The organism is Hydrogenobaculum sp. 3684 (assembly GCF_000213785.1).
GTDB lineage: Bacteria > Aquificota > Aquificia > Aquificales > Aquificaceae > Hydrogenobaculum.
Genome location: NC_015557.1, coordinates 113,285 through 170,256, shown reverse-complemented (window position 1 = coordinate 170,256; position 56,972 = coordinate 113,285). Strand labels below are relative to the sequence as shown.

General features: G+C 34.8%; 63 protein-coding genes and 3 tRNA genes (2 of these 66 running past the window's edge). 38 read left to right on the top strand and 28 right to left on the bottom strand.

From position 1 onward, the window contains the following. Positions 1-708: the 3' portion of a sulfite exporter TauE/SafE family protein gene (locus HYD3684_RS00980; RefSeq protein WP_015418833.1), read on the top strand. The gene continues 180 nt to the left of window position 1, outside the view; 708 of the gene's 888 nt are visible here — the last part of the coding sequence; its start codon lies off the left edge, out of view; its stop codon occupies positions 706-708. Here the strand turns inward: HYD3684_RS00980 and HYD3684_RS00975 are convergent. The 3 genes from HYD3684_RS00975 to HYD3684_RS00965 are packed head-to-tail and all read right to left on the bottom strand — an operon-like array spanning position 696 to position 2,489. Further along, positions 696-1,112 carry a hypothetical protein gene (locus HYD3684_RS00975; RefSeq protein ID WP_015418832.1) on the bottom strand — a complete coding sequence of 139 codons (417 nt, stop codon included), beginning with the start codon at positions 1,110-1,112 and terminating at the stop codon, positions 696-698. The genes HYD3684_RS00980 and HYD3684_RS00975 overlap by 13 nt on opposite strands. 7 nt (positions 1,113-1,119) lie before the next feature. After that, the gene (locus tag HYD3684_RS00970; RefSeq protein WP_015418831.1) at positions 1,120-2,046 is read right to left on the bottom strand and encodes a GTP-binding protein; all 927 of its coding nucleotides are present in this window, start codon (positions 2,044-2,046) and stop codon (positions 1,120-1,122) included. Further along, positions 2,043-2,489, bottom strand: a complete 447-nt coding sequence (locus tag HYD3684_RS00965; protein ID WP_015418830.1) for a hypothetical protein — start codon at positions 2,487-2,489, stop codon at positions 2,043-2,045. The genes HYD3684_RS00970 and HYD3684_RS00965 overlap by 4 nt, the downstream gene beginning before the upstream one ends. Positions 2,490-2,535: 46 nt before the next feature. Here HYD3684_RS00965 and HYD3684_RS00960 point away from each other — a divergent pair, with 46 nt between their 5' ends. From HYD3684_RS00960 to pfkB, 6 genes are read left to right on the top strand one after another with little or no spacing between them, the layout of a single operon-like run. Further along, positions 2,536-3,519, top strand: a complete 984-nt coding sequence (locus HYD3684_RS00960; RefSeq protein ID WP_015418829.1) for an ABC transporter permease — start codon at positions 2,536-2,538, stop codon at positions 3,517-3,519. Further along, positions 3,516-4,250: an ATP-binding cassette domain-containing protein gene (locus HYD3684_RS00955; protein ID WP_015418828.1), complete on the top strand. Its 735-nt coding sequence runs from the start codon at positions 3,516-3,518 to the stop codon at positions 4,248-4,250. Before HYD3684_RS00960 ends, HYD3684_RS00955 begins: the two co-directional genes overlap by 4 nt. After that, on the top strand, positions 4,243-5,160 hold the full coding sequence (locus tag HYD3684_RS00950) for an MlaD family protein (RefSeq protein ID WP_015418827.1): 918 nt from the start codon (positions 4,243-4,245) through the stop codon (positions 5,158-5,160). The genes HYD3684_RS00955 and HYD3684_RS00950 overlap by 8 nt, the downstream gene beginning before the upstream one ends. Then, positions 5,157-5,714 carry a hypothetical protein gene (locus tag HYD3684_RS00945; protein WP_015418826.1) on the top strand — a complete coding sequence of 186 codons (558 nt, stop codon included), beginning with the start codon at positions 5,157-5,159 and terminating at the stop codon, positions 5,712-5,714. Before HYD3684_RS00950 ends, HYD3684_RS00945 begins: the two co-directional genes overlap by 4 nt. Continuing rightward, a complete protein-coding gene (locus HYD3684_RS00940; protein ID WP_015418825.1) occupies positions 5,707-6,606 on the top strand; it encodes a fructose-bisphosphate aldolase in 900 nt (299 codons plus the stop codon). Before HYD3684_RS00945 ends, HYD3684_RS00940 begins: the two co-directional genes overlap by 8 nt. Further along, positions 6,603-7,523 (top strand): 1-phosphofructokinase, encoded by a 921-nt coding sequence (pfkB, locus tag HYD3684_RS00935; RefSeq protein ID WP_015418824.1) that lies wholly within the window; start codon positions 6,603-6,605, stop codon positions 7,521-7,523. The genes HYD3684_RS00940 and pfkB overlap by 4 nt, the downstream gene beginning before the upstream one ends. On the opposite strand, the gene fliN is transcribed toward pfkB, so the two are convergent. The 13 genes from fliN to HYD3684_RS00870 form a co-directional block, all read right to left on the bottom strand. Continuing rightward, the gene (fliN, locus tag HYD3684_RS00930) at positions 7,524-7,979 is read right to left on the bottom strand and encodes a flagellar motor switch protein FliN (RefSeq protein WP_015418823.1); all 456 of its coding nucleotides are present in this window, start codon (positions 7,977-7,979) and stop codon (positions 7,524-7,526) included. It abuts the gene before it with no gap. Continuing rightward, positions 7,979-8,944, bottom strand: coding sequence for a FliM/FliN family flagellar motor switch protein (locus tag HYD3684_RS00925; RefSeq protein WP_015418822.1), 966 nt, complete (start codon positions 8,942-8,944; stop codon positions 7,979-7,981). Before HYD3684_RS00925 ends, fliN begins: the two co-directional genes overlap by 1 nt. A 12-nt stretch (positions 8,945-8,956) precedes the next feature. Beyond that, positions 8,957-10,456: a flagellar basal-body MS-ring/collar protein FliF gene (gene fliF, locus HYD3684_RS00920; RefSeq protein ID WP_015418821.1), complete on the bottom strand. Its 1,500-nt coding sequence runs from the start codon at positions 10,454-10,456 to the stop codon at positions 8,957-8,959. Between the two features lie 6 nt (positions 10,457-10,462). Next, positions 10,463-10,765, bottom strand: a complete 303-nt coding sequence (gene fliE / locus HYD3684_RS00915) for a flagellar hook-basal body complex protein FliE (RefSeq protein ID WP_015418820.1) — start codon at positions 10,763-10,765, stop codon at positions 10,463-10,465. 2 nt (positions 10,766-10,767) lie between these two features. Beyond that, entirely contained in the window at positions 10,768-11,178 is a 411-nt protein-coding gene (gene flgC, locus HYD3684_RS00910; RefSeq protein ID WP_015418819.1) for a flagellar basal body rod protein FlgC, read from the bottom strand. Positions 11,179-11,288: 110 nt separating this feature from the next. Continuing rightward, complete coding sequence (locus HYD3684_RS00905; RefSeq protein WP_015418818.1) at positions 11,289-12,932, bottom strand: IS200/IS605 family accessory protein TnpB-related protein; 1,644 nt, start codon at positions 12,930-12,932, stop codon at positions 11,289-11,291. A 152-nt stretch (positions 12,933-13,084) separates the two neighbouring features. Next, the gene (locus HYD3684_RS00900) at positions 13,085-13,459 is read right to left on the bottom strand and encodes a flagellar biosynthesis protein FlgB (protein ID WP_015418816.1); all 375 of its coding nucleotides are present in this window, start codon (positions 13,457-13,459) and stop codon (positions 13,085-13,087) included. 2 nt (positions 13,460-13,461) lie between these two features. After that, on the bottom strand, positions 13,462-15,300 hold the full coding sequence (locus tag HYD3684_RS00895; protein ID WP_015418815.1) for a hypothetical protein: 1,839 nt from the start codon (positions 15,298-15,300) through the stop codon (positions 13,462-13,464). Positions 15,301-15,304: 4 nt separating this feature from the next. Beyond that, a complete protein-coding gene (locus HYD3684_RS00890) occupies positions 15,305-15,868 on the bottom strand; it encodes a CDP-alcohol phosphatidyltransferase family protein (RefSeq protein ID WP_015418814.1) in 564 nt (187 codons plus the stop codon). Next, entirely contained in the window at positions 15,865-16,824 is a 960-nt protein-coding gene (locus HYD3684_RS00885) for a KpsF/GutQ family sugar-phosphate isomerase (protein WP_015418813.1), read from the bottom strand. Before HYD3684_RS00885 ends, HYD3684_RS00890 begins: the two co-directional genes overlap by 4 nt. Continuing rightward, on the bottom strand, positions 16,821-17,345 hold the full coding sequence (gene ppa, locus HYD3684_RS00880; protein WP_015418812.1) for an inorganic diphosphatase: 525 nt from the start codon (positions 17,343-17,345) through the stop codon (positions 16,821-16,823). The genes HYD3684_RS00885 and ppa overlap by 4 nt, the downstream gene beginning before the upstream one ends. A gap of 38 nt (positions 17,346-17,383) precedes the next feature. After that, a complete protein-coding gene (locus HYD3684_RS00875) occupies positions 17,384-18,445 on the bottom strand; it encodes a M23 family metallopeptidase (RefSeq protein ID WP_015418811.1) in 1,062 nt (353 codons plus the stop codon). Next, on the bottom strand, positions 18,408-18,689 hold the full coding sequence (locus tag HYD3684_RS00870) for an acylphosphatase (protein ID WP_015418810.1): 282 nt from the start codon (positions 18,687-18,689) through the stop codon (positions 18,408-18,410). The genes HYD3684_RS00875 and HYD3684_RS00870 overlap by 38 nt, the downstream gene beginning before the upstream one ends. An 84-nt stretch (positions 18,690-18,773) precedes the next feature. Here HYD3684_RS00870 and HYD3684_RS00865 point away from each other — a divergent pair, with 84 nt between their 5' ends. The 11 genes from HYD3684_RS00865 to HYD3684_RS00815 are packed head-to-tail and all read left to right on the top strand — an operon-like array spanning position 18,774 to position 30,104. Further along, entirely contained in the window at positions 18,774-19,733 is a 960-nt protein-coding gene (locus HYD3684_RS00865) for a bifunctional phosphoglucose/phosphomannose isomerase (RefSeq protein ID WP_015418809.1), read from the top strand. Then, positions 19,726-20,844 carry a methionine adenosyltransferase gene (metK, locus tag HYD3684_RS00860; protein WP_015418808.1) on the top strand — a complete coding sequence of 373 codons (1,119 nt, stop codon included), beginning with the start codon at positions 19,726-19,728 and terminating at the stop codon, positions 20,842-20,844. Before HYD3684_RS00865 ends, metK begins: the two co-directional genes overlap by 8 nt. Before the next feature lies 1 nt (position 20,845). Next, complete coding sequence (locus HYD3684_RS00855) at positions 20,846-22,051, top strand: MiaB/RimO family radical SAM methylthiotransferase (protein ID WP_015418807.1); 1,206 nt, start codon at positions 20,846-20,848, stop codon at positions 22,049-22,051. Positions 22,052-22,083: 32 nt separating this feature from the next. Next, a complete protein-coding gene (ccsA, locus tag HYD3684_RS00850; RefSeq protein WP_237698613.1) occupies positions 22,084-22,821 on the top strand; it encodes a cytochrome c biogenesis protein CcsA in 738 nt (245 codons plus the stop codon). Continuing rightward, on the top strand, positions 22,818-24,191 hold the full coding sequence (gene argH, locus HYD3684_RS00845) for an argininosuccinate lyase (protein WP_015418805.1): 1,374 nt from the start codon (positions 22,818-22,820) through the stop codon (positions 24,189-24,191). The genes ccsA and argH overlap by 4 nt, the downstream gene beginning before the upstream one ends. Positions 24,192-24,217: 26 nt before the next feature. Beyond that, positions 24,218-24,565: a hypothetical protein gene (locus HYD3684_RS00840; protein ID WP_015418804.1), complete on the top strand. Its 348-nt coding sequence runs from the start codon at positions 24,218-24,220 to the stop codon at positions 24,563-24,565. After that, a complete protein-coding gene (locus tag HYD3684_RS00835) occupies positions 24,549-25,442 on the top strand; it encodes a prepilin-type N-terminal cleavage/methylation domain-containing protein (protein ID WP_015418803.1) in 894 nt (297 codons plus the stop codon). Before HYD3684_RS00840 ends, HYD3684_RS00835 begins: the two co-directional genes overlap by 17 nt. Before the next feature lie 12 nt (positions 25,443-25,454). Further along, the gene (locus tag HYD3684_RS00830) at positions 25,455-26,765 is read left to right on the top strand and encodes a hypothetical protein (RefSeq protein WP_015418802.1); all 1,311 of its coding nucleotides are present in this window, start codon (positions 25,455-25,457) and stop codon (positions 26,763-26,765) included. A gap of 55 nt (positions 26,766-26,820) precedes the next feature. Continuing rightward, positions 26,821-27,612: a flagellar basal-body rod protein FlgG gene (gene flgG / locus HYD3684_RS00825; protein ID WP_015418801.1), complete on the top strand. Its 792-nt coding sequence runs from the start codon at positions 26,821-26,823 to the stop codon at positions 27,610-27,612. Then, entirely contained in the window at positions 27,612-28,319 is a 708-nt protein-coding gene (flgA, locus tag HYD3684_RS00820) for a flagellar basal body P-ring formation chaperone FlgA (protein ID WP_015418800.1), read from the top strand. The genes flgG and flgA overlap by 1 nt, the downstream gene beginning before the upstream one ends. A gap of 30 nt (positions 28,320-28,349) precedes the next feature. Continuing rightward, positions 28,350-30,104, top strand: coding sequence for an ABC transporter ATP-binding protein/permease (locus HYD3684_RS00815; RefSeq protein WP_237698612.1), 1,755 nt, complete (start codon positions 28,350-28,352; stop codon positions 30,102-30,104). A gap of 1 nt (position 30,105) precedes the next feature. On the opposite strand, the gene HYD3684_RS00810 is transcribed toward HYD3684_RS00815, so the two are convergent. Next, positions 30,106-30,178: transfer RNA gene (locus tag HYD3684_RS00810), tRNA-Asn, on the bottom strand. 112 nt (positions 30,179-30,290) lie between these two features. On the opposite strand from HYD3684_RS00810, the gene ftsZ reads away from it, so the two are divergent. The 6 genes from ftsZ (at position 30,291) to clpX (ending at position 35,111) form a co-directional block, all read left to right on the top strand. Continuing rightward, entirely contained in the window at positions 30,291-31,376 is a 1,086-nt protein-coding gene (ftsZ, locus tag HYD3684_RS00805; protein ID WP_015418798.1) for a cell division protein FtsZ, read from the top strand. Continuing rightward, positions 31,373-31,753 carry a Rid family detoxifying hydrolase gene (locus tag HYD3684_RS00800; RefSeq protein WP_015418797.1) on the top strand — a complete coding sequence of 127 codons (381 nt, stop codon included), beginning with the start codon at positions 31,373-31,375 and terminating at the stop codon, positions 31,751-31,753. The genes ftsZ and HYD3684_RS00800 overlap by 4 nt, the downstream gene beginning before the upstream one ends. Before the next feature lie 72 nt (positions 31,754-31,825). Next, positions 31,826-31,911: transfer RNA gene (locus tag HYD3684_RS00795), tRNA-Leu, on the top strand. Between the two features lie 24 nt (positions 31,912-31,935). After that, on the top strand, positions 31,936-33,306 hold the full coding sequence (locus HYD3684_RS00790; protein ID WP_015418796.1) for a trigger factor: 1,371 nt from the start codon (positions 31,936-31,938) through the stop codon (positions 33,304-33,306). Beyond that, a complete protein-coding gene (clpP, locus tag HYD3684_RS00785; RefSeq protein WP_015418795.1) occupies positions 33,293-33,910 on the top strand; it encodes an ATP-dependent Clp endopeptidase proteolytic subunit ClpP in 618 nt (205 codons plus the stop codon). The genes HYD3684_RS00790 and clpP overlap by 14 nt, the downstream gene beginning before the upstream one ends. 1 nt (position 33,911) lies before the next feature. Then, positions 33,912-35,111: an ATP-dependent Clp protease ATP-binding subunit ClpX gene (clpX, locus tag HYD3684_RS00780; RefSeq protein WP_015418794.1), complete on the top strand. Its 1,200-nt coding sequence runs from the start codon at positions 33,912-33,914 to the stop codon at positions 35,109-35,111. On the opposite strand, the gene HYD3684_RS00775 is transcribed toward clpX, so the two are convergent. The 8 genes from HYD3684_RS00775 to HYD3684_RS00740 form a co-directional block, all read right to left on the bottom strand. Beyond that, positions 35,108-35,842, bottom strand: coding sequence for a menaquinone biosynthesis protein (locus tag HYD3684_RS00775; RefSeq protein ID WP_255348081.1), 735 nt, complete (start codon positions 35,840-35,842; stop codon positions 35,108-35,110). The two genes, clpX and HYD3684_RS00775, sit on opposite strands and share 4 nt — an antisense overlap. Beyond that, positions 35,842-36,855, bottom strand: a complete 1,014-nt coding sequence (gene trpD, locus HYD3684_RS00770) for an anthranilate phosphoribosyltransferase (RefSeq protein ID WP_015418792.1) — start codon at positions 36,853-36,855, stop codon at positions 35,842-35,844. The genes HYD3684_RS00775 and trpD overlap by 1 nt, the downstream gene beginning before the upstream one ends. Beyond that, the gene (gene dut, locus HYD3684_RS00765; RefSeq protein ID WP_015418791.1) at positions 36,852-37,286 is read right to left on the bottom strand and encodes a dUTP diphosphatase; all 435 of its coding nucleotides are present in this window, start codon (positions 37,284-37,286) and stop codon (positions 36,852-36,854) included. The genes trpD and dut overlap by 4 nt, the downstream gene beginning before the upstream one ends. A gap of 3 nt (positions 37,287-37,289) precedes the next feature. After that, entirely contained in the window at positions 37,290-39,401 is a 2,112-nt protein-coding gene (locus HYD3684_RS00760; RefSeq protein WP_015418790.1) for a polyribonucleotide nucleotidyltransferase, read from the bottom strand. Positions 39,402-39,403: 2 nt separating this feature from the next. Beyond that, positions 39,404-39,679, bottom strand: coding sequence for a 30S ribosomal protein S15 (gene rpsO, locus HYD3684_RS00755; RefSeq protein WP_015418789.1), 276 nt, complete (start codon positions 39,677-39,679; stop codon positions 39,404-39,406). A gap of 29 nt (positions 39,680-39,708) precedes the next feature. Next, positions 39,709-39,782: transfer RNA gene (locus HYD3684_RS00750), tRNA-Arg, on the bottom strand. A gap of 39 nt (positions 39,783-39,821) precedes the next feature. Then, positions 39,822-41,183, bottom strand: a complete 1,362-nt coding sequence (locus tag HYD3684_RS00745) for a bifunctional diguanylate cyclase/phosphodiesterase (protein WP_041112945.1) — start codon at positions 41,181-41,183, stop codon at positions 39,822-39,824. Continuing rightward, positions 41,180-42,202, bottom strand: a complete 1,023-nt coding sequence (locus HYD3684_RS00740) for a GAF domain-containing protein (protein WP_237698610.1) — start codon at positions 42,200-42,202, stop codon at positions 41,180-41,182. The genes HYD3684_RS00745 and HYD3684_RS00740 overlap by 4 nt, the downstream gene beginning before the upstream one ends. An 88-nt stretch (positions 42,203-42,290) precedes the next feature. Between HYD3684_RS00740 and murB the strand changes: the two genes are divergently transcribed. From murB to HYD3684_RS00680, 12 genes are all read left to right on the top strand, one after another. After that, positions 42,291-43,139: a UDP-N-acetylmuramate dehydrogenase gene (murB, locus tag HYD3684_RS00735; RefSeq protein WP_015418786.1), complete on the top strand. Its 849-nt coding sequence runs from the start codon at positions 42,291-42,293 to the stop codon at positions 43,137-43,139. Continuing rightward, positions 43,130-43,996, top strand: a complete 867-nt coding sequence (locus tag HYD3684_RS00730; protein WP_015418785.1) for a D-alanine--D-alanine ligase — start codon at positions 43,130-43,132, stop codon at positions 43,994-43,996. Before murB ends, HYD3684_RS00730 begins: the two co-directional genes overlap by 10 nt. After that, a complete protein-coding gene (locus tag HYD3684_RS00725) occupies positions 43,989-44,813 on the top strand; it encodes a cell division septal protein (RefSeq protein ID WP_015418784.1) in 825 nt (274 codons plus the stop codon). Before HYD3684_RS00730 ends, HYD3684_RS00725 begins: the two co-directional genes overlap by 8 nt. 62 nt (positions 44,814-44,875) lie before the next feature. Further along, complete coding sequence (locus tag HYD3684_RS00720; protein ID WP_015418783.1) at positions 44,876-45,628, top strand: polysaccharide deacetylase family protein; 753 nt, start codon at positions 44,876-44,878, stop codon at positions 45,626-45,628. 33 nt (positions 45,629-45,661) lie between these two features. Continuing rightward, a complete protein-coding gene (locus HYD3684_RS00715) occupies positions 45,662-46,501 on the top strand; it encodes an MTAP family purine nucleoside phosphorylase (RefSeq protein ID WP_015418782.1) in 840 nt (279 codons plus the stop codon). Continuing rightward, entirely contained in the window at positions 46,498-47,406 is a 909-nt protein-coding gene (gene moaCB / locus HYD3684_RS00710; RefSeq protein ID WP_015418781.1) for a bifunctional molybdenum cofactor biosynthesis protein MoaC/MoaB, read from the top strand. Before HYD3684_RS00715 ends, moaCB begins: the two co-directional genes overlap by 4 nt. Positions 47,407-47,540: 134 nt before the next feature. Further along, a complete protein-coding gene (locus HYD3684_RS00705) occupies positions 47,541-47,879 on the top strand; it encodes a P-II family nitrogen regulator (protein WP_012513181.1) in 339 nt (112 codons plus the stop codon). Between the two features lie 30 nt (positions 47,880-47,909). Beyond that, on the top strand, positions 47,910-49,319 hold the full coding sequence (gene glnA / locus HYD3684_RS00700; RefSeq protein WP_015418780.1) for a type I glutamate--ammonia ligase: 1,410 nt from the start codon (positions 47,910-47,912) through the stop codon (positions 49,317-49,319). A gap of 48 nt (positions 49,320-49,367) precedes the next feature. Next, positions 49,368-49,979, top strand: a complete 612-nt coding sequence (locus HYD3684_RS00695; RefSeq protein ID WP_015418779.1) for a lysophospholipid acyltransferase family protein — start codon at positions 49,368-49,370, stop codon at positions 49,977-49,979. A 27-nt stretch (positions 49,980-50,006) separates the two neighbouring features. After that, a complete protein-coding gene (dnaB, locus tag HYD3684_RS00690) occupies positions 50,007-51,464 on the top strand; it encodes a replicative DNA helicase (protein WP_015418778.1) in 1,458 nt (485 codons plus the stop codon). Further along, complete coding sequence (gene tmk / locus HYD3684_RS00685) at positions 51,464-52,066, top strand: dTMP kinase (RefSeq protein WP_015418777.1); 603 nt, start codon at positions 51,464-51,466, stop codon at positions 52,064-52,066. Before dnaB ends, tmk begins: the two co-directional genes overlap by 1 nt. Before the next feature lie 67 nt (positions 52,067-52,133). Next, the gene (locus tag HYD3684_RS00680) at positions 52,134-52,892 is read left to right on the top strand and encodes a sulfite exporter TauE/SafE family protein (RefSeq protein WP_015418776.1); all 759 of its coding nucleotides are present in this window, start codon (positions 52,134-52,136) and stop codon (positions 52,890-52,892) included. 31 nt (positions 52,893-52,923) lie between these two features. Here the strand turns inward: HYD3684_RS00680 and HYD3684_RS08355 are convergent, their stop codons facing one another. From HYD3684_RS08355 to secF, 3 genes are all read right to left on the bottom strand, one after another. After that, positions 52,924-53,082, bottom strand: a complete 159-nt coding sequence (locus HYD3684_RS08355) for a hypothetical protein (protein WP_015418775.1) — start codon at positions 53,080-53,082, stop codon at positions 52,924-52,926. A 51-nt stretch (positions 53,083-53,133) separates the two neighbouring features. After that, on the bottom strand, positions 53,134-54,420 hold the full coding sequence (locus HYD3684_RS00675) for an FAD/NAD(P)-binding oxidoreductase (protein ID WP_015418774.1): 1,287 nt from the start codon (positions 54,418-54,420) through the stop codon (positions 53,134-53,136). 307 nt (positions 54,421-54,727) lie between these two features. Then, a complete protein-coding gene (secF, locus tag HYD3684_RS00670) occupies positions 54,728-55,609 on the bottom strand; it encodes a protein translocase subunit SecF (protein WP_015418772.1) in 882 nt (293 codons plus the stop codon). 65 nt (positions 55,610-55,674) lie between these two features. On the opposite strand from secF, the gene HYD3684_RS00665 reads away from it, so the two are divergent. Both HYD3684_RS00665 and pheA read left to right on the top strand, forming a co-directional pair. Next, the gene (locus tag HYD3684_RS00665) at positions 55,675-55,935 is read left to right on the top strand and encodes a hypothetical protein (RefSeq protein ID WP_015418771.1); all 261 of its coding nucleotides are present in this window, start codon (positions 55,675-55,677) and stop codon (positions 55,933-55,935) included. Then, positions 55,932-56,972: the 5' portion of a prephenate dehydratase gene (gene pheA / locus HYD3684_RS00660; protein ID WP_015418770.1), read on the top strand. It continues 30 nt past the right edge of the window; 1,041 of the gene's 1,071 nt are visible here — the first part of the coding sequence; its start codon is at positions 55,932-55,934; its stop codon lies off the right edge, out of view. Before HYD3684_RS00665 ends, pheA begins: the two co-directional genes overlap by 4 nt.

The following is a 56,972-nucleotide window of genomic DNA, read 5'->3' as shown; positions in this document are numbered from 1 at the left end:
CTAGCCTTTACACTACAAAGGGCTATAGCCAGCGAGCTAGCTTATTTTTCTTTGGTAAACTTCCTAAAAATACCTATTTTAGAATACATTACATACATACTTGTAGGGTTAGCTATGGCCTTTGGTGGACTTTATATATTCAGATACAAAGACATGTTCCATATACACTTTGGCAAGATAGACACATCGCATCACAAAGAGGCACTTCTTGGACATAGCATAGATGATGCTCACGAAGTTATAACTATAAAAATGGCAATGTTGCATGGATTTATAGCAGGATGGGGTTTTGGGGCTTTTGCAATAATTATATATACCGTATTGGCTCCTTCTATGCCAAGCGCCTACACTGGTTGGTTGCCGGGATTTATGTTTGGGCTTGGCACCACAACGGTGCAAGTAATTATGGGTACATTGTTTGGACTTCTTGGTAAATCTTTAAATTTACCACACGAAGTATCTAGAAAAATAGCAAGAACTACCGCTGCAAGAACGCTATTTTTTGGTGGTATTTTGTTTTTTATAGTTGGTGTATTGGGGCTTTTAAAACCAGAATGGTTGGAGTTTAGCATAAAAACACCTTTGAGGATACACAACCTTCACAACCTTGATATAGGATTTTTCTTAGTGATAATAACAGTTATGGGAATAGGCTTGTCTAGTATGATAATTGAAACAATAAAATATAAAAAATACTATAAATCATAAATATCTAAAGAAAGCTTTAGCTTTACCATACCTCTAAAGTTTTCTACCAAAGTAGATGCATCACCTCCATCTTCCGGAGATGTAACCATGGCATAAGACATGTTTTCTCCAAAAAATTCTTTTAACTCGTTTATTATATGTATAGCCCCTTCTTTATCAGTACCAAACAGTAAAAGCACCAGCAAATCTTCAAACACAAAAAATGCATCCGATGCTCTAGTTGAATCCACCAAAGCCTTTAGAATGCTCTCGTCTTTTTTGTCAAACCCTATGCCAAGGAGTGTTATATTTCTTAGTACGCTTAAATTTTCTGCTAGACTTAGCTCTTTGTTTATCCTTCCAAGCAAGGAAAAGGAGTACCCCACCAACGGCAAAAAATCTTTCTTATCAAACAATATCCCCATACATTAATTATAATACAAAAACATTTTCTTTTTTGATATTTTCGCCAATAAACACCAAAAAAGACTTACCATCGTATTTTTCTATAGGGCTTAGCTCCGTATAACCAAACACATAGTTGACAACCATAGGAGTTTGAAAATCTTTAAGCCTCACGATACCTTTTATCCTGTATATATTTTTAGGTATATTTTTTAACTTCTGCTCCAATTCATCGTAAGATATCTCTTTTTCCAAAAATACCACAAACTCCCCTATATGGGATTCTTCAAGATGATTTACTCCAGCTAAATTTAGTGGTAGATTTGGTAAATCCCTTATAGGATAGATGTGTTTAAACAAATCTTCGTCCATTTGGCCGTATTTACTTTTATAAATTTTAAAATCTTTAAAAAATTCTTCTGAGGTTAGAAAATCTCTTAGATTATACTCTTTTTTTATGACTTTTATTTCATCTTCTATATTTTCTAACTCTTTTTCAGATACCAAATCTATCTTATTTATGACTATTATATTTGAACTACCTATTTGATATTTAAAAGTTTCGTTAGACTTATAGTTATGAAAATTCTTTGCATCTACAACACATACAACACCTTCTAACAAAGAACCTATATTTTGAAGGCTTAACATGATAGGAAATGGATTTGAAGCTCCAGAGGTTTCTACAAAAAGAAAATCTGGATTGTATTTTTCTAAAATCTCGTAAACGCCTTTTTCAAACTCTACCTGTAAAGTGCAGCATATACAACCCTCTGAAAGTTCAAGCACATTAGAATAAACATTTTGAAGTATTTTACCATCAACACCTACATCACCAATCTCGTTTACGATTACGGCTACTTTTTTATCTTTAAAATGCTCTTTTACAGCTTTTAGCATAAAAGTAGTTTTACCAGCACCTAAAAACCCCGTTATTACAAAAGAAGATATCATTGCTGATTGTTTGTAGTGTTGTCTGTGGTGTTAAATTTGCTCATATCTGGTACCTGCACCTTGCCAGTGGCTGTATTAACAACGCTTCCAGATATAACGTAAGCCATATCGTTTCTTATTCTAATAAAAAATGTCTTGTTGTCCATGCTATTTAGTATAACATCACAATATCCTGGCACCGACTCTGAAGGAACAATAGCCAATATCGTATATGTGGCTAAATTCTGGGATACGAGATATCCTTTTATAGCATCTTCGGTAGGACATTGATTTTGAGAATTTGAAGATTGAGAGTTAGATGGTGCCTGAGCTGGAAAAGATGTATTGACTTGGGGTGGATTAGCGCCGCTCTGGGAAGGTTGTATAGGTTGTTGGATAATTTGTATATTTTCGCCAAAAGCCAAAAAACTAAGTAAACATGATATATAAAAAAACTTTTTCATAATTTTAATTATACCACTGCAAAGTATATTTTGTTAAAATTAGGCTATGGACTTAACGAAAGAAACCATTGAGGGGAAAATTGATGTATCTATCTTTATAAAAGAGCATACAATAGATATAAAAGATATTGAGAAATTAGATACCTTTGGAGCCATTTTTGTATTGGAGCTTTTAGAAAAATATAAAGATAAAGAACTAGTGGGCAAAAAAGAACATATAGAGTTTATACAAAAAGTAAAAGAGCTATTAAAATACAACAACGAAAAGACAAAAAAAGACTCAAATATAAACTTATCTTTAACCTTTTTAGAGTATATAGGAATATTGGTTTATCATAGTTTTAAAAATATAAAAGATATAGAATTTGAATCTTTTTTAAAAGAGATAGAAAGCTCTGGCATTGGTTCTCTTTTTATATTGGCGGTACTGTCGTTTTTGGTGGGGATAGTGATAGCCTATCAAAGTGCAAATGAGCTCATAAGCTTTGGAGCAAATATATTTATAGTAAATCTAATAGGTATATCGGCCTTTAGAGAGCTTGGTCCTCTTATAACAGGTATCATATTGGCTGGTAGGGTAAGCAGTGGATACACGGCAAACATAGGCATAAGAAACGTATACGAAGAAATCGATGCTATAGAGGTAATGAGCATATCTCCTTACGTGGTGTTTGGTTTACCAAGAATCATAACTCTTACGTTGATAACGCCTTTGCTGGTGCTTTTTTCAAGCAACGTAATGGTACTAGGCGGGGCTATTATAGCAAAAACTTTTTTAGATATCCCTTTTGATATGTTTTTTGATAGACTAAGAGAGGTTGTAGGATTTAACCAGGTGTTCGTGGGTTTGGTAAAAGCTCCGTTTTTTGGGGCATATATAGGACTTGTAGGCACATACTTTGGTTTTTATTCTGGTAAAAAGCCTGAAGACGTCACATTAAACGTTATGAAAAGTGTAGTGATAAGCATATCTGGTATCATAGTGATAGATGCTATATTCTCTATCATCTTTGCAAAGATTGACATATGATAGAATTTAAAAATGTTTACTCTGGATACGGCAATCATATAGTCCATGAGAATATAAGCTTTAAAATAGAAAAATCAGAGATAGTGGCCATAGTAGGTGGAAGCGGATCTGGTAAAAGTACGTTGGTAAAGTTGATGCTTTTTCTTTTAAAACCAAAATCTGGAGAGATATACTTTGACGGGGAAAAGATAGATTTTAACGATGAGAAAACCATACAAAAGATAAGGGACAAAATAGGGGTGGTGTTTCAATTTAACGCACTTTTTAACTCTATCACAAGCGTAGAAAACGTGATGTATCCAGTTTTAAAAAAGACTTCGCTATCAAAAGATATTGCTTTTAAAAACGCTATAGTAAAGTTAAACATGGTTGGTTTTACCAACATATGGGCTTATCCGGGTGAGCTCTCTGGGGGCATGAAAAAGAAAGTGGCTTTGGCGAGGGCTTTGGCACTGGAGCCAGATATACTTATACTTGATGAACCGACTTCTGGCTTAGACCCAATATCTGCCGATGAGTTTGACAGCCTTATAAAATCCACAAGAGATAGCTTAGGTACCACCGTCGTTATAGTAACTCACGATATAGCCTCTTTAAAAATAGTTGATAGAGTGTTGATACTTTATGACAAAAAGGTTATCTTCAACGGAAGTCCATCTTTGTTAAAAGCTCAAAACCACCCATGGATACAATCTTTTATAAAAGGTCAAAGAGGTCATTGTTATGATTGAAGGAAAACCAAGATACACGCTGATAGGATTTTTTATAGTTTTTGGAATAGGCGTTGTAATAGCCACAATATATTTTTCTACAAGTTTTTTTAAAAATAGAGACTTAAACACTTACTACATCTTTACAAAATACTCGGTAGCTGGTTTATCTGTAGGCTCACCGGTAAAATACAAAGGTGTTGATGTTGGGAAAGTAAGCGCTATAAAAATAGCAAAAGACCAAGAAACCATAAAGATAAAAATATCCGTAGAGAAAAATCTTGACTTAAAAAAAGATGTAATAGCAAGCTTAGGAATCACCGGTATAACTGGGCTATCTTACATAGACTTAGAACGTGAGAAAGGAGTAAAAGCCTTTTACGACAAAGATTTAGAAGCTTACGTAATACCTATGAAACCATCAGAACTTCAACAAATATCAGATTATATACCTCAAATACTTGATTCGGCTAACAATCTTATAAAAAATCTAAACAATCTAATATCTTCTAAAAATACCAAAAAATTTGATACGTTGTTTGACAACATAAACAATACCATAAAAAACCTAAATAGTCTTATAAAAGATTCCAAAAACTCTTTATCTAATACCAACAAAGTTTTAACGGCTTTTAACAACAAGATAAACGAACTAAACGTGCAAGATATAAACAATACAGTAGAAAAATACAACCTTCTGGCGGATAAGTTAAACAAAGAAACGAAAAAATTAGATACTCTTCTTAAAAGCCTGAAAACAAATTCAGATACATTGACAGACAACGTATACCCTCAGATAAACAGAACGTTGAAAGATATACAAAAAACATCTAACGAGATGAGGATTCTAATAAAACACATAAAAAATCATCCAAATGCATTTTTTATCATAAACCGCCAAAAACCCTTTCCGCTGGAGGAAACAAAATGAAAAAAATTCTTTTGGCTTTTGGTATGATACTCATATCTTCTTGTGCTTTTGTCCAAAAAGAAAAAACCATAGAATTTATACAACCAAAAGAAAGCTATACAAACGTCAAAAAAGTTTACATATCAAGCGTTAGCTCTCCAAGATACTTAGACACTGACGATATGGCTTACATTTATAAACATCAACTAAGATATTTTGCAAAACACCGTTTTCCTTGTAGTTTAAACTGTACTGTCAAGAACTATCTTTTAGAAGCGCTACCTTACTTAGTGGAAAAACCCATATCAGATTATAAGCTTTCAATATACATTTACGACTTTGAACCAAGCTTCAAAACATTTAATAGCGGTAATATGATACTAAAAGCAAGGTTTTATTTAAAGTATAAAAACACCTATAAGATAGAAGATTTTAACTACAACAAAGCATTTTCTGTCAAAGATTTTAGTGAGCTTATGGAACAAGAAAACATAGCACTACAAACCATGGCAAAAAAATTAAATAGCTTTATAAAAAATGCTATAATAAGTATTAAGGAGGGTAATAATGTTTGAAGTAAGCATACCTGCAAATGTATCAAGTGAAGAAGAATTTCTCAAGAGCTTCAACGAAGCTACAAAAAACACCGGAAATCTCATGCTTTTTGCTGGAGACCAAAAAATAGAACATCTAAACAAAGATTTTTACGGAGAAGGTATAGCAAAAGACGATGCAAACCCAGAGCACCTTTTTAAAATAGCCTCAAAAGGAGAAATAGGTGTTTTTGCTACACAGCTTGGGCTTATCACAAGATACGCAAAAAAATATCCAAACATACCTTATCTTGTCAAAGTAAACTCTAAGACAAACTTAGTACCTTTTGAGCAAAGGGATCCAATAAGCTTGAGTCTTCAGGATTTTGATAAAATCTTAGACATAAAACAAAAGGGAATAAAAATATTAGGAGTAGGGTATACAGTGTATCTTGGTAGTGAGTTTGAACATGTAATGCTAAAAGAAGCCTCAGAGCTTGTTTATGAAGCGCACAAAAACAACATGATAGCGGTGTTATGGATGTATCCTAAAGGAAAAGCCGTAAAAAACGAACATGACCCAGAGCTTATAGCTGGGGCTGCTGGTGTAGCGGCATGTCTTGGAGCGGATTTTGCCAAAATAAAAGTACCAAAACAAGAAGGGAAAGATGTAAAAGAACTGCTTCACATAGCAGTAGAAGCAGCTGGTAATACTGGGCTTATATGTGAAGGAGGTTCAAAAGAAGGGGTTTTAGAGTTTTTAAAAGAGTTATATACCTATAAAGAAGCTGGTATAAGAGGAAACGGCACTGGTAGAAATATACACCAAAGACCATTAAAAGAAGCCATAGCAATGACAAAAGCCATATCAGCTATAACGTTGCATGATAAAACCCCAGAAGAGGCATACAAGATATTTAAGGAGAGCCTATGATATATACAATCACCTTAAACCCAGCTTTGGATAGGACTATATGGCTAGATGAGCTAAAGCAAGATGATACCAACAGGATATTAAAAGAAGAAAAATATGCGGGCGGTAAAGGTATAGATGTATCAAGGGTGCTAATCAATTTTGGAGTTCCAAGTGTAGCCCTTGGTTTTGTAGGAGGGTTTGCAGGGCTTGAGATAGAGGGGCTTTTGATAAATGAAGGTGTAAATTTTGATTTTATAAGAATATCAGAAGAAACAAGAACAAACATCATTATAAATACAAACAACAACCAAATCATAATAAGCGCAAAAGGACCAACCATACCCCCCTTTGAATTGACAAAGCTAATGGATAAGGTAAACAACTTAGACAACCCTTCTTATGTAGTGATATCCGGATCACTCCCCGAGGGGCTGAAACCTGCGGTTTATTCGAAAATTATAGATATAGCAAAATCCAGATCAGCTACAGTAGTGCTTGATACAGATGGAGAAGCCCTTAAATTCAACATAAGCCACAAACCAGACATTATAAAACCAAACAAACACGAACTTTCTAGGGTAGTAGGAAGAGATGTAAAAACTATAGAAGACGCCGTAATAGCCGCAAAAGAGATAAATAGAATGGGTGTAAGGATAGTTTTGGTATCTTTAGGTAAAGACGGAATAGTTTATGTAAGTCAAAATGCAATAATGCATGCAACACCTCCAGATGTTAAGGTAGTAAACACTATAGGAGCTGGTGATTCTGCGGTAGCTGGTTTTATATACGCTAAGCATATGGGGTTTTCAGATGAAGAAGCTTTAAAATATGCGGTGGCAACAGGGACAGCCACAACGCTTAAACCTGGTACAGCGTTAGCTACGCTAGAGGATGCTGTTGCCATAAAAGAACAAGTAAAGTTAAGATACTTATAACTAATGACTTGCTAAAGATTTTACGCGATCTTCTTTCTCTATTATTTCGGCTATCCTTATGCCAAAATTTTCTCCAACTACCACAAGCTCAGCTTTAGCTATGAGTTTTCCGTTTGCATAAACGGATACAAAACTATTTATAGACTCATCCAAAGCCACCACAGAACCGGGTCTTAGATTAAGCAACTCTTTTATAGTTATTACCGTTGTTCCTATAACTACAGTAATAGAAAGAGGTATATCAAGGATACGCTGTAACTCTTTAGATATATCTTGTTCTTGTACAGTAGCTTGGGGTTGCTGGTTTTCAGTGCTGGACTCAGTTTGAGCTTGGGCTTGCATAGCCTCTTCCCACAATTTCATCAAGTCTTCATCGTTTTGAGGTATGGGTTCTGCTTTGTTTTCTTCTTCCTTGAGCTCTTCAGGTTGTTTATCTTGTTTTTCTTCCTCTGGCATTATTGACTCTCCTTATTATCCAATAATTTTAGTATTTTAACAGCCTTTTTAGAATTGGAGCGCCCCAATACACCATACATCTTAGGTACTCCTTCTATATTTACCTTAACTGGCCTGTTGGCAGAAGTTTTGAGCGTTATAGTATCGCCTACTTCCCATTCTAGTATATCTTTTACCGTAAAATTGCCACCATCTATAGTTACAGACAAACTAACCGGTAAATTTTTTATTAAATTTTTAATTATACTATCATAATCAACATACTCTGATGCCTCTGATACGTTCCTTAACCTGTCTACAACAGGTTCTAAAGAAGAGTTTTGTATAGCAAGAAAAATAGGATACTCTATACCATCTATTTCTATATTTATATGAGCTTGTATAAACATTTCCTTTTTAGAATTCATGGGAGCTATAAGAGCTGGGTTTACCTCTGTTTCCAAATACATAACCTCTCCAGGCAATATACTATTCCAACTTTCTTGAAAAGCGCTTAAAAGTAAATCTACCACTTTTTTTATAATTTTCAACTCTAACTTTGTAAATTCCTTACCCTCTATCCTGTAAGGTTTAGCCGAACCGCCAAATATAACACTTACTATACTATAAATCATACGAGGATCTAATATCAAAAAGTGAGTACCTTTTAACCCAGTAATATTAAACGTGTTTATACACGATGGAACTGGTAATTTAGCTATTAAATCCTCAAATCTTATAAGAGACGTTTCTGCTTTGTAAACGTTGTTAATAGCCACTACTAAACTGGATAACTTTGCCCTTGAAAGCCTGCTCCACTTTTCTAATATAATCTCAAGTCCTGCTATTGTACCTAAAGAAATATGCTCTAAATCATCTATATCAAACTTCTTATACCCTAGAGATTTTTCCTCTACCTCTTCTTCTTTACCTAGAGACTTTAAAAGAAGATCTACCTCTTCTTGACCTAAAACCTGTTCAGCCATAGTTGTTTACCTCTAAGCCTTTTTTACAGTAAGCCAATGTTTAATAATCTTTGCTACCTTATCTGGATTTTCCTTGGTTATTTTTATCATCTTATCAACGGTAATAAGCTCTTTAGCCTTTTCTCTCAACTCTTCAGTCTCAAGCGATTCTAAAGCTTCCATAGCTGCACTTACAGCTGGTAATTCTTGAACTTCTGGTTTTTTTCTGGTTTTTAAGAATACAAAAAGCAGTATTCCGAGCAACAAAAGAAGCAAGACACCAGCTATACCATACTTTGCATAAACAACATATATAGGAGGTTTCGGTACAACAGGTTTATAAAAGGGTACCGCTATGACGGATACAGTATCACCTCTTTTTGGGTCTACCCCAGCCGCCGCAATTACCAATTGCCTTATGCTGTTTAGATTTACGTTTTTAAGATCAGCGTTTACTATGACGCCTACACTCATTCTCTTTATGCGTATGGTCTTATCTACAACATGAGTTTTTTCTACACTAACATCGTAGTTTGTAGTAACTTCTTTTTTAGTAGATTGAAAATTGGCGTTTGGTCTAAGTCCACTCATTGGTGGTATGTTTGAGGCTGTACCTGGGACACCGGATACGCTGGTACCTGTGGTGGTTTCTTGTTTTTTCTGCTGACTAACTATCGCTGTAGTGTTGGGATTGTAATTTTTTGATTTTGTTTCCACTTGAGAAAAATCTGGTTCTACATCCACAGCAACCCTAACGTTGTTATAACCAAGAGCCTGACCCAACACTTGTTCAAGATGTTTTGTTATGGAGTTTTCTAAAGCTGTTTTTACCCTTAACTGTTCGTTCGTAAGATAGGAAGAGGGGTTGTTTAGTTCTTCCGTTAGGTCCACACCGTTGCTATCAACCACAGTCACTCTGTTGGGGGTTAAATCGGGTACACTAGCGGCCACCAAATTCCTTATAGCTATAACCTGACGTCTCGTGATTGAAGCCCCCGGTTTTAATTCTATAAATACCGAAGCTGAAGGTTTTTGGCTTTGGGTTATAAATATACTTGGTTTTGGTATTGCTAAACTTACTTTGGCTTTTTCTATGTTGCTAAATCCAAGTATTGTGTTTGATAATTCTTGCTCCAAAGCTCTTTGATATTCTACATGCTGCATAAAATCTGTCATACCAAGTGGCATTTTGTTTAAAAGCTTAAAACCTGGATAGCCTTTGGTGGGAAGTCCCATAGCTGCTAATTTTAACCTCAGTTGCCTCGCTTCTGATTCTGGCACCAATATAGTCCTACCGTCTTGAGTAATTTTGTATTTTACGTTGTTTTTTTCAAGCTGTTCTACTATGGCAGCCATATCTCTGTTGTTTAGATCTCCATATAAAACGGTATAATGCACTCTTGATGTGATAAAAAATATTAACCCAGTTAAGAGCGCTAAAACTACAGGTATAGACAAGACCGCAATTTGTTGAGTCTTATTTAAAGCTTGGAAACGCTCTTTTAAGTTGTTTAATATTTCTCTAAAATCCATAAATGTTTAAATTTGAGTGTTGATGAGTGTTTGATAACCATCTAAAAGCTTGTTTCTTACCTGCACCAACAAGTTCAACACCACACCAGCTTTATCAAACTGAACTACGGCATCGTGCAAAGGGATATCAGCTCCTTCTAATATGGCTTTCTTAGTGGCCTCGGCAGTTTGCTGTACATCGTTTGCATAGTTTAGAAAGTTTGACAGTACATCAAAAAAGGTTTCTCCTTGAGAATTTTCTTGTTTTTTAGGCTTTTCTAAAGAATTGTTTGCAAATAAATCCGGTATACTGGTTATCTTATTTTCCATAATCAGGTCCAGCTATTAATAGTAAACTGAGCTATGTTCTTTGTCATATTAAAAGCGCTGAGGTTAGCTTGATAGCTCTGTGTAGCTGTAATCATATCCACCATCTCGGTAGTAACGTTTATATTTGGTTCTTCCACATACCCTTGAGCGTTTGCATGTGGGTTTGAAGGATCGTATATAAGCTTAAAACCGTTTGACTGTCTAATTTCGCTAACATTAACCGGTACCAAACCATCTGAAAGCATGTTTTTATCGTAAACTGCTTGAAACACTGGCTCTAATTTTTGATAAGGAGTGCCGTCTGTCTTGTAAGATTCGTAGTTTGCAAGGTTTGAAGCAATAGTGTTCATTCTGATGCGCTCTGCATACATACCAGAAGCAGATACATCAAAAGCGTTAAATATATCAAGCATAATTTACCTGGTCAACCAAACTGTACAAAACTGTAGAGCGATACAATCGCATTTCGAATCTAAGAAACATTCACAGCCACACAATAGCTCAGAGAAATGCTTACAGCACACTATTGCTCTGCACAGTTTGGGTTGGGGTATTTGTATTCCGCCATTTCAGATACTTCCAACCCCAACAGGCGGTATTTTGGAAGTGTCATAGTCCCTGCACCAAGTACAGGAACTAACCTATTTGCCATCCTTACCCAATCCCTTGAAATCATTACCCTTTTCAAGGGAGAAAAGTCTCTATAACTCTCAAGGCAAGAAAAGGTAAAGGCTGTGAAAAGAATTTGCCAGTTTTTGTATCTACCTATAGGTAGACCTCTCACCTGTTCCTTCCGTTGGTTTACAGGTTGTTGAGAAACTGACTTACTCTTTTCACTTTCTATAACAAACGATAAATGTTTTTCTAGTGCTTTAAGTTCTTTTCTTAATTTACTTAGCTTGCTTTTTAATTTGTTTCTTTTGTATTGATTTTTCTCTTCTTTCATCTCTTTCTTAAGTTTAGCGATCTTATCCTCAATACTGGCTTCACTAAACAAAAGAAAATCTTTATCATTTAATAATCCTTTGTAGTTTTTAGGTAGTTTTTCCTTATATCCTAATCCTCTTCTTGCTATTACAAATGCTGCTGCAATATCTTTGTCTATGTTAAACTGCGGTGCATATTTTAATTTGCCTATTAAAGATGTATATGCTGGATTTACTTTTCTAATTTCTATTCCATTTCTTCTTGCTGTAATCTCTATTTTATTTAATAATCTCTTGTATATCCACTTTTGCAATTTCTGTCTTAGTTTAGCAAACCCATCTCCTCTTTTACCTTTTGGTAGTTTATCTAAGTTTTCTATTGCAATAGCTTTGTTTTCCTTCTTAGCAATTTCTATTATTTGATGTGCTATTTGCCATTCTAAATATTGTCTTTTCTCTGAGCTAACATCTAATAATTCATACAAGCTTATTGCTTGATAGTTTTCCAGATTTCCATCTTTTGATGCGGTTGCTAATGCTAAATGGAATGGATAAGCGTTTATATCTATACCTATAACACCATTATCTTTTTTGATTGCAACAGGTGGTAGTTTCTCTTCAACAGATATGAAAGCATATACATTACCGTTTTTCAATGTTAACCTAACACTATATGGAAACCAACTACCAGATTCTTTAGCTTTCAATAGCATAAACATAAAATCTATCCATTTATCATTCTTCCTGTTTACAGTTCTAATTACTTTTGCATAAACGTACTGTCTATCTCCTATATTTATTCTCAAATATAACTTATCGTTTATCCACTGCAGCCTTAAATTTAGATTTCCTTGTTTAGATTTATCGCCTCTTGAATAGAGATTGCCTTGCCTTTTTTCTCTCCACTTTTTTATAAGACTCTTTCTTGATTTTCCAGTTAAGTGTTTCTTGTTTAGTTTATCAAATAACGCTCTTGATCCAAATATAACCTTTTTGGGATTTTTATTATGCGATTTGTATATCTCTATCGTTTGTTTAGCCAGCAGTATTGCATTATCTGAATATCTTGTATTTATGTTAAATAATCTTGATATATTTTTCTTTAAATCTTTTCTTTTTTCACTTTCTAACAACCTTTTATATGCATATCTCATTGCTGATGAAAACCTACGCATTAAATCTAATACAGTATCTCTATTTTCATTGGTCTCAAATTCAAGTAAACATTCCAGCGTTATCATTTCTTTTTAGATCCTCTTTGCCCATATATAATAGGTGTTATCAATCCTTTCTTATCATAGTTTATCAATGTACCTCTACTCAAACCATATATCTCCTTACATTCTTTCATACTTCCTCGTTGCCATAAATTTGTCAACTGTTTTTACCTCCTTTATTGCCCTTTTATAGCTGTGTTTAGTTCGTTTATGTTGTCTGTTATCATCTTCATATAAGTCTCATAAGCTATATAATTTGCGTTTGCCTGTGCCATCTGCTCTTCTATACTGACGTTGTTTCTATCGTTTCCTATAAGCCCAGATTCTTTTTCCAATATATCAAAATGAGGCCCTGTTTGTACTGGTTGAATTTGTTTTTTGGGATTTGTTATCTTTAGGGCTAGCTCTTTTTCAAAAGGTACAAACCTTACGTTTAACTCCTTGTAGTGTGGTGTATCTGCATTTGCTAAATTGCTAAGTATAACCTTGTGTTTTAACCACGTATAATCTAAATAAGGAACTACTTCATCTACACCGTTAAAAAGCCCCATAACTACTCACCCCACAAAATAATAGCAGCCTTAGCCCAAAGGTTTTGGCTATTTTTAGCCAAACTTAATATATATTTTAACTCATTTTTATCTTTTAGCAAGTAGCTAATGTAAGCAGCTTTATATAAAGCCCACCAATATGTGTTGTTTTTTGTTTTATTGTAAATCTCTATATAGGTTTTAAAATATTTTAAAGCATTTTTATAATCTTTTTTGTTTAACTTTAATATGCCGTCTTTTAAAAGTCCAAGCTTAGCATAGTCTTTTAATCTATTAGATGTATAAATATTTTTATGAGATAAAAATCTATCCAATATGGTATCGTCGTTGGTATAGTAGCCTATTAGAAATTCTGCCTCTTCTTTATCATCGCCTTTTAAATTGTTTAGCACTGAGTTTAAAGCTGCAACACCATCTTTTATATCACCTTGTTCTATATAAAACTCTCCTTGTAGAAACGTCTTTATATTTTGATCTTGGATACCGTTTGTAAATCCAAGTCCTTTTGTATCACCTACATACACAAAAACTCTTGAGATGTTCTCATAAGTGCTAGGTTGTAAAAACATCGCAAATAAAGATGGATCTTCTTTGTAAACGCTATAAAGCCTATAGGCAAAGGTTTCATCGTAGGGGTTTTCTCTTGATATAAGGTTTGATATATAGTTTATAGGCTTTTCAAAGGATACGTTTATATCATCAAAATTTATAGGTCTATTTGGAAATTTTATGTTTAAAAATCCTATAAACATATCTTGAATCTCTTCGGAATTAAGTTCACCTTCAAGGTAGTAATTGAGAAGGCCAAAATCCGGATATAAAGATAAAACGCTTGGGAAATGAAGCCACATAAGCTTATCTAAGGTATTTTGATAAAACGGTATTTTGTAAGTGGCCAAATAACCAGGGTGCATCCATAAAGAACTAAAGGATATATAGGCAACTGGATTGTAAAAAACACCGTCATGCTTTAAAAATTCTTTTAAAATCCTATGAGCATCAAGATAGTCTTTTGTAATAAGATAAATATGCATTAGTACATAATTTACTTTGTTTTTATACCTTCCATATATGTCTCTTCTTTTTGAAAGCTCAAGGTGAAACATGGCATCTTGCCAATCTGATAACTTATAAAAAGCGTATCCATAAAGAAACTCGTAATAGGGGTGATAAGATAAAAAACTATCGTAGTTAGAAGCTTCATGAAGCATGAAGGTAGTGTTTTTATAATCTCCAGTCAAAAAATAGTATATGGCGTAATCAAAATAATAAAGAGCGGTATCCTCTGGAGTTTTTATATCTTTGTTTTGAATGCTTTTAGTATAATCTATACCATTTTTATCGTGGTTTCTAAGGGTCGCATAGGCTAACTTGATCTTATACCTGTTTACGTTTGGGTATTTGCTTGATAAAACCATAAAAACACCAGTGGCTTTGTTGAAATCTCCCAAAAGAAGATATATATCACCTATTATTTCTCTTTGTAGAGCTATATAAGATGGGACCTTATAATAAAATGGGTACATGTTTAGCATAACTATAGCGTTTTGGACACCTTTTATATTTGCACTGTAGTAGTTTTCGTAAGCATAGGCCTTTGCTATGTAAAGATAAGAAAGCTCACCGTATTTACTTTTTGGAGCCATAGAGTACACGTCCATAAGCTCTGAGACAGCATCTTGGTAGTCCCTTAGATGTATGAGTTCTATGGCATGATTTAACTTTTTCTCTAAATAAGAGTTTAAACTTGAGCTTACGCCAAAGGATTTTATACCAGAAGCCGCCAATAAAACAAGTATAAATACAAAAAGTATAAAAAGCTTCTTTATAAAAAGCTTCATGAATCTATTTTAAAACTTTATGGTTGAATACGTTTATCATATTTCTAACACCTATGTTCAGATATTCAAAGAAGCTTAGCGCTACAAAAACACCTACTACATCGTAAAATAAGTCTATAAATTTTATTTCGTAATTCTTAATATTCTCTATGAAAAGCCCAAAAAAAAGCATCATCATAGAAAACGTGGCAAGCTTTCCAAGATAAGAGGGCTTTGGCACTACACCAAGATAGAGCAACAAAACACTTCCTAAAATTATAAACACCTCTCTAGCCAATATTAGCTTAAAAAGAATAGCTGGCATATGGTACTTTAGTTTTATAAAAGCAAAAGACAAAGACAATATCAAAACTTTATCGGCTATAGGATCAAGCAGTTTGCCAAGAAAACTTACGCTGTTTGTAAGCCTTGCTATAAGCCCGTCCAAAGCGTCTGTAATACTGACTAAAATAAATAGAAAAAACGCTAGCTTTATATCGGCTTTTACTAAAAATAAAAAAAATGGAGACATTAAAAGCCTAAAAAACGATAAAAGATTTGGTATTGTAAAAATATTTGAAGAGTTCAATTTATACCAGACCTCAGTATGTCATGAAGGTGTATTATACCTATTGGCTTTTCGTTCTCTTCTATGATAAGAACAGTTATCTTGTGGTTTTCCATCAAAGATAGAGCTTTTGCTAATATGTCAGATTTTGATATGGTTTTTGGGTTTTTAGTGCAAACCTCATACACACTAGTGGTATTTATATCTACTTTACTTTCTAAAATCCTTCTTATATCACCATCTGTCAATATGCCCACCAGCTTTCCAGCTTCATCCACTACCGCTGTAGCTCCAAAGCCCTTTTGAGTTATCTCTATAATGGCCTCATATATCTTTGCATCTTTTTTTACAATAGGAAGCTCATCACCAAAATGACCCACATCTTTTACTTGCTTTAGCTTCTTGCCTAAAAACCCAGCCGGATGCAAAAGAGCAAAATCCTCTTCTTTAAAACCAGAAAGCCTCAAAAGACTCATAGCCATAGCATCGCCAAGTACAAGCATGGCAGTGGTGGAAGATGTGGGAGCCAAGTTTAAAGGGCATGCTTCTTTTTCAACGTTAAGCACTATCGATATATCGCTTTGTCTTGCCAAAGTAGAGTTTTTATTGTTTGTAATAGATATTAAAAAGCATCCCATCATTTTTATATAAGGAATCATGTAAAGTATTTCAGCAGACTCGCCGCTGTTGGACAATGCTAAAACAACATCTTCTTTTGAAATAATACCAAGATCTCCATGTAAAGCCTCGTTTGGATGCAAAAACACCGCAGGGGTACCAACGCTTGCCATAGTAGAAGCTATTTTTCTTGCTATATGGCCAGATTTGCCAACTCCAGTCAATATAACCTTACCTTCAGAACGATATATAACATCTATAGCTTTTTCAAAATCTTCATTTATTAAAAGCTTTAAACCTTCAACGGCTTCTATTTCTTTTGATATGGTCTCTAAGGCCGTGTCTTTTACAAGGCTCATTTATTTGAAAATCGCTCTATAGCTTTTCGAAGCTCCTCTGTGGCTTTTTCCTTTGATAAGAAGTTTTTGAGCTTTACCCATTTGCCCTGCTCAAGCTCTTTGTAATGCTCAAAAAAGTGTTTTATCTTTTCCTTTATATGAGCTGGTAAATCATCCACATCTTTTACGTAAGAAAATGCTGGGTCTATTTTCTTGTGGGGCACTGCCAAAAGCTTCGTGTCTATACCAGCCTCATCTTCCATCTCAAGCATACCTATTAAAGAACATCTTATAACAGAACCAGGTACCACAGAGAATTCCGATATCACAACTATATCTATAGGGTCTCCATCCTCTGCTAAGGTGTTTGGCACAAAACCATAGTTAAAAGGATAATACATAGCGGTAAAAAGTACCCTATCCACAAAGATCACACCGCTTTCTTTGTTAAGCTCATACTTGATGTTGCTATCCTTTGGTATTTCTATGAAAGCGTAGATGTCCTCCGGCGGATTTTTGCTTACTATCTTGCTTAAATCCATTGTACACCTCCTTTAAAGTTTAAGTATATTATAACAAATTATCTACCAAAGTAAGTGATAGGATCTATAGGAGTGCCGTCTTTGCTTCTTAATTCAAAATGAAGCTCACAAATAGAAGTACCAGGCTTTGTCCCCACCAAACCTATAGTTTGACCTTTATTTACCATCTGACCTTTCTTTACAAAAAGCTTTTGGTTATAAGCATAAACCGTTATAATACCACCACCATCCACTATGGCCATATTACCGTAAGCTGCCAAATCATCACCGCTATAAACCACTATGCCTGAGTTTATAGTTTTTACCGGCTTTCCACAGTCGGTAACGATATTTATACCCCTTTGGGCCCTTTGTATCTGACCTTCTACCGGTAGTGGTATATTTACATGTTTATGCAACGTTGATTGAGAATTAGCTTCTTCTTGAGTAAGGGCTTTTAGATTGTTTGGTTGGCTTGGTAATGGTTTAGCTTGATAATTTTCTTTATAACGCTTTTTGGCTCTTGCTATAAGTTTTTTATAGGTTATACGCTTTTTACCAAGCTTTACAACAGTGCCCTTACTAAGATACTTACCTACTAAATCTGGATTTAATTTTTCAAGTATCCTAAGCGGTACACCGGCTACATCTGAAACATCTCTAAGAGTACCACCGTTTTTGATAACATAAAGCTTGTACTTTCTGCCTTCGTATCTTTCTACATACTTTGTATTGTAAGGAACTTTTATAGTCTCTCCTACCCTTAGAAAATTCCTATGAAGGTTGTTTAACTCTTTTAGCTCTCTTACAGATGTACCAAAACGCTTCGCCAAAACCGACAATGTATCACCGCTTTTTACTTTATAGCTCATGGTAGGTATTTTTGGTCTTTTTGGTTTGTAAGGGATACAGATTTTTTGCCCTATAGATAAAAATTTATGTTTCCTAAGAGAAGGGTTTGCCTCTTTTATGGATTTTGTATAAACGTGAAATTTATGGGCAATACCGTCTATCGTGTCACCTTTTCTTATCTTGTAATAATGGCACTCATAAGCCTTAGCTTGCCAAGTTAAAAGCCCAAGGCTAATACAAAATATCAAAGCTTTTTGGATAATCTTCATCTTCAAAAACCTCCATGTTATATTTTATATCAGAGACAAAAGCATGTTTTGGGCCTTCTTTTAGCTTTTCTAAAAACATCTCAAGAGTTTCCTTCTCTCCTATAGCTTCAAACTCTACCGTACCATCTTCAAGGTTTCTAACATAGCCTTGTATACCCAAACTATCCGCTATATCTTTTGTAAAAGCCCTAAAACCTACTTTTTGAACTCTTCCAAAAACTTTTCCTTTTAGAATATACTTCATTGAAAAGACATTATAACATACAAAATTTATCTTTATCAATGAGTATATATTGATGTAAAATATTACTTAAGGAGGTATTTGAAAATGAAAAGCGCATTAGAGATGTTGAGGGGTTTTGGAGACCACTTTGAAAAAGTCGATGTTGGCAACATGTTGCCACAAAGCTACAACATGCTTGTGTTTAGCGGCATGGGAGGGTCTGGTATTGTAGGAGAAATAATGAAATCCTACCTTATAAAAAATGGTTCTAACAAGCCCGTATTCTCTATAAAAGGGTATGAACTTTTGCCTTTTGTAGACAAAGACGCTCTTGTGGTATGTATATCTTATAGTGGCGATACGGAAGAAACAATATCTGTATTTGAACAAGCCATAAAAGTAGGGGCGAAAATAATATCTATAAGCTCTGGCGGAAAGTTAGAAGAATTGTCCAACAAGCACGGTGTACCACACATAAAAATACCCACTGGTTATCCTCCGAGGTATGCTCTTGGATTTATGCTTAATGCTTGTTTATGGCTTTTTGGAAAAGAAGAAGAAATATTAGACTTAAAAGAAGATCTAAAAGCTTCAAGCTCTCGTTATGAGGAAGTTTCAAAAGACATAGCAAAAAGCTTGTTTGGATATGTGCCTATAATATATGGAACACCGCTTATGGAAGCAGCCGCTTACAGGTTTAAAACCCAAATAAACGAAAACTCAAAAACACCAGCTTACAACGCATATATACCAGAGATGCATCACAACGAAGTGGTAGGTTATACAAACCCAGACATAAACCAATACCTTAGGTTTGTTATAGTAGCAGATAAAAAAGAACACCCAAGGGTAAGCCTAAGGGTAAATATGACAATAGACATTTTAAAAGACAAGGGCTTTAACCCGATACTCATATCAGAAGAAGGAAACTCCTACATCTCAAGGCTTTTAAAGAATATATACATAGGAGATTTTGCCAGCTATCATTTGGCAAACATGTACGGCTACGATCCGCTACCTGTAGATATAATAACCTATGTAAAAAAGAGACTTCAAGATGGATAGGATAAGGTTTGCGGAATCACCTTTTGAAGGGCATCCGGACAAGCTTGCAGATATCATATCCGATGAGATATTAGATGAGTTCATGAGAAAAGACCCGTTTTCTAGGGTCTCAATAAACGTTTTGCTTAGCTCCAACATTGTATTTATAGCAGGGGAAGTCTCTTCCTCTGCATACGTAGATTTACAAATGGTATCAAAAAAAGCTATAAAAGAAGTAGGATATACAAAACCAGAGTATGGTTTTGATGGAGATTTGATAGGCGTTATAAGCTCTATAAACGAGCAAAGCCCAGAGATAGCCCTTTGTATAGCATCAGAAGGAGCAGGCGATAGTGCCATAGTGGTGGGTTATGCCACCGATGAAACGGAAAGCTTTTTACCAGCACCAATTTATTATGCTCATAAAATCTCAAAAACCACATCAGATTTTAGAAAAAAAGGTATAATGCCCTTCTTAAGACCTGATGGTAAAACGATAGTGGGTATCAAATACGAAGATCAAAACAAATTTTATATAGATTCTATAAATATGTTTGTACAACACGATCCTGATATAAGCTTAAATCATTTAAGAGAACTTATCTTCGAAGATATCATTAAAAAACATATACCCAGTGAGCTTTTAAAAAAAGAAACCAAGATAAAGATAAACCCAGCCGGTAGGTTTATCATAGGTGGGCCTGTGGCAGATACAGGTATGACTGGCAGAAAAATAGTATCAGATGCTTACGGCGATATATCTTTCTCAGGAGGAAGCGCTTTTTCTGGCAAAGACCCTACAAAAACAGACAGAGCTGCCTCTTATATGGCGAGGTATATAGCAAAACACATAGTGGCAGCTGGTTGGGCTAAAAAAGTCCTCATACAGATAGCTTATGCTTTTGGTGTAAAAGAACCCATAGGTTTTGACATAGAGACCTTTGGCACCGAAACAAAACCAGTAGACCTTATAAAATCTAGAATAAGAGAAGTTTTTAGCTTGTATCCAAAAGATATCATAGAAACCTTGGACCTTAGAAAGCCTATATACAAAAAAACTGCTTGCTATGGACACTTTGGCAAAGAAGGTCTTTCATGGGAAAAGCTTGATAAACTAGAGTATTTTTCTTGATATGAAAATAAATTTTATAAATTTAGGATGTCCAAAAAACCTTGTAGATTCAGAAAATATAATGGGTTTTTTCAAAAAAGAAAACATAAGCTCTTACCACAAAGCTGACACCGTTGTTATAAACACATGTGGATTCATAGAACAAGCCAAAAGAGAATCCATAGAAGAGATACTAAAAGCCATAAACGATGGCAAAAAAGTGTTTGTGACAGGGTGCCTTGTGTACAGATACAAAGAAGAGCTTCAAAAAGAGATACCAGAAGCGATATTTTTTGAAAATATAAAAGATTTAGAAGGTATTGAGCTTTTACAAACACCAAAAAGACAAATTACCACAAAGCATTATGCTTACCTTAAAATAGCAGAAGGATGCAACAGGAAATGTTCTTTTTGCGCTATACCCAATATAAGAGGTAACCATAGGTCAAAATCCATAGAAGAGCTTACACAAGAGGCAACATATTTAAAAGAAAAGGGTGTAAAAGAACTTGTCATAGTATCCCAAGATACCCTTTACTATCAAGAGGATAACTCTTTTAAAAGCATAATAAAACTTTTACATGCCCTTGAAAAGCTTGATTTTCCTTGGATAAGGCTCATGTATCTTTATCCAAACAGCATAAGTAAAGACCTTATAGATTATATAGACAACTCAAAAAGCGTATTGCCTTATTTTGATATACCACTTCAACATATATCTGATAATGTTTTAAAAAACATGAGAAGAGGATATACAAAAAAAGATGTTTTTAGGCTTTTAGAGCAAATAAACGCTATGAAGCATAAAAAACCTATACTAAGAAGCTCTTTTATAGTGGGCTATCCAACGGAAGAACAAAAAGATTTTGAAGAGCTTTTAGATTTTATAAGCCAAGAACTTTTTCACTTTGTAGGGGTTTTTGAATACTCCCACGAAGAGGGAACATATGCATATCAGTTTGAAGATAAAATACCAAAAGAAGAAAAACAAAGACGCTACAAAGAAGTGTTTAATCTGTCCCAAGAGATATTGGAAGAAAAAAATAGCGCTTTGGTAGGGCAAGAGATAGATATACTTATAGAGAAAAAAGATAGAGCAAGAGCTTTCTTTCAAGCCCCAGAGATAGATGGTATAGCTATGCTTGAAAGCCCAAGCCCTAAGACTGGTATTATTAAAAAAGCAAAAGTTATAGCAAGCATTGGTACTGATCTATTGGTAGATATATGATATTTTATATATTTAATATACTATTTTACCTTATGGCTTTTATAAGCTTTTTGCTTTATACTCTAAAAGCCAAAAACACAATAAAATACAGTCTAATTTTTATAATGCTTGGGAATTTGTTTTATCTTATAAAACTTATTTTAAATGTAAAATCTGGGGTGGTTTTTAGCAACATAGATGCTATAGTGGCTTTTTCTGGTAACATCATAATGCTTTTTTATGGGATCCTTCTTACTAAGTTTAGAAATTTAGAAAACATAGGTTTTATTATATCTTTTATAGGGGCTTTGTTTAGCATGGCAAACCTAAGAAACGTATTTTTACATCAACAACCAAGCCTTTTAAACCCGATATTTTTAATACATATAATAAGTGCGGGGTTCTCTTACTCTTTCATCATGCTTGGAGGTATATTTTCTTTGTTAAAACTTATATCAGAAAAGCAGATAAAACAAAAAAAATTTTCAAAAACATACGTTCCTATATATACTTTAATATTTATAGAAAAGTTGTCCATAAACATGAGTTTTATATTTCTAACCATTACTATCCTTTTTGGTGTTATGTGGTCTTTTTATTACGATAAAAGCCTTTACGTAGACCCAAAGATTATAGTCATATCGTTTTTATGGTTTTATTATGCAATACTAGTACACACTTATATCTTTAAATCTTCAAAACCCACCACAATATCCGTTTTATCAGCTTTGGGAAGCACCATAACGGTTATATCTGTTATATTCATAAAACATAGTATAATAACAGGATGAGTAAAGCGTGGTCTGGAAGATTTAAAGAAGATACATCAAAAGACGTAGAACTTTTTACAGAATCTATAAGCTTTGATAAAGCCTTGGCAATGTACGACTTAGAGCAAGATTTTGCACACTTAGAAGCTCTTTTAAAAGCAGGTGTCATATCAAAAGACGCTTACGAAAATATAAAAAACGGCCTAAAAAAGATAAAACAAGAGATAGAAAAAAACGAGTTTTATTTTGATATATCAAAAGAAGATATACATATGAATATAGAAAGTAGGTTGTATGAACTAATAGGAGAAGATGCCAAAAAACTACACACTGGAAGATCAAGAAACGATCAAGTAAACACAGATTTAAGGCTTTATTTGAAAGACCATATTTTAAAGATTTTTGAGCTTTTAAAAGCACTAAAACAACAGCTTGTCTTAAAAGCAAAAGAGTATGAAGATCTTATAATGCCAGGGTACACGCACCTACAAAGGGCTCAGCCGGTGTTGGTGGCTCATTATCTTCTTTCTTTCAAAGAGGCTTTTTTAAGGGACTCTCAAAGGCTTATAGATGCTTATAGAAGGATAGATACCCTAACCCTTGGAAGCGGTGCTTTAGCAGGGGCAGATTTTCCACTAGATAGGTTTTTAGAAGCAAGTGTTTTGAACTTTTCTAAAATCTCAAGAAACTCAATGGATGCTGTAGCAGATAGAGATTTTGCCATAGAGTACATGTTTTGCCTTAGTTCTATAGCGATGCATCTTTCCAGGATGGCAGAAGATTTAATTATATTTAACACAGAAGAGTTTAAGTTTATAGATTTACCAGACAGCCTTTGCACTGGAAGCTCCATCATGCCTCAGAAAAAAAACCCAGATGTTTTAGAGCTTATAAGAGGAAAAACTGGAAGAGTTTACGCAAACCTTATAAATCTTATGATAAACCTAAAGGGGCTTCCAATGACTTACAACAGGGACCTTCAAGAGGACAAAGAACCTATTTTTGATGCTACAAAAACCCTCTTAAACAGCTTAAAAATGATGATACTTATAGTAAAAGATCTAAAGTTTAGACAAAATATAGAAGCGGGAAACCTTCTTTTAGCCACAGATTTGGCAAACTATCTTGTAGAAAAAAATATACCCTTTAGAGAAGCTCATCACATAGTAGGAAATATCGTAGCTTACGCCATAGAACACCAAAAACCCTTAGAATCTCTAACCAAAGAAGAGCTGAACAACTTCTCAAAGGCTTTTGACAAAGACGCAAAAGATATAATTTCTAAAGAATTGTCTATATCAAGAAAAAAAACTTACGGCAGCACAAACAAAGATTTTGTAAAAAAGCAGATAGATTTATCTTCTTTAGAAGAAAGCATAGACAAAAATTAGTATTATAATTTTGATTAGAGAAGTGTATGGTAAAAACTCAAAAACATGGAAAATTGGGACTTACTATTACGGAGGTGATGGTATCCATCGCTCTTTTAGCAATAGGGGTTATTACGTTTGCAGCGATGCAGTCTTTTTTTGCCAACGATGCAAAAAATAGGTTTATATATGGATGTCTTACAACTGTATCTTCAAACGGTATAGCCATGTGCATGAGTGGACAACAAATACCTTCTACAGCCCAATGCGGTGGTATACAAGTAAATTTAAATGTAAATTGCCCTCAACCTACAAGTGGCTGTAGCACAATAACATCTACAGCCTCTTACAACAATCTATCTTATAGCCAGATCGACAATGACTGCCCATTCTAAGTCTAAGGCTTTTACCATAACAGAGATGCTTGTAGCAATAGCAATGAGCGTAGTCCTAATGCTTGCACTGTTTGAGCTATACGAATCCACTCAAAAGATTTTCTTTAACACGAACTCAATCTCAGGAGCAGAGGAAAACACTTACAACGCTTACGTGGTAATGCAAAAATACTTAGACAGAGGTGGTGCAGGAGTGCCATCAAATAGTAGCAATACAAATGGAGGATATCCACCGCCAGCACCAAACTATATATCCATATCATCTGGTAGCCCTTGTGATAGCCTCTCTTTCTACGGTAGTTTGTATGGTTTTGGTATGGTGCAAAATATAGACAGCAATTCCAACGCAGATGTTATAAGCTGTAGACTTTCAGATACAAATCCAAGTGGTAGCACTGCATACTATTATCTAGTTAGAAATGGAAGCTTTTACTATTCCAACTCTTCCAATACGACCCCTGACATATTTACAATAAATATATCTCCAAACAACGCATCTTGCATATCTACCACAACTTCCAACGCTACAATATCTGGAGCTGTTATATACGATGTTACTACAGGCCAAAATCTAAGTTTAAGCCCAGGCGATATATTGTACTCGGTGCCCTATCAAATAACGTTTTTCTGTCAGCCAAATCAAAGTGATAACAACAACAATTGGCTTTATTTACAAACTATAAACGAAGTCACTAGTACCACCAACACACAGCCAATAGTTCCAGTCCAAAGCCTTAGCTTTAATGCATATCCACAAGGCTGTATCTCTTCAAACTCATGCAATATGATAGAGGCTATCATAGGCGTAAATTCTCAGGCTAAAAACGCCTCTGGAGGCACTGCTTCTATAACTTTTAGTTTTGATTTTTACAAATAGGAGGGCTATTTTATGAAGAATAGAGGTTATACACTCATCACTACAATGCTTGTTATGATAGTGCTTTTTGTAATAGGCGCAGCAGGAGCTATGCTTGTATATTACGGCAATATGACATCTGGGGCTATGATAAACTATTCAAAAGCCTATTACAACGCCGATTATGGACTTCAACAAGTAGCTTACAACGTTATAAATGACACTTGTAATTGTACTAACAACGGTTGTGGTATATCTCAAACACTTCCAACCGGCGGGACAGTACAAGTGATAACACAATCAGATGCTAACAATAAAACCTGCTTTATAGAATCAATAGGTACTGGTGAAACAGGAGGAGAAGTAGTAAGAGCAATCACGGTATCAACAGGGGCAAACTGGGCAACTTTGGGATTGATAAATGGTTCAATAAGCACGAGCGGGACTGCCACTATTAACGGTTGTGACTATGTAGACCAATGTGAAGCAACAGGACTGCTAGAGGGCATGCACAACATACCCATAACAATGACTGGAGCAGGAAAATTATCTACATGTCAGAATAATCCAGACTTGAATAGTCCAGGTATCAGAGGAAATCCATATATAAGAAAAACAACATACACAGATATAGCTCAAATGATTACAAATTTTAATAGCTTTTCACAACTTCAAAACTATATACTAACAGAAGTGGCTAATTATTTTGGCACTACCACCAATGGTAGTTCTATAAACGCCCCCACTCAAAACAACAGTTGCTATTGCAGCGGTTCTGCTACTGTTAACGGGTCTACAATTTATTGCGGTTCACAACCATTGAGCAATAATTGTTCAATATACTACATAGGCGGTAATTTAGATGTAAATTTTACTAGCTATGCAAATTCTGGTAATTTTGGAAGCAATCAACTAATATACACAAACGGCAATATAAATATAACCCTTAATGGTAGCGCGTATATTAACGGCGGTTTGCTATATACTCCAAACACATTAAATCTTGTTGTCAACGGAAGCTCTCAAATAGGACAACAAAGCCCTATAACTTTCATAGCTAACAACGGAAGTATTACTATAACTGGTTCTTCTAACATAAAAAGTCTTATCATGATTAATAATTTAACAAATATTGGCACAGGAAGTTCAAGTATTAATGGTGCTTTATATGCTAACACTGTAAGCGCAAGCAATGGAATCAGCCTAAGCGGTAGTAGTTCTATCAACTTTAACTACCCCGTCCTTAGCCAAATAGCATCAAATTACCCCAATTTATTTAAACCAGTTAATTGTTACGGCAATGGAACGCAACAGAGTATGTTAAATGCTGTTACTTTATATTAAAAGCATTGAAAACTTTAGGATAAGGCATATATTTATACCTCGGAGGTAAGAGTGTATGTTTAGGGCTATGTGGACATCGGCGGCTGGTATGACAGCTCAACAACAAAACCTTGATGTCATATCAAACAACATGGCAAATGTAAATACGGTAGGCTATAAACAACTTCAGCCTGTATTTGACGATCTTATATACCAAACTGTAAAAGATCCTGGCATGGAAACATCCCAAAACTCACAAAACCCAATAGGATACCAGCTTGGGCTTGGTGCTTATATAGATGGTACCTACGGTATATTTACCCAAGGAAACGTCCAGCAAACTGGTAATCCTCTTGATGTGGCTATACAAGGAAACGGGTTTTTCCAAGTGGCTATGCCAGATGGTACTATAGCCTATACAAGAAATGGACAACTTCAATTAGACGCCAATGGAGATTTAGTAACGGCAGATGGATACCTTATTCAGCCTCAAATCACGATACCACCAAACGCAACCTCTGTAAACATAGGCCCAGATGGCACGGTGGCTGTTACAATACCAGGACAGCAAGGGGTCCAAGTGGTGGGCCAGCTTCAACTGGCAAACTTTGTAAATCCAGCTGGTTTAAAGCGTATAGGCAACAACCTGTTTGAACAAACCCAAGCTTCTGGAAATCCAATAGTATCAAACCCTGGTACTCAAGGACTTGGTACGCTTTTATCTGGATATGTAGAAGCTTCAAACGTAAATATAGTAAACGAAATGGTAAACCTTATAATAGCAGAAAGAGCTTACCAATTTAACGCAAAAGGGATTACAGCAGCAGACACTATGCTTTCTACTGCAGCAAACCTATACACGGGTTAATGAAAAAAACCTTTTATAGTGTTTTTGTTTTTTTGCTTTTATTATCGTTTTGTGGCTTTTCAAAAGAGATAATTTTTAGTCAAAAATATGTAGAAGAACTTGTTAAAAGCCAAATAAAAAGAGAGTACCATGATAACGTAAAAGTAGATTCGGTAAACTGCTTTGTATACAAACCTTTCAAAGTGGATTCAAAAGATATATCGGTAGATTTAAGAGTGCCTCCTCTTAGCCCTGACGCCTACGCTACAATAAATATAAACTCAAACCACATACTTCAAAGAACCTACAACGCCATAGCCTATATAGAATGGAGAGTGCCTGTTGTAGTGGCAAAAAAACTCATCACCAGAGGACAAATTATTACAAAAAATGATATTAAAAGCACCGTAAAATACATTAGGTTTGTACCTCAAAACTTGGTCGTATCGAAGCATCAAGTGATAGGGGCTACAGCTTTGCAAAATATAGGCATAGGAGAGCCCATAAGAACATCTATGATAAGCATGGTACCTATTATACGCTACGGAGATATAGTAAGAGTGATATACGACAACGGCTATATAAGGATTACCACAAAGGCAAAGGCAATGCAAAACGGATATCTTGGCAAATTTGTAAGGCTGCAGCCTTTAGACAACCCAAAAACTTTTATCGTTGGCAAAGTTGTAGACAAAGATACTGTTCTTATAAGCCCAAATTCATATTAATTTCATATAAAAATGTTAGAATTAAATAAGATGGATAGTAGTATAAGTAAACTGGATAAGACTTTCTGGAAAGATTTCTGGCACATATTAAAACCCTATTGGCTTCATTCGGAAGAAAAGAAAAAAGCTTGGCTTTTGTTTTTTGTAATAATTTTTTTAAATCTTTTCCAAGTATTTCTAAATGTACTTTTTACAAAATGGTATAAAGTTTTCTACGATGCATTGCAACACTTTGATGAAAAAGGTTTTTGGAAAGCGCTTTTAGAGTTTAGCATACTTGCAACGCTTTTTATAGTATCGGCAGTCTACGCTACATACCTTCAACAGATGCTCCAGATAAAGTGGAGAGCTTGGCTCACATCACACTACATAAACAAATGGGTAAGCAATAAAAAGTTTTACCACATGCAAGTGATAGAACAAAACACCGATAACCCAGACCAACGTATAGCAGATGACGTAAATGCCTTTATAAGCCAGAGTCTTAGCTTATTTCTTGGATTGATGAGCTCGGTGGTAACGTTTTTCTCATTTGTCGGAATGCTTTGGATTATATCTGGTCCTATAAGTTTTAATGCTTTTCATATTAAAATCACAATACCAGCTTATATGGTTTGGGCAGCGATTATATACGCAGTGGCAGGCACATATATTACCGCCAAAATCGGTAAGCCCCTAGTGAAACTAAACTTTGACCAGCAAATGTTTGAAGCAAACTTTAGATTTGCTTTGATAAGAATAAGAGAAAACTCAGAATCTGTAGCTCTTTTAAACGCAGAAGAAAAAGAGCATCAAAACCTCATGGATACGTTTAGATACGTATTTCAAAACTACTGGCAAATCATGGTAAGGCAAAAAATGCTTGGATGGTTTACATCTGGATACAATCAAATAGCCATAATATTCCCAATACTTGTAGCAGCCCCAAGGTTTTTTGCCAAAAAGATACAACTTGGTGACGTGATGCAGATAGCCAGCGCTTTTGGTCAAGTGCAATCGTCTTTATCTTTTATAGTAAACTCTTACGCTTCAATAGCCGCTTGGTACTCGGTGGTAGACAGGCTTAGGACTTTTGAGAAAAACATAAAAGCTATAGAAAATTCTCAGCGTCAAAGCAAGATAACTATTTTACCAAGCCAAGATGGACTGACAATAGAACATTTAAGTATAAAGATACCTTATTCTGAAAAGTTTATCGTAAAAGATTTAAACCTCAACATAGATAAAAAAGAACACACCATCATCATGGGCCCAGCGGGTGTAGGTAAATCAACCCTAATAAGAGCAATAGCCGGCATTTGGCCCTTTGGAGAAGGAACTATAAAACTGCCACAAAACCATATGTTTTTACCGCAAAAACCTTATTTTCCATATGGGAGTCTAAGAGAAATACTTTTATACCCATCTACAGATGGCAAAGCCATAACGAACGAGTATTTGGAAGAACTTTTAAGCATGGTAGGTCTTTCTTACCTTTCAAAGGATTTAAACACAAAAAATCTATGGTCTCAGGTGCTTTCTCCGGGTGAACAACAAAGTCTCAACATAGCAAGGGTGTTGCTTCATTCACCAGATTGGCTTTTTATGGATGAATCCACAAGCGCTTTAAACGAAGAAAAAGAGCTACACCTTTATAACATTTTATTAGAAAAGCTTAAAAACCTAACGATAATAAGCGTTGCTCATCGTAAATCTTTGGAAGATTTTCACGTTAAAAAATTGATTTTAAAAGAAAACGCTCAATACGAGATAACGTATATTCAAAAATTTATAAGATCTATTTAAACTCTGGGGGAGGGGCTCGAACCCCCAACCTGGTGGTTAACAGCCACCCGCTCTGCCGGTTGAGCTACCCCAGATAACAGTATTATTATACCATAAGCAAAAAAAATTTCAAGAATTTTTAAGCCATAAGAAAAACAACAATATTTTTATGATATACTAATTATGAGTAATATTTAGGAGGTGTATATGGATCTTATAAATCCTACAAAAATTAAAGTGTTTGGCGTAGGCGGTGGTGGTTGCAATGCTGTTAATAGAATGTATCTTGATGGTATAGAAAATGTTGAATTGTATGCTTTAAATACAGATATACAACATCTTAGCACGCTAGCTGTCCCAAACAAGCTACAAATAGGTGAAAAAATAACCAGAGGCTTAGGAGCCGGTGCGAGACCAGAGATAGGAGAACAAGCAGCTTTAGAAGATTTGGATAAGATAAAAGAAATATTAAGAGATACCGATATGCTATTTATAGCGGTAGGTCTTGGAGGTGGCACAGGCACAGGAGCGGCTCCTGTTATAGCCCAAGCGGCAAAAGAAATGAACATACTTACGGTGTGTGTATGCACAAAGCCCTTCAACTTTGAAGGTCCAAAAAGAGCTCAGGCAGCAGAAGAAGGATTACAAAAGATAAAAGATGTATGCGATACGTATATTGTAATACACAATCAAAGACTCCATGATATAGCAGATAGAAACCTCACGATAGGAAACGCCTTTAAAATGGTGGACGATATACTATCTCAAGCGGTTAGAGGCATAACAAGCATAGTAACCACTCCAGCTTTAATAAACGTAGACTTCGCAGACGTAAAAACGATAATGCAAGACGGTGGGTTATCTTTGATAGGTATAGGTACATCTAAAAATAGCGATAAGTTGGATGCTGCCGTAGAACAAGCTATGCATAGCCCACTGTTGGAAGGAAACTCTATAAAAGGTTCAAAGAGACTTATGGTAACGCTTTGGATAAATCAAGACACACCATTTACAGAAATAGAATCCTCTATAGCAAAGATAAGAGAAGAAGCCGATGATAATGCTCTTATTATATTTGGTGCTGTGGTATTAAATGAAAACGAAGGTCAAAATACAAAAGTGGCTATAGTAGCCACTGATTTTGAAGAAAATGTAAAAGCCCAACAAGGTTTAAAGGTTATAAAAACCCAAGAGAGAGAACCTAAAAAAGAAGAAAAGCCAAGAGTCGTAGAACCGCAAGCTCAGGAAGAAGAAGACTTACCAGCTTACCTTAGAAGAAAGAGAAAGATATGAAAAAAGAAATATTTACACCAAAAGCCCCAAAACCTTTGGGGCCTTATTCCCAAGCGGTGCTTATAAACAACATGCTTTTTGTATCCGGTAGTATAGGTATAGATGACACTGGCAATCTAAAACCAGACATAGCATCCCAAACAAAACAATGTCTTTCAAACATACAACACATACTTCAAGAGGCGGATTTTAATTTAGAAGATATAGTAAAAACCACCATATACCTTACCCATTTAGAAAATTTTGCAGTGATAAACGCTATTTACGAAGAGTTTTTTAAAAATGCCCCTGTAAAACCAGCTCGCTCTACAGTGGAAGTATCTTCTTTGCCAAAAGGTGCTTTGATAGAAATTGATGTTATAGCAATAAAAGCCTAAAAACTAAAAATCAACCGATTTAGTTTAGTAAATCTAAAACGTATGAGTTTGTGCTATAATATTAAATTTAGAGCGGATGTGGTGAAATTGGCAGACACACAGGACTTAGGATCCTGTGGGCGTAAAAGCCCGTGAGGGTTCGAGTCCCTCCATCCGCATTAAACAAAATTTTTGGAGGTTTTATGGCTTTTACCATAACAAAAGAAGAAGGTATATTTAGAGATTTTGCTTTTGATGTAGAAGGAAAAGAGCTAGAGCAAGCTTACAGGACAATCTTGAATGAATTAAAAGCCAATGCAGAAGTAGATGGCTTTAGAAAAGGAAAAGCTCCTGAATGGATTATAAAGAGCAAGTTTAAAAAATATATACTTGAAGCCCTTGTAGAAGATTTCGCCAAAAAAGCCTATGAAAGTGCAAAAGAAATGGGCTTTGATGTAATGGATATAAAAATAAACTTGGAAAATAGCAAGTTTTCAGAGAAAGAAATGAAGCTCACAATGGAGGGTTATATTGAAATATTTCCAGTCATAGAAAGCGACAAGCTAAAAGACCTTGAAGGCATAGAATTAGAAATACCTAGTTTTGAGTTAACAGATGAGATGGTAGAACAAGCCATAAAATACGCCCTAGAAGACAAAGCCACGTTGGAGCCAAAAGATGAGCCAATAGAAGAAGATGATTACGTTGTAATAGAATATACTGTCGTAGACAAACAAGATGGAGAAAAGGTAAATCAAAAGCTAAGCGGTGTACTAAAAGAGTTAGGCTTAAGAGAAGACCTTTATAAGGAGATTTTAGGAAAAAAAGAACAAGACGTAATCAGGCTAGAAAATGTACCAATCCAAGAAACAGAAGATGAAAACGCACCAAAAGTGGATATAGAAGCAAAGATAGAGTCTGTAAAAAAGAAAGTATATCCAGAACTAACAGATGAATTGGCAAAAGAGCTAAACCTTGGAGAAAATGCCCAAGAAGCTAAAGAAAACATAAAGAAAAGACTACAAACTTACCTAGAAAACAAAAAAGAAGAAGTAAAGGTAGAAGCTCTTACCAAATACTTATTAGAAGAGTACAAAGATATAACAGAAGTATCAAGAACAGAAGCTATAAGAATTGCCAATTTGGTCTATGAAGAGGAGCTAAACAGATTAAACAACATGTTTGATTTGAGCTCATTTGATGAAGAAACGTTAAAAGTTATAGAAAAATCAGCGTACGATAAGTCTATCAAAGAAGGTATCACAAGTGCTAAAACTCGCTCAATATTTGTATCTTACGCCAAAAAATTTGGCATAGAACTAACAGATGAAGATATAAAGAAATATATAGACGAACAAGTAGAAGCTTACAAAGACGTGCTACCAGAAAATCAGAAAGATGAAGAGTCTTTAAAAAGATTGAGAGAGAACATAGAAAACTACTTTTTAAGAGAAGACAGGAAGTCTGTGCTTATAAAAGACATACTTGCTTCTAAAGCTATGGACAAACTTTTAGAAATGGTTAAATTTAAAGAGAATACATCTTTAAAGGAGGAAAACGTTGAGCAACCCTAAAGATTATCAGAGGATCATAGATCAACTTGTACCAATAGTAGTTGAGCAAACACCTCGTGGTGAAAGAGCCTACGATATATATTCAAGGCTTTTACAAGACCGTATAGTTATACTTGGTTTTCCTATAGATGACCATGTGGCAAATCTCATAGTAGCCCAGCTCTTGTTCTTAGAAGCCCAAGACCCTGAAAAAGATATACAAATGTATATAAACTCCCCTGGTGGTTCTGTAACAGCTGGTCTTGCCATATACGATACTATGCAGTATATAAAACCAGATGTAACCACAATATGCATAGGACAAGCTGCTTCTATGGGAGCGGTGCTTTTGGCAGCCGGTGCAAAGGGAAAAAGGTTTGCGCTTCCAAACGCTCGCATCATGATACACCAGCCACTTGGAGGCGTACAAGGTCAAGCTACAGATATACTTATACACGCTGAGGAGATAAAGCGTATAAAGCATATATTAAACACTATATTGGCAAATGCCACTGGTAAAAGCTTAAGACAAATAGAAAAAGATGTGGATAGAGATTACTTTATGTCTGCTGAAGAAGCCAAAAATTATGGGCTGATAGACAAAGTAATCACAAAGAGGGCTTAACATGGCTGGTAAAAAAGAATATTGCTCATTTTGCAACAAATCATCCAAAGATGTGCCATTGATGATAGCGGGTCCAAATGGAATAAATATATGTAGCGAATGCGTAGAAAAAGCGATGGACCTAATAAAACACCATGAGACAGAAGAAGTTACAAAAGAAGTAAGGTCTATACCAAAACCAAAAGAGATAAAGGAAATTCTAGATGAGTTTATTATAGGTCAAGATGAAGCAAAGAAGATTCTATCTGTGGCAGTTTATAACCATTACAAAAGAATACTTAGGAAATCTACTACAGATATAGAAAAAAGCAACATACTTCTCATAGGGCCCACAGGCAGTGGCAAAACGCTTTTGGCAAAAACATTGGCTAAAATTTTAGATGTGCCTTTTGCTATAGCAGATGCCACTACCCTTACAGAAGCAGGTTATGTGGGAGAAGACGTAGAGAACGTTTTAGTGAGACTCTTACAAAATTGTGATTACAACATAGAAAAAGCCAAAAAAGGTATTATATACATAGACGAAATAGATAAAATAGCTAAAAAATCCGGCCATAACCCCTCTATCACAAGAGATGTATCGGGAGAAGGTGTGCAACAAGCTCTTTTAAAAATTATAGAAGGGACTATAGCAAACGTACCGCCTCAAGGTGGCAGAAAACATCCACACCAAGAGTTTATACAGCTTGACACTACCAACATACTGTTTATATGCGGTGGGGCTTTCGTAGGTTTAGAAGATATAATAAAAAGAAGACTTGGTAAAAGCACCGTTGGTTTTGAAACAGAAATTTCAAAATACAAAGAAGAAGGCAATATACTATCTCAGGTAGAACCCGACGACCTTATCAACTTTGGGCTTATACCCGAGTTTGTAGGAAGACTACCGGTTATAAGTGTGTTAAATGAACTAACAGAAGAAGATTTGATAAGAATACTAACTGAACCTAAAAATGCTATTGTTAAACAGTATAAAGAGCTTTTAAGAATGGAAGGCATAGAGCTAGAGTTTACAGAGGGCGCTTTAAGAGAAATTGCAAAAGAGGCTATAAAAAGGAAAACCGGCGCTAGAGGACTAAGGGCTATAGTAGAAAAAATCATGACTGATATTATGTATGAAGCACCTTCTTTGGTAAACGTAGAAAAGATAGTTATAGATGAGAACAAAAAACCAGTTTATATGTATAAAAAAGCTGGTTAAGTAAGATCAAAGCGCTTCACAAAGTCTTCAAATATACTAAGAGAGCGCTTTTGGTCTTCTCTTAGTCCCAAATCAAGGCATTCAAAAAAATACTTTCTAAAAAAGCCTATATCTACAAAATCATATTTTTTAAATATCTCATCCTCTAAAGAATTGTTTTTTAGCTTTTCATAAAAAAGGTTTATAGAATTTATCACATCCTCTTTTAGCTTATCAAAGGATTTTACAGAGTTTTTCTTGTATGTAAAAAGCGCAAAAACAAAACCAACACCATATCTTTTAAACCATTCTTCACCTAAGTCTACGATTTTTTTATAGGCCTTAGAATGATATTCTTTTATAGCTTTATCACCTATGTAAAGAATTGTATCTGCTTTTTCTTCTTCATCTACATAGTTTGGTTTTAATTTTAAAATTTCCTCTACATACCATCTTGTCAATACCCTTGAAGTAACAGAATCTTTGGTAAGATAAACATTTTTTATATGATCTTCTTTCAAAAAAAGCAAAACAGAACATACCATTTCTTTACCAGATATGGAAATGCCATCAAGGTATGCGTACTTATCTTTATCTTTTAAATATACGGCAGATGATAATATGCCTATGTCTATTTTATCTTCTTCAAGCATTTTAAAAAGCTCTGAAGGGTGTCCTTCTATTATTTCATAGTTTGAAATGTTATAAAACATAGGGAGCGTGTTAAGATAAGATACTTTACCTACTCTCATCATTTATTATAATTTGAACATTCTACCAAACTTTGCAACTTGTTTAAAGCTTTTTTAGAAAAAATGCTCTCTTTTGCCGTCTCCAAAGCTTCTTTAAAATTTATATCACCAAAAGCCATAATACCAAAACTAGCATTTATAAGCACTACATCAAGAGCAGCCGACGGCTTGCCGCTTAAAGCCATATTAAATAGATTTAAGCTTTCTTCTATATCTTTGGCTTGAATATCTTCTATATTTTTAAAAGAAAATCCATACTCTGTAGGATCGAACTCAAATATATCAACATTATCTTTTGTTTGTCTTGCCACAAGTGTTTTTGAGCTTATAGAAACCTCATCCATACCATCATAACTACTAAACACAAAAGATTTTATATTACCTAGCTCCTTTAACACGTAGGCTATTTTCTCCACCAAAGATATGTCATAAACACCCATTATTTGCCTTTTAGCACCAGCAGGATTTGAAAGAGGTCCTACAAGGTTAAAAACGGATTTTATTCCAAGTTCTTTTCGTGGCTTTGCTATGTTTTTCATAACACCATGATGAAAAGGTGCATAGATAAACCCAATACCAACTTCTTCTATACATCTTGCTATATGGTTTGGTGATATATTTATGTTTACGCCAAGACGTTCTAATATATCAGCACTTCCACACTTTGAAGATATGGATTTATTGCCGTGTTTTGCCACTTTAAAACCAGCACCTGCTATAACAAATGCACTAGCCGTTGATATGTTGAAGGTAGATTTCCCATCTCCACCCGTCCCACACGTATCTAAAAGTTCTTCCTGATTGTCTACTGGAACTTTTAAAGCTCTTTCTCTAAAAAACTTTGCTATCTCTGTTATCTCTTCTATTGTTTCCCCCTTTAATCTCATCCCCATTATGAAAGCACCCATTTGAGCTTCTGTGGCTTGGTTTGAAGCAATAGATTCTAACGTTTGTCTTATATCTTCTTTTGTTAGATTTTCCTTTCTTGATAATTTAGAAAGAACATTTATCATTTCATACCTGTGGAACCAAAACCACCATCTTGTCTTTGTGTATTAGATAGCTCTTTTACTTCTACTACTTCTACCTTTAACACGGGGGCTATAACCATCTGAGCTATCCTTTCACCTTTTTCAATAACTACTTCCTTGTCTGATAAATTTATAAGTATGACTTTTATTTCACCTCTATAATCATGGTCTATGGTACCTGGGCTGTTTAAGACAGTTACACCCTTTTTAAGAGCAAGACCACTTCTTGGTCTTATTTGAGCTTCATAGCCTTCTGGAAGCTCTATGGCTATACCAGTAGACACCAAAGCTCTTTCCAAAGGTCTTATCACTACTACATCATCAACACAAAAAAGATCGAGCCCGGAAGCACCAGATGTAGCATAAAAAGGAAGTGAAGCATCTTCTCTTAGTTTTTTTACTAAAAGCTTCATAAACTATTTTCTATGATGGGGTTTCCTATTGGGTTGTTCTTTTCTTGGTCTTTCTTGGTTTTCTGGCTTTTGATAGTCTGGACTACATAGGTTTAACCTATTTTGTTCGTCTATAGCCATAACCTTTACTTTTATAGTATCACCAACGCTTATAGTAGGCTTTTCAGTCATAGCAGATGCATGCAAAAGACCTACTTTGCCAGGCAGTACTTCTACAAACAAGCCGTAGTTTTCTACCCTTATTACTTTGCCTTCGTATACGCCACCTACCTCTACCTCTTGAATTAAAGAGTTTATAAAATCTACCGCCTTATTTACAGCTTCTATAGTAGGTGCATTTATATAAGCATTAGCGCCATCTATCCATACACTTGCACCAAATTGCTCTTTTATATACTTTACATTCTTTCCAGCAGGACCTATTACAAGACCCACTTTGTCCTCTGGAATTTTCATCACTTGAGCTTTAGGAGCATATTTGGACACTTCTTTGTTTGGTTCTGGTATAGCTTCATAAAGTTTATCCAATATAAACATTCTGGCTTCTTTGGCTTGGTTTAAAGCTTTTACCATTATATCTTTGCTAAGACCTTTTATCTTGATATCCATCTGGACGCTTGTTACACCATCCCTTGTGCCAGCTACCTTGAAATCCATGTCTCCAAGATGGTCTTCATCTCCAAGTATATCGGTAAGTATTACAAAGTTATCGCCATCTTTTATAAGACCCATAGCTATGCCAGCTACATGCTTTTTCATAGGTACACCGGCATCAAAAAGCGCCAAAGAACCTGCGCACACCGTAGCCATAGAGCTTGAACCGTTTGATTCTAAAATATCTGAAACTACTCTTATAATGTAAGGAAAATCCTCTTCTTTTGGTAAAAGAGGCTCTAAAGCTCTTTCCGCCAGAGCACCATGGCCTATTTCACGTCTTCTTGGAGGACCCCAAGGTCTTGCTTCGCCTGTACTAAAAGGTGGAAAGTTGTAATGAAGCATAAACCTTTTAAAAGTCTCACCTTCAAATATTGTTTCCACAAGCTGAGCTTCGTCTTTTGGTGCCAAAGTCACCGTGGCTAAAGCTTGAGTTTGTCCTCTTGTGAAAACTGCAGAACCGTGTGGTCTTTCTAGTGGATGCATCTCTATGGTAATTGGCCTTATATCTGTTTCCTTTCTACCATCTATACGTTTTTTGGATTTTAGAATTTGCTCCCTCATCAACTGGCTTTCTAAATCTTTAAAAGATACCGCAAAATCAAACTCTTGCTCTTTGGGTATACCTAATTCTTGCATTGCTTGAGCATAAACATCTTTTAAAGCTTTAGACCTTTCTTTTTTATCTTCTATACTAAAAGCTTCTAAAATCTTTGAGGAAGTAATTTCTTTTAGCTTATTTGCCGTATCTTCAGGTAAACCTATATGACCTATTGGTTTTTTCTCCGGTTTTAAAGAATCTACAAGCTCTTCTTGGGCTTTTATAAGGGTTTGTCCTTTTTCAAGTCCAAAAAATAAAGCGTCTAAAAGTACACTTTCTTCTACTTCTTTTGCTCCCCCTTCTACCATCACTATAGCATCTTTTGATATAGCCATTATGATATCTATATCGCTATTTTTACGTTGCTCGTATGTGGGATTTATTATAAATTCTCCGTTTACTCTGCAAACCCTCATACCGGCTACAGGTCCTTCAAAAGGCACAGAAGAACACATCAAAGCCGCTGAAGCTCCGGTTATAGCCAAAACATCCGGATCGTACTTGTCATCTGCTGATAACGTAAGGCATGTCACCACTATTTCATTTAAAAAGCCTTTTGGCACCAAAGGCCTTAAAGGTCTATCTATAACCCTTGATACAAGCACCTCTCTGTCTGTGGGTTTTCCCTCTCTTTTTATAAACCCTCCTGGTATTTTACCCCAAGCAAAAGAGCGCTCTCTATAATCTACCGATAAAGGTGCAAAATCTATGCCACAAAGTGGCTCTTCCGATACGCAAACAGTAATCAGTACTTTTGTATCACCTTGAGATATAAGAATGCTACTATCTGCTTGATGGGCATACTTGTTCGCTTCTATATATATAGGGTCTTGGTTTTCAATCTCAGCTTTTACCATCATACTCAGTTCTTCACTCTCAAGTTAAGTTTTTCAGACACTTCAAGGTACTTTTGATAATTTTTTCTTTTGAGATAATCAAGCAACGCTTTCCTTTTGTTTACCATGGCTATAAGCCCACGCCTTGAATGCAAATCCTTTTTATTTTTCTTCATGTGTTCTGTAAGTTTATTTATACGCTCTGTTAATATGGCTATCTGCACCTCTGGTGAGCCAGTGTCTTTCTCATGATGCTGAAAACTTCTTATAAGTTCCCATTTTCTCTCTTTTAAAATAGGCATATCTAACCTCCAATTAACGTTTATCAGAACGGGTCCGGAGGGAGTCGAACCCCCGGCCTAGGGATTAGAAATCCCTTGCTCTATCCAACTGAGCTACGGACCCTTCTAAATTTATATATTATATCAAAAACCTAAAACTTTATCAATAATAATTTATTTTTTCATGCTCCCAACTTTCAATAAAATCTACTAACTCACTTATCGGCATTGGTTTTGCCAACCAAAAACCTTGAACAATATCGCACCCTAAAGACTTTAGCAACTCAAACTGTTCTTTTGTTTCTACACCTTCTGCTATGGTCTTCATCTCAAGGTTGTGGGCTAGTTCTATTATAGTTTTCGTGATAGATCTTGATTTTTTATCGTTTAATATATGCCTTACAAAAGATATGTCTATTTTAAGATAATCTATTGGTAAATCTTTAAGATAGGAAAAAGAACTATAACCAGTTCCAAAATCATCAATAGATATCTTAAAACCAGAGCTCCTAAGCTTTTCAAGCGTAGATATGGCTTTGTCGAAATTTTCTAAAAATAAACTCTCGGTAATTTCTATGTTTATACAGCCAAATAAAGTGTGCTGTAAGCCGTGGTATACTTGTAAGCCGTTCTCAGAGCTATTGAGTGACTGTGCATGTTCCTCAGACTCGAAATGCGTCGATGCCGCTCTATCTGTCTTCTTGTATCTTGAGGTAATATTTACAATTTTTTCATATACATCTTCATTTTTAAAAGAAATAGGTGATATATTGATAGATATTGGTATTGGCATATTTGCAAAAAGCTTTATGCTATTCAGATACTCCAAGTCTTTACACGCTTGATTTATAAGCCAAGTTTCTAATTTTGATATAAGACCAGACTCTTCAAGTATAGGTATGAAATGAATGGGCGAGATAAAGCCGAGTTCTTCGGATTTCCACCTTGTAAGCGCTTCAAAGCCAGCAATACAAAGAGTGTTGATATCAAAGTAAGGCTGATAATATATTACAAACTCTCCTTTCTCAAAAGCTTTCTCAAGGTGTGTTTTGTAAAGTAAAAACTGGGAAGCTTTTGAGTTTAAATCGTCGCTGAAAAATACATAACTCCACTCTGTATTTTTTTTAGCTTTAGCTAAAGATATATCAGCATTTTTATACACCTCTTTGGCAGACTTTCCATTATCTGGGAAAATAGCTATACCCATTTGCATAGCTACACTTATAACATTGCCATTTATGTTGAAAGGTTGCTCAAAAGCTTTTCTTAATCTATCCAAAAGTATTATTACATCTTCCTTGTCCTTTAAATCTGTCAAAATTATACCAAAGGTATCAGAACTAACCCTACCTATTATATCTGTTGGCCTAAATATATCTCTTAGCCTCCTGCCAACAGCTTTCAAAAGCTCATCGCCTATATCAAAACCATATACGTCGTTGATATAAGTAAATCTATAGATATCCGCCAGTATGAAAGCCCCAAGCCTATTGTAATTAGCTTTACCAGTGTTTATAGCATTCATCTCGGGAACCACGGCCGACGGCTCACCCCCCCCCATTCACTCATTTCCAATGCTCTTCTCACATGCATATCAAGTTCTGCTATCAAAAATGAGTAAGAGAATAAACCGGTAACAGGGTCTTGATTTAAAAGAAAATGCATTTGCTCTTCTAAGCTCTTCTCTTTTGATACATCTTTGCCTATAAATATAAAATTCTCGTTGGCTATCGGTACAACAGCCAGATCTACATAAACATTTTTGTTTTGTTTTGTTTTGAAAAGCACTATACTACTATACTCTTTAGCCTGGGATATAGCCTCTAATAAATCTTTATAATTAAATAAATAACTAAATAAAATATCAACTTTTTTACCTAAAAGCTCACCCTTGTCGTATCCAAAAACTTTCAACGTTTTATCGCCCACATACAATATCTTACCGTCGTTGTCTGTCATGATAAATAAGTCCATGTAAGAAGAAAGCCCAGATTCTACAGCCTGAAAAAGCCAACGTGTCTTTATAGCGTTAAGAGTCATCCCTATATCAAGAGCTAATTCCTCTAACAAGCTCCTTTCTTCCTCTTGAAAAAAGTTTATCTCGTCCGCATACATCCCAAACACACCTATGATATCACCGTTTTTTCTTACAGGCAAAGTAGCGCTTGAGCGAAATCCTCTTTTTAAAGCTTCCTCTTTCCAAGGTATCATTCTTGGATCTTTTTCTATATCCTCTATTATGACAACGCTATTTGTTTTAAAACATGTGGCGGCAGGCCCTTTTGACCTTATATCTGACTCATCAAGAGGAATTTCCAAAAATTTAAGATAATCTAAGTACATATTATCAAGTGATTTTTTGGGATAATAAGCTGGTACTATTTTATTTATGCTTTTTATATAAAAACCTATGAAAGCAAACTTTACAAAATGCTCTACTACTATATCGCAAAGATGCTCAAAAAATGAAGCTTCATCGTAAGGTGTTGAAGCATTTACGCTTCTAACAATCTCCTGGTTTATAGCCCTCATCAACCTATACAACTTTACAATTTTATTTTCCATCATTCCACGTAAAGTTATTTTTATATGTATTATAGCAAATTTATATACGTTATGATAAAATAAACTGATGATAATAAACAAAAATGCGGACTTAAAAGACTTCACAACGATAAAAATAGGCGGAGTAGGTTCGTATATGTTTTTTCCAGAAAACGAAAAAGAATTTTTAGATATATACAAAAAATACAAAAACGACAAACTCTGCATACTTGGAAAAGGCTCAAACACCATATTTGGAGATTTCAACGGCGTATTAATAAATACAAAATATTTTTACGATGTTAAAATCCAAGAAACAAAAGAAGGTATTTTGGTAAAAGCCTCTGCAGGAGTACCTTTGAAAGACTTAATAAAACTATCTATAGAAAACAACGTAGAAGAGTTTTACAAGTTGATAGGTTTTCCAGCAAGCATTGGCGGGGCAATAGCCATGAATGCAGGAGCTTATGGTGTAGAGATTTTTGACTTTATAAAAGGTGTATGGTTTATAGATGAAGAGGAAATAATTTACAAACCAAAAGAAGAAATATTTTATACTTATAGAAAAACAGAGTTTGAAAACAAGCCGGTGTTGTACGGAGAGTTTTTGTTTAGAAAAAGTCATCAAGATATAAAACCTTTAGCACAAACTATAAACCAAAAAAGAATAGAAGCCCAGCCTCTAAATATGCCCACTTCTGGTTCTACGTTTAAAAATCCGAAAGGCAACTTTGCCGGTAAGCTTTTAGAAGCGGTTGGTTTAAAAGGATATAGAATAAAAGATATAGGTTTTTCCCAAAAGCATGCAAACTTTTTAATAAACTATCAAAACGCATCTTTTCAAAATGTTATCGATATATTAAGTATAGCAAAAGAGCAAGTTTACAAAGCTTTTAATATAATATTAGAAGAGGAAATAAAACTGATATGCGCATAGCGGTTATAACTGGCGGAGATTCGCTTGAGAAAGAGATTGCCCTAAAAGGTGCTAAAGCGGTAGAAGAGTCCCTTAAAAGGCTTGGCTACGACGTAGATGTTTTAGAAATAGACAAAGATTTATGTTTGAAATTAAAACAGATAAATCCAGAAAAAGTTTTTATAATAGCCCATGGGGCATATGGAGAAGACGGCAGAGTTCAAGGGCTTCTTGATATATTAGGTATACCTTACATAGGCTCAACCACGAAAACAAGCGCCATATGTATGGATAAAGATTTTTCAAAACAGATATTTGAGCAAAACAATATCAAAACCCCAAAATGGAAAGCTTACAAACCAAAAGATGCTATAGATTGGAGCATATTTCCCTGTATTGCAAAACCAGCTTCTGCTGGTTCTAGTTTTGGGCTTTTCAAAGTAGAAAATGACAAATCCCTTAAAGAAGCTGCTCAAAATATATTCAAAATAGACGATAAGCTTATTGTAGAGGAGTTTATAGAGGGCAAAGATATGACGGTGGGATACTTCAAAGGGTTTATTTTAGAACCTATAGAGATAATACCAAAAAAAGGTATATACGATTTTGAAAGCAAATATACAAAAGGTATGTCAGAATATATCTTTGTGGAAGACGAAAGCATCGCTAAAAAGCTAAAAGAGATCGCTTCAAAGTTAGTGGATATATTTGAGTTAAAAGATATGGCAAGGATAGATTTTAGGGTAAAAGGTGAAGATGTATACACCCTTGAAATAAATACTATACCTGGTCTTACAGAACTTAGCCTTTTGCCTATGGCCCTTAAGAAAGCCGGCATATCTTTTGACAAGATGGTGGAGATGCTTGTAAATGGCTAACTTATATTATCATCGAGGAAAACAAAAGGGGAAATCTTCAAAATGGAACACTGTTAAGCAAGTTTTACCTTTTGTATGGCTTATACTTTTTGGGCTTTTTAGTTTCTTTGCACCTTTTCTTATAGACAGCATAAGCTTTTTTAAAGCAAAAGCCGTAAATGTTTACGGAGATCAAAATATACCGCCGAAGGTAGTGGCAGATGCCATAGGAGCTTACAAAAGAAACTGGCTTTTTATAAATGCATCTGGCATCAAAGATAAATTAGAAAAAGCCACCGGCAACGCTGTAGCTTCAGTGGCTATAAAAAAAGATTTGAAGGGTATATTAAATAACGATGTAGTGGTAGATGTTTATATAAAAGAAAGAAAACCCATTGCCGTTGTGGTAAACCAAAACAAAAGCTATCTCATGGATGACAAAGGTAATTTGTTTGATAAAAGATACTTCAACACCAAAGGCCTAACCATTATATATACACCAGATATAGAAAAAACCCAGAAAGAAGTTAAACTGTGGCTAAAGCCTATAGCAAATTATTTAAAACAATTTAAAGACAAAAATATATTTATTACCAACAGCGGTATTTTTGTAGATATAAAAGATATAAACGGGGAGATTATACTACCACTTTCAAATAAATACGATAAAAAGCAACTTTTAGAGAGGCTAAAAATAATATTAAACTACGGCCCTAGTTATCTCGCAAACAAAATAGTGGATTTGCGCTACAACAAGTTTATAACAATAAGAGAAAAAGAAAACAACCAAAAATCTTTAAACCCTACAAAAACTACCGCAACCCCAAACAACCTTTGAATGCTCACATAAATTTTATGTTTCTTTCATAATTCTTATATATAATATTTTAGAGTAGAAATATGGAAAGAAGAGAATTTTTAAAAAACATTCTTGTAGGTGGAATAGGCTTAGGCATTGGTAGTGCTTTTGGAAGCACATTGAAAAACGCCACAAAAGAACAAACAAAATCTACCAATATAAAGCCACAAATAGCTTTAACTATAGACGACGGGTGGTTTGATAGAGAAAAAATAGTAAACATAGTAAATTATTATCAGGTGCCGGCAAACTTTTTTATCATAGGAAGAGTTATAGAAGAAGACCCGAAACCATGGATAAATGCCATAGAAAACGGGCATGAATTAGGATGCCACACCTACTATCATAACTTCTTCTCAAAGGAAACTATATCTAAAATAGACGAAGACTTTAGCCTATATGAAAAAACGTTTATAGACAAGCTTGGAAACGAAAATTTTAACAACATAAAGCATTTTAGATATCCATACGGAGACGTTGGCAATTATATAAACAAAAAATATATCGAATCCCTTATAAAAGCCCATGGTTGGGATATAGCTTGGTGGGATTTGGATTTGTCTTTTTATCATAGACCTCATTTTGGTGTTTATAAAAACCCCATACAACCTTTAGATAAATTCAAAATTTATATGGAACATATGGAAGAGCTATCTATGAAACTTGGCAGGCCAACAAAAACAAAAGTCTTAATGCACTTTAAATATCCAGACGATCTTACACTAAAAGATGTTATAGAGTATTCTTTGAAACGAGGTTATGAAATAAAGAGATTATCAGAGTTAGAAGCTTAAACAAAACTTTTCGTGGTGTGATATTATATTTTTATGCACCACGAAAACAATGCTTTTCTTGGAATAATAGGTGGAAGTGGTTTATATAAAATATTTGATGATGTTGAAGAACTAGATATAGATACTCCTTTTGGTAAACCATCTTCCAAAATATTTTTAAAAAATGGCGTTGCCTTCTTATCAAGGCACGACATAGACCATTCCATACCACCTCATCTTGTAAACTATAGAGCAAACATATACGCTTTATATAAAATAGGTGTTAGAAAACTAATAAGCATAGGGGCTACAGGTGGTATAAACACACTTTTTAAAAGCGGTGATATTGTTATAACATCCGATGTTTTAGACTTTACCAAATCAAGAGTATCAACGTTTTTCGAAGGGGTGTTTTCCAAAGACATAGATGAAGAAGATACACCTTTTTATAGGCTTTTAAAAGCTAAAAAAGTAGTACATACAGACATGTCAAACATCTTTTGCGAAGAGATGATAGGAATAGCAAACGAAACACTAAGAGAATTGAATTTACATTTCTATGTAAAGGGTGTATACGCTTGTACCGAAGGTCCAAGGTTTGAAACTAAAAAAGAGATAGAGATGCTAAAGCATTTAGGGGCAGATATGGTAGGCATGACAGCGTGTCCAGAGGTCTTTTTAGCAAGGGAAACAGGCATGCATATACTTCATATAAGCATAATAACAAATCCTGCCGCTGGCATAGAAGGCAATAAACTTACCTCGAAAGAAGTGATAGATATGATGAAACAAAAAGACGAGGAGATTAAAAAGTTTTTAACGCTTTTCATAACAAAAGCCCAAAAACAATTTGTATGCCAATGTGAAAGCGTATTAGAAGGAGCAGATGTATGAAAACAATAGATGTAAGCGATAAGATAGAAACCCTAAGAGAGGCAAAAGCCTATGGCTTTATAGAGCTTAGTAAGGAAACCATAGAAAAGATTAAATCAAATCAATTACCAAAAGGCAATCTCACAGAAGCCACAAAATTGTGCGCTTTATATGGTGCAAAAGCTACTCAACAAATACTTCCATTTTGTCATCCTATAAGCATTGACTTTGTAGAAGGTGAGGTAAACATAAAAGAAAACGGCATAGAAGTGTTTGCTACAGTAAGAGGAATAGCTAGAACCGGCTACGAAATGGAAGCACTAAACGCTGTAAATACAATGCTTTTAAACATATATGATATGTGTAAAGGTATAGATAAAAATATGGTGATAAAAGAAATAAAGCTTTTATCTAAAAAAGGTGGAAAGTCTGATTATTTTGAAGATTTATCTGGAGAAAAAGCGGCGGTCATAGTCTTAAGCGATAGAGCTTCCAAAGGAGAATACGAAGATAAAAGTGGCAAAATAGCTATAGAAATGTTAGAAAATCTAAAGGCGGAAGTAGTTCATTACGAGGTCATACCAGATGATAAAGACATATTGATAGATCGTCTTAAAAGCCTACAAAACACTGCAAACATTATTATAACGAGTGGTTCCACTGGTTTTTCAAAAAGAGATATAGCACCGGAAGCCACTAAAGAAGTTATAATAAAAGAGATGATAGGTTTTGAAGAGATAATGAGAGTTTATGGTTATAGAAAAGTGCCAAAAAGCGTAATGTCTAGGGCTGTTTGTGGTATCATAAACGAAAACTGCATAGTGATAAACCTACCTGGAAGTAGCGGCGGCGTAAAAGACAACCTTAGCATGATAGGTGGGCTAATTAAACATGCTCTTAAAATGGCAAGAGGTGAAGGACATTGAAAAAGTATAAAAATACAATGTTGACATATGTTAACATGTTAACAATTTTGTTAACAAATAATACCAGTGATTTTTCAAGAAATGTTATTTTACAAGAAAAAGTTTATTGGCATTATATTTGATAGGAGGTACTTATGAAAAAGATAGAGGCTATTATAAAGCCTTTTAAATTGGACGAAGTGAAAGATGCTTTAACGGAAATCGGCATAGGTGGTATGACAGTTATAGAGATAAGAGGTTTTGGACAGCAAAAAGGGCATACAGAAGTATATAGAGGCACAGAGTACGTGATAGATTTCTTACCAAAAATAAAAATTGAAATAGTGGTAAAAGATGAAGAAGTTGAAAAAGTGGTAAACACTATTATGAAATCAGCTCAAACTGGAAGAGTAGGCGACGGTAAGATATTCATCCTACCGGTAGAGGATGTAATACGTATAAGGACAGGAGAAAGAGGAGAATCTGCTATTTAAAAAGCTAAATTTTTATTAAGGAGGTTTAATATGAATCAAGCAAAAGCTCAAGAGGTCTTGGACCTAGTCAAGAACGAAGGCATCGAGTATGTGGATCTGAGATTTTCAGATCCGTTTGGCCAATGGCAGCACCTTACCATACCAGCCTATGAATTATCTATGGATACGTTCGAAAACGGAAGAGGCTTTGACGGTTCTTCTATAAGAGGCTGGCAATCTATAAATGAGTCAGATATGCTAGCTTTTCCAGATCCAGAAACATGCTTCATAGATCCTTTCATGGAAAATACCATTGTGATGATATGTGATATCTACGACCCCATTACAAGGGAAAGATATGGAAGAGATACAAGATACATAGCTCAAAAAGCAGAACAATATCTCAAACAAACAGGCATAGGCGATGTAGCTTATTTTGGTCCTGAAGCTGAATTTTTCATATTTGATTCTGTAGAGTTTGGCAACACTGGGAACTCATCTTTCTGGAGAGTAGACTCAGAAGAAGGATGGTGGAATAGAGAATTTACTTCATCTGGTTATAAAATACCAAACAAGAGAGGATACTTCCCAGCACCTCCACTAGACAAAACTCACGACTTAAGAGCAGAAATGGTAACCATAATGAGCAAGTACATGGGTATCACAGTAGAATTACACCACCACGAAGTGGCTACAGCTGGTCAAGCCGAAATAGATATAAGGTATAACTCCTTGGTAAAACAAGCGGATAATCTTTTTAAATATAAGTATACAGTAAGACAAGTAGCAGCTAAGTATGGCAAATTTGCTACATTCATGCCAAAAGTCTTACCAAACGACAACGGTAGTGGTATGCACACACACTTCTCAATATGGAAGGGCGGTCAAAACCTATTTGCTGGTTCTGACTATGCAGGTATATCAGAAATATGTAAATATGCAATAGGCGGTATACTAAAACATGGTCCAGCCTTAGCAGCTATTACAAACCCTACTATAAACTCTTACCACAGGTTAGTACCAGGTTTTGAAGCTCCCGTAAGACTTGCTTACTCTGCCAGAAACAGATCTGCTTCCATAAGAATACCTATGTATTCTCAAAATCCAAAGACAAAACGTATAGAAATAAGGTTCCCAGACCCTACCACAAACCCATATCTTGCTTTTGCAGCGATATTGATGGCAGCAATTGATGGTATAGAAAACAAGCTAAACCCAGGTGAACCTTTTGACAAAGACATATATTCATTGCCACCAGAAGAACTTCAAAATATACCACAGCTTCCAGGCTCATTAGAAGAATCTCTAAAAGCTCTAGAAGAAGATTATGAATTTTTACTAAAAGGTGGAGTATTTACAGAAGAGTTTATCCAAATGTGGATTGAATCAAAGAAAGAGGAAATAAACAAGATGAGATTTACTCCACACCCGCTTGAATTTGAACTATACTTTGATATCTAATATGCTAAGAATAGGGGCTTTCAAGCCCCTTTCCAAATTTAAATTTTAATGAAAGATAGCCTCATAAAGCTTTTGCCATACGGTATAAGGCTTTTAAGAAAAACCATAAAAATAACCTGCGACAGAGACGATTCAAAAGACAGAGCTGTTATATACGCATTATGGCACTCTCAGGCTTTAGCTGTAGCTATGTATGGCATAGACAAAAACATTTACAGCATGGCAAGCCAAAACAAAGACGGTGATATAGCCACTATCTTACTGCAAGGTCTCGGTTTTGGAGTAGTAAGAGGCTCCAGCAACAAAGACAACAAAGACAAAGGAGGAGCTAAAGCTCTTATTCAGATAAAAAAAATTTTAGAACAAGGTTATAATATAGCCATAACTGTAGATGGACCCACTGGCCCACCCAAAAAAGTAAAACAAGGCATTGTTTATCTTGCTCAAAAAACAAAAAGACCAATAGTCGGTATATACGCAAACATATCAAACTACATAAGCCTCAACTCCTGGGACAGATTTCAAATACCAATGCCTTTTTCAAGCATAAAGCTAAGGACTACAGAGGAAATATACATAGAAGAAAATGCGGATTTAGAAGAATATACAAAATTGCTAGAAGAAAAGATGATAGGACTTGAATTAAAAGAAAATACTTAAACATAATTTTAAAAATAAAATATAAAAATGAACAACACAGACGAATTACTAAACAAAAATAGCTTCTTTGATATTGATTTACCAAGAGACGAAGCTGCTGAAAGATCCGTACTTGGTGCTATGCTATACGATATAGAAAACATACCAATAGTAGCAGAGGTACTAAAAGAGGATGATTTCTTTGAGCCGATACATAAAACCCTTTTTAAGATTTTATTAGAATACTATTTTGAAAATGCAAACCTAAACACCATAGACAGAGTTTTGTTAAAAGATTTTATAGAAAAAAAGAAAATAATAGATATAACGGAAGACTTTTTAGAAGCGCTCGTTTTAGAAGCTGTTACAGATATAGAGATTTTACAAAGTGTAATAAAAATTATAAAAGAAAAAGCTATTCAAAGAGCAATAATAAATTTGGGCATCAAGATAATAAGGGAAACAAAACAAACCCAAGATTCAAGCATCCTTATAGAAACCATACAAAGCGAACTTATAAACATAGCCTCTGACAATGTAAACGTTGGATACTTTGAGCTAAAAGATATATTGGAAGATGTTATAAGCATAATAGAAAAATTTGCCCACAAAAAAGAGCTTGTTACCGGTGTGCCTACTGGTTTTATTGATTTAGACAAGCTTACCACAGGTTTTCACGAATCTGATCTTGTAATAATAGCGGCAAGACCTGGAATGGGAAAATCTTCCTTTATGCTTTCAATGATGCACAACATGGCTAAAAAAGATATAGCTGTTGGGATATTTTCTCTGGAGATGAGCAAAGAGCAGCTTATTATGAGGCTTTTATCTTCAGCAAGTAAAATAGATATGCAAAGACTTAGGACTGGGATGGTAACAGACGAAGAGATAAAACTTTTAAACGATACAAAAGAAGAGCTGTCAAAATTAAGAATCTACATAGACGACTCCCCAGCCATTACAATATCGGATCTTCGCATAAAAGCCAGAAAACTAGTTAGAGAAAAAGGCGTCAAAATAATAGCAATAGACTATCTTCAGCTTATAAGGTCTATAAGAGCAAAAGGCAATAGACAAGAAGAAGTGGCTGAGGTATCTAGAAATTTAAAAGCCTTGGCAAAAGAGCTAAAAATACCTGTAATAGCCCTAGCTCAGCTTTCACGCCAAACAGAGCATAGATCAGACAAAAGACCCCAGCTATCGGATTTAAGAGAGTCTGGCCAAATAGAGCAAGATGCGGATCTTATTATTTTCTTACATAGACCAGAGTATTACAAAAAAAATCCGTTGCCAGAGGAAAAGGGAATTGTAGAGGTCATAATAGCAAAGCAAAGACAAGGACCCACTGGCATAGTTAGACTTGCTTTTATTAGCGATTTCGCATCTTTTTACCAGCTATCAGAAAAAGCTGCATCCCTTTATTCAAAATATGAGGAAGAGGAAAACGGTTTAACAGAAGATAGCGATATAGTAGATACAGATATAGATTTGGACGTAGATTTTTAATGGAAAATAAAGTTATACAAAAACCCTACATCATAGTTTTTGAAGGAATAGACGGCAGCGGAAAATCCACACAAATAAATATAGTTTATGAGCTTTTAAAAGATAAAAACGTAAAATTATTAAGAGAACCAGGCTCCACAGAGATGGGAGAGAAAATTAGAGATATATTAAAATTACAAAAACTAGACCCAAAAACCCAAACATTTCTAATAGAAGCCTCAAGAGCACATATGATAGAAAAGCATTTCAAAGGTTTTGAAGGTATACTACTTTTGGATAGATATATATATTCAACGATAGCTTATCAGGGTTATGGTTTTGGTATCGATATAAACTTTCTAAAAGCCCTAAACGATTTCGTATGCGACATATATATACCAAATATTGTATTTCTACTTGACATAGACCCAAAAATAGCTCTTCTAAGGCTTAAAAGAGAAAAAGATGTATTTGAAGATTTAGAATTTTTAAAAAAGGTAAGGGATGGTTATTTAAAACTTGCAAAAGAATACAATTTTTATACAATAGACGCCTCAAAAAATGTGGAGGCCATCACAAACGAAATCACAAATATTTTAAAACAGCATAGTTTATTATTTTGATTTTATTAAAAGCAAAAATACTATATCTATCAGAGAATAAAAAGTTTTTAAATAGTAAAATTTTCTTATGCATACAATAGATATGATAAATTTATTAAACCCACATTTTTGGTCTTATTTTGTATACGGGGCTTTTGTGGTAGCCTTGGCTTTTTACGTAAGAGCCACAATAGGTTTCGGTTCTGGGCTTATTTCAGTATCGCTTCTAAGTCTTACATTTCCTATAAAGGAAGTGGTACCGGTGGTGCTCATTTTAGACTTAGCTGGATCTATACTGTTAGGAGCTTACGATTTCTCGCATATAAGGTTTAAAGAGTTAACCTGGCTTTTTCCAGGTAGCATAATAGGGCTTATTATAGGTACTTTTATTTTGGCAAAAACAGATGCTCAAAACATAACAAGATTTTTAGGAGTATTTATCATATCCTATGTGATATACGCTGTTAGTTTTAAACCAGAAAAGCTACCAATTATAAGAAAGTTCTGGGCATTTCCATTAGGTATGCTTGCTGGTATTATAGGAAGCTTATACGGTGGTGGTGGTCCTCCTTTGGTAGCTTACCTTCAGCTAAGGAGAATAGAAAAAAGAGCCTTTAGGGCCACATTCCAAGTGATAGCGCTTTTAGATAACATCCTTAGGGTTTTCACCTATCTTAGTGTAGGGCTTTTAAACTTAAAACTATTTGAGATAGGCCTATCTCTTATACCTTTTGCTGGTTTAGGGCTTTTTGGAGGAAACAAACTGCATATGAAAATATCAAATGAAACCTTTATGAGACTAACACTTTTATTTTTATTTTTAATAGGAGTAAAATATTTAATATAATAAAAAGCGGGCTTACAACCCGCTTCTTACATTATTGTTTCTTAATATTTGGTTCGTCGTTAAAACCCTGGAAAATCTCACCTTCTTCATCTGTGCGAGAAGCATTTATTATGCCATACAAAAGGGTGGCAAAAATCCAACCATAAAATATAATTGCCAAAAACATAGAAAGCTTAAATCCTAAATACATAACTTCACCTCCTTAATAACATAATAACATATAAAAAAATTTTTTCAAGTATTATTGTTTACCTGGCACACCACTACAATCAGCGCATGGTTCTACTAAGTGAAGATTAAACATAGCCTCAAGACCCATCTTTTCAAACCATGGCTCTACATCGCCAAATTTTACCTTCCATAAGAAATATTTTTCAAAGCTAGTTTTAACCCAGTGCATCCATTTACTCTTTTTTTGCAAGGTCCAAGCTCTTGGTGGTATAACCGGATAAGCTATAAAACCAGCGGCATCGTTACCCATATCAGCTATACATATAGCGGCCAAAGTAGGCATATACCTTTCTGAGCTGTTTCTTATATCAGATACTATGTTTAAAGCGGTGGCCAAAGCCATACCCTCTATCATTTGACCAGTTTTTGGAACACCGGTAGGCACTGGAGTTTGTTCTACTGGAGGTATAGCAGCTACTACGCCAACACCGTATATGTTTCTATAATTTGGATTGTTGAAGCACTTATCCACTATAACCATCTTATTGGCCGGATTTGCTACTTTATCACCAGCGCTTGCTACTACATCTGTACCCATAAAACTTGGCATAAGCATAGTAAAAGAAGATTCTACTTGATATTCTTTGCCGTTTAAATCTTCATAAACAACATGATCTTTTTCAACTTTTTTTACTTTTACATTTACCGTTGGTCTTATATCCCTTTCGGCCATCAAGTCTTCCATAACCCTTCTTGAGGTTCCAACACCACCTAAACCGAGATGACCCAAAAACGGCTCAGAAGTTATATAATAGATTGGAAACTTATGCCTTAAGCCTCTTTTCTTAGCTTCATAATGAAGCATAAAAGCAAACTCATATCCTGGGCCAAAACAGCTAGTACCTGGTTTAGCACCAACCACCACTGGACCTGGTTTTTCAAAAAACTTTTCCAAAGCTTTGTTGAGTTCTAAAGCGTGATCCACTGTACATACAGAATGTCCATTTTCCTCTTGGCCCTCTGTATATACAAGTTTTGGACCGGTAGCTATTACAAGATAATCGTATTCTAAGACTTTGCCACTTTTTAACGTAACTTTGTTGGCATCTGGATCTATCTTATCAGCATCCTCATTTATAAAATCTATGTTCTTTTTCTTCAAAGCTGGTTGAAGAGGCGTTGATACATCACCAAATTTACGCCATCCTATAGCCAAATGAGGATAGGCTGGAGTAAAACCAAAATAAGGCCTTCCAGAAACTACTTTGATATCAAGGTTAGCGTCTAATTTCCTTAAATTGTAAGCGGTAGATACACCACCTACGCCACCGCCTATAATAACCACTCTTTTTGCCATAATACCTCCTAAAGTTAGATAATACTTAATTATAATATAACTATATACGTATAAGTAAATAAATATATCTTATAAGAAAATAAATCTTTCTTATATATAAAGAAAGTATAAAATTGTTAAAAACTATTTAACCGTGTTTAGATACATAGTTAAATATTATTAGAAAAATAACAAATACAATAATGATTACAGTGGGAGTTAAGATGAAAATAAACTTATCATGAGCATTCAATTTTTTACCCATAACAACCACTCCTTTGTTTTTAAGATTTTAATAAAATATAAAATTAGAAGAATTTGACAATGACTATATTGATTTTGGTTTTTGTTTTTTGATCTTTCTAAGTAAGATTTTTATATCAAGAACAAGAGCTGAAGCCACAAATATAGAAGAAAGAGTACCCACCACAACACCTATCAAAAACGCAAAAGAAATATCAGATAAAACGCTTCCACCAAAAAGGTATAGACCCAAAGAAGATAAAAACACCGTAGAAGACGTCATAATAGTCCTTACTATATTTTGGTTAACAGACAAGTTTATAATCTCAGACAGGTCCATACCTTTTCTTAATTTGAGATTTTCTCTTATTCTATCAAATACCACCACAGTATCTGTTATAGAATAACCAGCCACCACAAGAATTGAAGCCAAAACGTCCAAACTCACTTCCTTATAAGTCCAAGAATAAGCACCTACAACTATAAAAACGTCGTGAGCAAGTGCCAATATTCCACCAAGAGCAAACAAAAACTCATATCTAAAGGATAGATATATCAGTATGCCTACTAAAGCTGTAATTATAGCCCATACAGCCTTTTTTCTTAGTTCTCCACTTACCACAGAACCAATATCTTCTCTTTGTAAAAGCTTATAACTACCAATACTATTTAACGCTTTTTCTACAAGGCTTGGCTTCTCACCTACCCTTATCTTCACAATAATATCGCCAGTGTTTGTACGCTGAACAACCGCATCTTTGATATTTACCTTATAAAGAGCATCATCTACTTGCTTTACGCTTACAGGTGTTTGGAACCTTACTTCTATCATTGTCCCGCCGGTAAAATCAAGACCAAGATTTAAGCCCCTACTATACAAGCTAAAAGCCGAAAGCAATATCAATATTATAGATATCACATAAGAGTAGTATCTATACTTTATAAAATGTATATATTTAATCCGCATAACTTGTATTAGTATATCATAAATTAATATTGCCAACTAAAAGTATAAAGTTTATAATATTTAGTATGGAAAAGGAAAAACTTGAAGTAGAAAGCTTTGAAGACGAAGCCCAAATGGCAAGAGAACAAGCCCTTAAAATGCTTTTTAGTGCATTTTTGCCACCAAAAGAGATAAGGGAAGAGGTGATAAGGCAGATGAGAATATCGGAGATGGCTTTCTGGAAAGCTTTAAAGGCTGTTGTGGATTATCAAGTCCAAAAGCTCGAGAAAAAAACAGAACCAAAGCAAGAGACCAAGAAAAAAGCAAAGAAAATTGACATAGAATGACCAAAGAGTTAGAGGATTTAAGAAGCGAGATAGACAAAATAGACGCAAAAATAGTAGAGCTTCTAAACAAAAGAGCTGATATTGCAAAAAAGATAGGAGAAATAAAAAAACAGCAAAATATACAAGTTAGGAACTTACAAAGGGAAAAAGAAGTTATATCAAACGTAATAAAAGAAAATGAAAAATACGGTTTGTTTCCAAAAGAAGCACTGGAAATAATATATAAAGAGATTATATCTGCCATATCATCTTTGGAAGGAGCTGTAAAGATAGCCTACTTTGGGCCAAAAGCAACGTTTACCCATCAGGCAGCCATATCCCATTTTGGATTATCTTCTGATTATATTGCCTGCGATTCTATCTCTACAGTTTTTGAGCTTGTAGAATCGGGAAACGCCCATTACGGAGTAGTGCCCATAGAAAACACCATAGAAGGGATAGTAAATCATACCATTGATCTTTTAATGGATGCGGATCTTTTTATAGTAGGAGAAATCATAATACCCATAAATCTATTTCTGTTATCGTTAGAAAGAGATATTGCTAAAATAAGCAAAGTATATTCCCACAAACATGCGCTAGCGCAAAGCAGGAAATTTTTAGAAAAGCATCTTCCTTTTGCAGAAATATTAGAAGCCAAAAGCACTGCAAACGCCTGTGAAATAGCTCAAAAAGAACCAGGAACGGCAGCTATAGCATCTGAAGTAGCAGCTTACGTTTACGGATTAAACATATTGGCAAAAAACATCCAAGACCAAAAAAATAACTTCACAAGATTTTTAATAATAGGTAAAACACTTACAAAGCCCACAGGAAAAGATAAAACCAGCATCATTATGGGTGTTAAAAACCAAACAGGAGCCCTTTATAAAGCCCTTGAAATATTTTATAGGCACAATATAAACCTTACTAAAATAGAGTCAAGGCCTTCCAAGAAAAAGGCTTGGGATGATATATTTTATGTAGATATGGAAGGACATATCGAAGATAAAAATGTAAAAGAAGCATTAGAAGAACTTGACAAAAACAGCCATATG

Bases quoted from the DNA above. Each gene is read 5' to 3' on its own strand.
- ppa (WP_015418812.1), bottom strand. From the start codon at position 17,345: ATGGATTTAAGCAAGATAGTAAGCAAAAATCCGCCGGAGGACATCTAC.
- HYD3684_RS00695 (WP_015418779.1), top strand. From the start codon at position 49,368: ATGAAAGATAGCCTCATAAAGCTTTTGCCATACGGTATAAGGCTTTTA.
- HYD3684_RS00965 (WP_015418830.1), bottom strand. From the start codon at position 2,489: ATGAAAAAGTTTTTTTATATATCATGTTTACTTAGTTTTTTGGCTTTT.
- HYD3684_RS00775 (WP_255348081.1), bottom strand. From the start codon at position 35,842: ATGAGAGTAGGTAAAGTATCTTATCTTAACACGCTCCCTATGTTTTAT.
- HYD3684_RS00835 (WP_015418803.1), top strand. From the start codon at position 24,549: ATGACTGCCCATTCTAAGTCTAAGGCTTTTACCATAACAGAGATGCTT.
- HYD3684_RS00970 (WP_015418831.1), bottom strand. From the start codon at position 2,046: ATGATATCTTCTTTTGTAATAACGGGGTTTTTAGGTGCTGGTAAAACT.
- metK (WP_015418808.1), top strand. From the start codon at position 19,726: ATGGATAGGATAAGGTTTGCGGAATCACCTTTTGAAGGGCATCCGGAC.
- glnA (WP_015418780.1), top strand. From the start codon at position 47,910: ATGAATCAAGCAAAAGCTCAAGAGGTCTTGGACCTAGTCAAGAACGAA.
- fliN (WP_015418823.1), bottom strand. From the start codon at position 7,979: ATGCCAGAGGAAGAAAAACAAGATAAACAACCTGAAGAGCTCAAGGAA.
- dnaB (WP_015418778.1), top strand. From the start codon at position 50,007: ATGAACAACACAGACGAATTACTAAACAAAAATAGCTTCTTTGATATT.
- HYD3684_RS00675 (WP_015418774.1), bottom strand. From the start codon at position 54,420: ATGGCAAAAAGAGTGGTTATTATAGGCGGTGGCGTAGGTGGTGTATCT.
- HYD3684_RS00730 (WP_015418785.1), top strand. From the start codon at position 43,130: ATGCGCATAGCGGTTATAACTGGCGGAGATTCGCTTGAGAAAGAGATT.
- HYD3684_RS00960 (WP_015418829.1), top strand. From the start codon at position 2,536: ATGGACTTAACGAAAGAAACCATTGAGGGGAAAATTGATGTATCTATC.
- HYD3684_RS00900 (WP_015418816.1), bottom strand. From the start codon at position 13,459: ATGGGGCTTTTTAACGGTGTAGATGAAGTAGTTCCTTATTTAGATTAT.
- HYD3684_RS00925 (WP_015418822.1), bottom strand. From the start codon at position 8,944: ATGGCTGAACAGGTTTTAGGTCAAGAAGAGGTAGATCTTCTTTTAAAG.
- HYD3684_RS00940 (WP_015418825.1), top strand. From the start codon at position 5,707: ATGTTTGAAGTAAGCATACCTGCAAATGTATCAAGTGAAGAAGAATTT.
- HYD3684_RS00975 (WP_015418832.1), bottom strand. From the start codon at position 1,112: ATGGGGATATTGTTTGATAAGAAAGATTTTTTGCCGTTGGTGGGGTAC.
- moaCB (WP_015418781.1), top strand. From the start codon at position 46,498: ATGAAAACAATAGATGTAAGCGATAAGATAGAAACCCTAAGAGAGGCA.
- HYD3684_RS00875 (WP_015418811.1), bottom strand. From the start codon at position 18,445: ATGAAGATTATCCAAAAAGCTTTGATATTTTGTATTAGCCTTGGGCTT.
- argH (WP_015418805.1), top strand. From the start codon at position 22,818: ATGAGTAAAGCGTGGTCTGGAAGATTTAAAGAAGATACATCAAAAGAC.
- ftsZ (WP_015418798.1), top strand. From the start codon at position 30,291: ATGGATCTTATAAATCCTACAAAAATTAAAGTGTTTGGCGTAGGCGGT.
- secF (WP_015418772.1), bottom strand. From the start codon at position 55,609: ATGCGGATTAAATATATACATTTTATAAAGTATAGATACTACTCTTAT.
- fliE (WP_015418820.1), bottom strand. From the start codon at position 10,765: ATGGAAAATAAGATAACCAGTATACCGGATTTATTTGCAAACAATTCT.
- flgG (WP_015418801.1), top strand. From the start codon at position 26,821: ATGTTTAGGGCTATGTGGACATCGGCGGCTGGTATGACAGCTCAACAA.
- ccsA (WP_237698613.1), top strand. From the start codon at position 22,084: ATGGCTTTTATAAGCTTTTTGCTTTATACTCTAAAAGCCAAAAACACA.
- flgA (WP_015418800.1), top strand. From the start codon at position 27,612: ATGAAAAAAACCTTTTATAGTGTTTTTGTTTTTTTGCTTTTATTATCG.
- dut (WP_015418791.1), bottom strand. From the start codon at position 37,286: ATGAAGCTTTTAGTAAAAAAACTAAGAGAAGATGCTTCACTTCCTTTT.
- HYD3684_RS00895 (WP_015418815.1), bottom strand. From the start codon at position 15,300: ATGAAGCTTTTTATAAAGAAGCTTTTTATACTTTTTGTATTTATACTT.
- HYD3684_RS00815 (WP_237698612.1), top strand. From the start codon at position 28,350: ATGGATAGTAGTATAAGTAAACTGGATAAGACTTTCTGGAAAGATTTC.
- HYD3684_RS00725 (WP_015418784.1), top strand. From the start codon at position 43,989: ATGGCTAACTTATATTATCATCGAGGAAAACAAAAGGGGAAATCTTCA.
- HYD3684_RS00720 (WP_015418783.1), top strand. From the start codon at position 44,876: ATGGAAAGAAGAGAATTTTTAAAAAACATTCTTGTAGGTGGAATAGGC.
- rpsO (WP_015418789.1), bottom strand. From the start codon at position 39,679: ATGCCTATTTTAAAAGAGAGAAAATGGGAACTTATAAGAAGTTTTCAG.
- HYD3684_RS00865 (WP_015418809.1), top strand. From the start codon at position 18,774: ATGAAAAGCGCATTAGAGATGTTGAGGGGTTTTGGAGACCACTTTGAA.
- HYD3684_RS00885 (WP_015418813.1), bottom strand. From the start codon at position 16,824: ATGAGCCTTGTAAAAGACACGGCCTTAGAGACCATATCAAAAGAAATA.
- HYD3684_RS00715 (WP_015418782.1), top strand. From the start codon at position 45,662: ATGCACCACGAAAACAATGCTTTTCTTGGAATAATAGGTGGAAGTGGT.
- clpX (WP_015418794.1), top strand. From the start codon at position 33,912: ATGGCTGGTAAAAAAGAATATTGCTCATTTTGCAACAAATCATCCAAA.
- HYD3684_RS00800 (WP_015418797.1), top strand. From the start codon at position 31,373: ATGAAAAAAGAAATATTTACACCAAAAGCCCCAAAACCTTTGGGGCCT.
- HYD3684_RS00830 (WP_015418802.1), top strand. From the start codon at position 25,455: ATGAAGAATAGAGGTTATACACTCATCACTACAATGCTTGTTATGATA.
- HYD3684_RS00760 (WP_015418790.1), bottom strand. From the start codon at position 39,401: ATGATGGTAAAAGCTGAGATTGAAAACCAAGACCCTATATATATAGAA.
- flgC (WP_015418819.1), bottom strand. From the start codon at position 11,178: ATGCTTGATATATTTAACGCTTTTGATGTATCTGCTTCTGGTATGTAT.
- pfkB (WP_015418824.1), top strand. From the start codon at position 6,603: ATGATATATACAATCACCTTAAACCCAGCTTTGGATAGGACTATATGG.
- HYD3684_RS00705 (WP_012513181.1), top strand. From the start codon at position 47,541: ATGAAAAAGATAGAGGCTATTATAAAGCCTTTTAAATTGGACGAAGTG.
- HYD3684_RS00790 (WP_015418796.1), top strand. From the start codon at position 31,936: ATGGCTTTTACCATAACAAAAGAAGAAGGTATATTTAGAGATTTTGCT.
- HYD3684_RS00905 (WP_015418818.1), bottom strand. From the start codon at position 12,932: ATGATAACGCTGGAATGTTTACTTGAATTTGAGACCAATGAAAATAGA.
- HYD3684_RS08355 (WP_015418775.1), bottom strand. From the start codon at position 53,082: ATGTATTTAGGATTTAAGCTTTCTATGTTTTTGGCAATTATATTTTAT.
- HYD3684_RS00745 (WP_041112945.1), bottom strand. From the start codon at position 41,183: ATGAATGCTATAAACACTGGTAAAGCTAATTACAATAGGCTTGGGGCT.
- tmk (WP_015418777.1), top strand. From the start codon at position 51,464: ATGGAAAATAAAGTTATACAAAAACCCTACATCATAGTTTTTGAAGGA.
- HYD3684_RS00955 (WP_015418828.1), top strand. From the start codon at position 3,516: ATGATAGAATTTAAAAATGTTTACTCTGGATACGGCAATCATATAGTC.
- HYD3684_RS00950 (WP_015418827.1), top strand. From the start codon at position 4,243: ATGATTGAAGGAAAACCAAGATACACGCTGATAGGATTTTTTATAGTT.
- HYD3684_RS00840 (WP_015418804.1), top strand. From the start codon at position 24,218: ATGGTAAAAACTCAAAAACATGGAAAATTGGGACTTACTATTACGGAG.
- trpD (WP_015418792.1), bottom strand. From the start codon at position 36,855: ATGATAAATGTTCTTTCTAAATTATCAAGAAAGGAAAATCTAACAAAA.
- HYD3684_RS00855 (WP_015418807.1), top strand. From the start codon at position 20,846: ATGAAAATAAATTTTATAAATTTAGGATGTCCAAAAAACCTTGTAGAT.
- HYD3684_RS00870 (WP_015418810.1), bottom strand. From the start codon at position 18,689: ATGAAGTATATTCTAAAAGGAAAAGTTTTTGGAAGAGTTCAAAAAGTA.
- HYD3684_RS00665 (WP_015418771.1), top strand. From the start codon at position 55,675: ATGGAAAAGGAAAAACTTGAAGTAGAAAGCTTTGAAGACGAAGCCCAA.
- murB (WP_015418786.1), top strand. From the start codon at position 42,291: ATGATAATAAACAAAAATGCGGACTTAAAAGACTTCACAACGATAAAA.
- HYD3684_RS00945 (WP_015418826.1), top strand. From the start codon at position 5,157: ATGAAAAAAATTCTTTTGGCTTTTGGTATGATACTCATATCTTCTTGT.
- HYD3684_RS00680 (WP_015418776.1), top strand. From the start codon at position 52,134: ATGCATACAATAGATATGATAAATTTATTAAACCCACATTTTTGGTCT.
- fliF (WP_015418821.1), bottom strand. From the start codon at position 10,456: ATGGATTTTAGAGAAATATTAAACAACTTAAAAGAGCGTTTCCAAGCT.